This is a genomic window from Chryseobacterium indoltheticum (genome assembly GCF_003815915.1).
Classification (GTDB): Bacteria; Bacteroidota; Bacteroidia; order Flavobacteriales; family Weeksellaceae; genus Chryseobacterium; species Chryseobacterium indoltheticum.
This window is the reverse complement of sequence record NZ_CP033929.1, coordinates 230,686-288,356: the sequence shown is the minus strand read 5'-3', so window position 1 is coordinate 288,356 and position 57,671 is coordinate 230,686. Positions and strand designations below refer to the sequence as shown.

Genomic DNA, 57,671 nt, shown 5'->3' with positions numbered 1-57,671 from the left:
TGATGTACCTTTACTTACTGTACCTGTATTACCGAAATAAAAACCTTTTGCCGAAACCCCAAAATCTTCGAAGGAATTTGAACTGTTAGCAAAAAGAGAATTGGCATTGTAATCTCCGGTATCAAAACCTTTGCTTCTCTCTGCACGCCTCCTTTCCTGCTCTTCTTTTTCTTCTTTAATTTTTAGTTTCTCAATATATTTTGCAAAATAATCTGTCTTTTGTGCATCAGACATTTTTGCTAAAGAAAGTACACTGTCATTTCTTTTAATTAAATAGTAATTTTTTGAGATTTTTTTAATGTAACTAGACTGATCCTGCAGCAAAATTCTCGAAGGTTCATACGTCATAGAAACCAATGCAGAATCATAATAAGCTCCTGCGCCGATGTAATCATTTTTGTCAAGATAATCTTTACCGATCTCATAATAAGCCAAACCTCTCACCTGTCCGTCAGAAACTTTTTCAAGCAGTGATTTTCTGAAAAACTCCTGCGCTTCTTTTTTCTTACCGGCTTTGTTAGCCATTAGCCCTAAAGCATAATAGAATTCATTCTTTCGTGATCCGTAAGTCCCTTTTTTACTTATTTTTTCGAGATAATCTTTAGCGCCTTCATAATTTCCTTTTCCGTTGAATGTTTTTGCAATTTCGATCTGCGATTTCACTTCAAATTCAAAATCATTGGCATATTTATAGGCAGATAAAAAGCTTTCTCTTGCCAGATCCTGTTTTCCTGTTTCCTGTAAGATTTGTCCTCTCAAAAAGGCAATTCTGCTTTTTAGTTTTCTGTTTCCGTTCAGTTCAAAAGCGCGGTCTAATTCTTTTATAGATTCTTCTTTTTTACCTGCATCCAAAAGCGATTCAGCATAATAAATACTCAAAAGTTTATCATGATCTTTGCTTAATTTTTCATTTCTGAGCTTATTGAAAATTTCTTCGGATTTATGATAATTTTTAATTTGTGAATAGGCTAAAGCTTCGTAAATATGGGCTAATGGAAGTCTTTTGTCTTCTTTCATGTGAGTGAAAACATAGTTTAAGGCATCCAAAGCTTTGATCGCTTTTCCCTGATAAATTCTAGATTGAGCCAGAATTATGTAGGCATCAAAAATAGTTTTATTTTGCTCCTCTCCTTTTCTGATGACAGAATATTTATTAATTGCTTTTAAAGCCTTAGCTTCTGCAATTTCTAAAACGGATGCTCCTTTATTTCCTTCCGGATTATTAGGATCTTGAGACGTATTTCCGGGCATTCCAGGCATTCCGGGACCATTTGATGGCATTCCGGGAGCGTTTCTTGCATTTTGTTGCGGTCGGTTTACTTCTGCCATTTTCATAGAATTTTCTGCAAAAGCTGAAGATTGTCCCAAATCACTTCCCAACGGTTGCTCCTCGTACGTTAGTATAGGAATATATGGCGCATAAAAATTATCTTTATGAGCTTTGTCTCTCTCTGTAAACTCACTATTTAAGGCATCTTTTGCATTAAACAGGGTATTGTAATATGTTGAAAATCCTTTTAAAAACTTTGACCTTGCTTCCGGTTTTTTCACTTTCGTGCCACAGGAAACAACGATAATCGCTGCTAAAAGAAAGACTATATTTTTTTTCATTATTTCAATATAACTCGCTAATTTACTTTTTATTATCAGCAGTTTGGTGATTTTGTAAAAATAATAATAAAAATCTTATTTTGAAAACGGTGATAATTCTTGTAATCTTTTATAAACTAAATGAGTGGGAAGCCCCATAATGGTATAAAAACTTCCGTTTATTTTTTTGATTTTTGCCATTCCAAGCCATTCTTGTATTCCGTACGCCCCTGCTTTGTCGAATGGTCTATATTTTTTAATATAAAAATCAATTTCCTGATCTGAAATTTTATCAAATTCTACATCAGCAACATCAGTCTGTGTGATGCTTTTATCTGAAGTTTTAATGGTAATTCCGGTATACACCTGATGAGTTTTTCCTGATAATGACTGAAGCATCTTTTTTGCCTCGGTTTCATCTTTTGGCTTTCCAAGAAACTGATTTTCATTGGCAACGACCGTATCTGCAGTCAACAAAACTTCATTATTTTGAATGTTTCCGAATGCATTTGCTTTTAATTCAGATAAATAAGCTGCAGCGTCTTCTATTTTTATATGGTCTGGTAAAATTTCTTCACAATCAATTTTCACGACCTCAAAATCAAAACCTAAACTTGAAAGTAATTCTTTCCTTCTTGGAGATTGTGATGCTAAAAGTATTTTCATCAGTATTTTAAAAATAATAAACGATTAATGGTAAATGATATTTTATTTAATGAGAAAATATATTTGATTATAAGTCTTTTATCTATTTTCTCTCATCTTCTTATACGGATTGCGTATTATCATCATGCCATTTTCCCTGAACTTTCATCACCTGCTCAATGACATCACGCACTGCTCCGCTTCCGCCTTTTATTTGAGAAATATAATCTGCAATTCCTTTTATTTCGGGAACGGCATTTTCAGGACAAGTTGCGATTGCAGAATTCTGCATGATATGAAAGTCTGGAATGTCATCCCCCATCGTTAGAATTTCTTCATTTTTAAGATTATATTTAGCCTTAAAGTCTTCAAAATCTACCATTTTGTCATGAGATTTTGCATAGTAATCCTGAATGCCCAAATAACTGATTCTGTGTCTTACCATTTCATCGTTTCCGCCTGTAATAACGCCTATCAGATAGTCATTTTTTAATGCTTTTACAACAGCATATCCATCCAGAACATTCATCACACGGCTCATGTTTCCTCCTGGCATAAGATAAACGCTTCCGTCAGTAAACACGCCATCTACATCAAATACAAATGCTTTTATATCTTTTAATTTCTCTTTATAACTCATACATTTTTTTAATAGAATGATTCATTGTTTTATAAATTTCGAGACTTTCATCTTTTAATAACCGCTCATGCAATTCCAAAATTCTCTTATCGTTTCTCACGGCAGGTCCGGTTTGTGCTGATTTGGGCTCTATTTCAGAAATTTTCTGAACGGTTTCGTTAATCAGTGGCAAAAAATAATCAAAAGGAATTTCCTGTGCATCCGAAATTTCTTTAGCTCTTGCAAAAAGATGATTCACAAAATTGCAGGCAAAAACTGCAGTCAGATGAATATATTTTCTTTTTTCATGAGTACTTTCCATTACATTGTCTGAAATTTTTGAAGCTAAATCAGTTAAAATTCTTTGATCTTCTTCATTTTCTGTTTCAATAAAAAACGGAATTTTTTTATAATCTAAATTTTTAGTTTTAGAAAAAGTCTGCAAAGGGTAAAAGCTTGATTTTCTGTACTGCCCTATCAAAATTTCTTTAGGAAGCGATCCTGAAGTATGGGCAACCAAACAATCTTTTTTGGCAATAATTTTAGACACATCATCTACAGAATTATCACTTACACAAATAATGTATAAATCTGCGTCTTGCAGGTTTTCAGTTGAATAAGAAATATTTAATTCTGAAGAAATTTTCTGAAGTTCCTTTTCATTTCTACCAAAGATTTGGGCTAAAGAAATACCATTTTGAATGAAGGCTTTTGCCAAATGATAGGCAACATTCCCGGAGCCGATAATGACTGTTTGCATAAAACAAAGATAAGAGTTTTTAGTTTTGAAAAGAAAGCTGAAAAAAGTGAATATTTTAGAATAATATTTATTGCTATAAATTTTAAAAGTTAATATATTGGACTAAAAATTGAATAAGTAATTTAACTTTTAGATATTTTTGTAATCCAAAACAATGAAAGCATCTTATGAAGATTAACGACGCAGAGATTATTGCGCTGATGCAAAACCCACGAACGCTTGAAAAAGGTCTTCGGGTGTTGATGGATGCTTATCAGAGTAGATTATATTGGCATATCAGACGAATTATTGTAGATGGAGACCTTGCTCAGGACACTTTGCAGGAGACATTTATAAAAGCATATCAGAATTTTCATCAGTTCAAAAATGACAGTCAGTTATATACATGGCTGTATAGAATTGCAACGAATGAGGCATTACAGCAAATCAATAAGCTGAAGCGAATGCAGAAAACCGATGAAGATCCCGAATATTATATGCAGAATTTGGTTGCCGATAATACACACAGTGATGCTGAAGAAATCCAAATCTTTTTGCAACGAGCCATACAAAGCCTGCCCGAAAAGCAGAAACTGGTATTTATGATGCGGTATTATGATGATTTGCCTTACGAAGAAATATCAAAAATTGTTGATATGTCGGTAGGAACATTAAAAACAAATTATCATTACGCCAAACAGAAAATAGAAGAATATATCAAAGAGAATTACGAGAGATAATTTTTGAGAACCAACGACATGAAAGATTTTGATCTAGAAAAATTAGAACGCAAAAACATTTATAAAATGCCTGACAATATGTTTGAAAGCATTCAGGATAAAGTGTTGAGCCAAGTGAAATATTTTGATCTAGAAAAACTGGAACGCAAAAACATTTACAAAGTTCCTGAAAAGATGTTTGAAAACATTCAGGACAGAGTGTTGAGTGAAATAAAAGCGGATAAGAAAGCTCCGATTTTCAAATTAAATTGGGGATATGCAGCAGCAGCGTCTTTGGCTCTGATTTTCGGAGCGACATTTGTATATCAATCAAATTCAGATTCTTCAGCAAACGGAGATCCGGTGAATGGTTATGCAGATAACAGAACATCTCCTAAAAAAGAAAGCGAATTGGCCTACGAAACTCTAACTTCAGATTTAACTTCGGTAGAAAATACTAATCAAAGAACTGAAAGACAGATTGATATAAAGCCTATAGTTTCGCAGGTTGTTAATAAAAACTCAGAAAAACAAAACAAAAAAGCAGTAAAAACTGCTAATGAAGTACATATGAATGAATATTTAGAGTCGCTTCCCAATTCGGAAATAGCAGAATTGGCAAACAATTCTAGTCAGGATGTTTATTTAGACTTATATAATTAGAAGAAAGATGAAAAAAATATTATTTACACTTTTTGTTATCTCAAGTTTTGGGCTGAATGCACAAATCAAAGAGTATGATTGGAAGAAAATGAATCCCGATCAGAGAAAAGAAGTAATAAACAATCTTTCTCCAGATGAAAGAAAAGCACTTCTTACACAATTCAGAAATAATATGGTTGTTGATATGCTTGACGTTGCACCACAAGATAAAGCAGAATTTACTGCGATGTACAACGAATATTTAGACAATCAGAAAAAGATAAAAAGTCAGTTCGATTCAAATTTTGATCCCGAAAAACTTTCTGAAGACGAAGCAAAAGTAAAGCTTCAGAAAAGTTTTGATGTAGGGCAAAAATTATTCGACAACAGAAAAAAGTATGCTGAGAAGATGCAGACTGTGATTCCTTGTCAAAAAGTCTTGAAGCTTTTTCAGTCTGAGGGAATGATGAGAGATAAGATGAATGAAAGAAAACCTCACGGCGGGAAAAAAAATTCTTCAGAATCGAAGCAAACTCCATAATAGTTTATTTTTTTAATGTTGGACGACTCTTGCAATTTATTGTAAGGGTCGTTTAATTTTAAATTGGTTAATATTAATTTAGAATTGAAATCTTATTTATAATTTTGAAAAAAACTTAATGATGATCAAAACTTTTTTTCTCTTACTATTTTCAGTTGTGATTTCTGCACAGAAAATACAGTTGGTACATCTTACCCAAAATATAAAAGATAAGAGTAAATCTGCGAAATCGTTAACCATTATTGATGACCGGGAAGATCCAAAAATAGGATCAGTCTCTCATCAAAATGTACCATTTGAAATTCAGTTTAAAGATAATCAAATGGAAAACGCTGTTCAGGAATGGTTTTTATCAGATAATAAAAAATTAGGAAATACCGATTTTATACTGCTCATTGAAACTCTGAAAGCTTACGACGAACCTACTAAAAAATCTACGTTAGGAAAGCTTGATGTTAAGTTGTCCAGTTTCGTTAAGAAAGGCGATAAATATTATTTCGTGAGCAGACTTTCCGACAAATTTTCTTTTCAGCCCAAATATGATGTGCATATTCCTAAACTTACAGCCAACAAACTGAGTTTTATTTTAAGTAAAATTATTAATGAAACCTATTCTAATCCGACGATAGATGTTGCTTTAAACGAAAACGAACTGAAAAATTATGAAGAAATAATTTTAAAACAGATAAAATCATTAAATAGCGAAACTCTTTCTGACGGTGTTTACCCTGATTTTATATCTTTTTTAAAGCAGGAACCCAGCAAAGAATATGCTGTAAATAAAAATAAGAAAGGAACTGCAATAGGATTTATTAATGCTAAAAACTGGCCTGTTGTGGAAAGACTTTTCGGATATGTTGAAAACGGAACAGCATTTCGTTTAACTCCGGTTGGTTTTCTTGAAATGAAAAAAGATGAAAAGGGCTTTTTTGTAATCTCTTCCAAAAACGCATTATCAACGCAGGTAAGTGAAGGTATGATTGCCGGAAGTCTTATTGGTGGAGTTGTGGGTGGAGCAGTTGCTGGTGCAATTGATTCAAAAGAGTCACGATCTTCGAGGATGCAAAAAATCTATATAGATTCTTTAACAGGAGCGTATATTTTTGATTAAATATTGTTGTTTCAGGTTATTTGAGATTTTAAAATAACTTTTTTTCTTTCGAAAACAGTCTTATAAAATTAATTTTCTCCCTGTAAAATTAAGAATGATAAATTTCTTTCAAATTGTTATCTTTGCAAATTACATAGTTCTTAAATGAAAAACATACGAAATTTTTGCATAATCGCCCATATCGACCACGGTAAATCTACTTTGGCAGACCGTCTTTTGGAGTATACCAACACAGTGACTCAAAGAGAATTACAATCTCAGACGCTTGATGATATGGATTTGGAGAAAGAACGTGGGATTACAATAAAATCTCACGCCATCCAGATGGATTATGAGCTTAATGGCGAAAAATATATCTTAAATCTTATTGATACTCCGGGACACGTAGATTTTTCTTACGAAGTTTCGCGTTCGATTGCAGCTTGTGAAGGTGCGCTTCTTATTGTAGATGCAGCGCAAAGTATTCAGGCACAAACGATTAGTAATTTATATCTGGCTCTAGAAAATGATTTGGAAATTATTCCGATTCTAAATAAAATAGATCTTCCGTCTGCGAACCCTGAAGAAGTTACCGACGAAATTATGGGACTAATCGGCTGTAAATATGAGGATGTTCTTCGTGTTTCGGGAAAAACAGGTGAAGGTGTTCATGATTTGCTTGAACAGATTGTTGCAAGAATTCCTGCTCCGGTTGGAGACCCAAATGCGCCGCTTCAGGCATTGATCTTTGATTCAGTTTATAATCCTTTCAGAGGAATTGAAGCTTATTTCAAAGTAGTCAACGGAAGTATTTCTAAAAACGAGAAAATTAAATTTTTTGCTACAGGAAAAGAGTACGGGGCTGATGAAGTTGGAACTTTGAAACTAAAACAGCTTCCGAAGAAAACAATCGAATGTGGTGATGTAGGCTATATTATTTCCGGAATTAAAGATGCTCGTGAAGTAAAAGTTGGTGATACGATTACCTCTTTTGTGAATCCTGCCGAAGCGCCGATTGACGGTTTTGAAGAAGTAAAACCAATGGTTTTTGCCGGAATTTATCCTATCGAATCTGAAGATTTTGAAGAATTGAGATTCTCATTGGAGAAATTAAGACTAAATGATGCTTCTTTGGTTTTCGAGCCTGAAAGTTCAGCAGCGCTTGGTTTCGGTTTCCGATGCGGATTCTTGGGAATGCTTCACATGGAGATCGTTCAGGAACGTTTGGAAAGAGAATTTGATATGAACGTGATTACGACAGTTCCCAACGTTTCGTATCACGGATATTCTAAAAAAGATCCTGAAACTACAATTTTAATCAACAACCCATCTGAAATGATTGATCCCAATCTTTTAGACAGAGTAGAAGAGCCTTACATCAAAGCTTCTATCATTACAAAATCTGATTTCGTTGGAGCTGTAATGACGTTGTGTATTGAGAAAAGGGGTGAAATTGTGAACCAAAGTTATTTGACAGCCGATAGAGTAGAATTGACCTTCAATATGCCATTGGCAGAAGTTGTTTTTGACTTTTATGATCGTTTAAAATCTATTTCTAAAGGATATGCTTCATTCGATTACTCACCCATCGGAATGCGTTCTTCTAAGCTGGTAAAAATGGATATCCTGATCAACGGGGATATGGTAGATGCTTTATCTTCATTAATTCACGATTCGAATGCTTATTACATCGGTAAAAAAATGTGTGAGAAATTGCGCGAACTGATTCCGAGACAACAGTTTGATATTGCTGTTCAGGCTGCTTTGGGAGCGAAAGTTATTGCAAGAGAAACCATTAAAGCTTTAAGAAAAGACGTTACCGCAAAATGTTACGGTGGTGATATTTCAAGAAAAAGAAAACTTCTTGAAAAGCAGAAAGAAGGTAAGAAAAAGATGAAGCAAATTGGTAGAGTAGAAGTTCCGCAATCAGCATTTATGGCTGTTTTGAAACTGAATGATTAAAAAAGATAATAAAGAAAAACTTTGGTATAATTATTTTATTAACTTTGATAAAAATAATGAATTATGTATCTAGCACAAATTGACTCAAAACAAAGTCAGGCTCCTTTTTATATAAATATTTTGTCTGACATTATTAACGGTGATACTGAGTATAAAGAGCAAATGGATACTGCGATCAAGGAAGCAGCATTAATTTCGGCAAATAAAAAAGATATTTATTCAGCAGAAAGGCAACATTATTTTTTGATTACTTCATTATTAATGCATTATAAAGATGAACTTTCCAGTATTAACCAAGAAATTAATAATTCTGTTTATAAAGAGATAATAGAATTACTAAATAAAAATTACTGTTATGACTGTTAAAGCAATTGAGCTACAATTGTTGCAACTGGAAGGTGTTTTTTCAAAAAGTAAAGGAAATATTTACTCAGATAAAAAGAAAGAAAAATATTTTGAAGATTTGTATTTACTATTTGATGCAATTAAAAAAGCTGATATAGAAAAATACGATGATAATTTGCAAGGAATTCATTACCAAATTTTAAACTATATTTTCGGTGCGTTAGAATTTTTAGATAATAGTACTTTAAATCTTATTCCTTTTGAAACTGTATTTTGTTTAGAAAAAGTTTTAGGTGAATGGATTTCCGATGATAATTTTATTATTGCAACATCATTGTCGAATAGAAATTTAGATTTTTACTTCATGGGTGAAAATGTTGAATTTTTCAAGTTAATGAATGATACAATTGAAAAATTATATGGTCTAAAAATTTCAAAAAGACTAATAAAAATTGTTTTACCTCGTGTTCTTTCTAGGGATTATCTATCAATAGTGGTTCTTTATCACGAACTAGGGCATTTTATCGACATTGAATTAAATATTAGTCAAAATATATTTTTCAAAAAATTTGGTTTCAAGTCTATTTATAGCAATACTGAAATACAAGAGCATCATCATACTATGGAATATTTTGCAGATGTTTTTGCTTCGCAATATATAAATGATGCTTCTAATTTATTTTTAAATTACATTTCGGCTGGTACACTTGATTCTACAACACATCCTGCTACTAAAAAAAGAGTGGAATTTGTTGATAAATTTTTGAACGGAGAAAAAATAGGTTTAATTGATGAGTTTAATTTAGTTTTGGCTGCTCAGTCAAAGCAACAAATTGAAATTAGACATACCGTTTTTGATGCAGATAGTTCTGATTTTAATGAATTTATACCGCAGCAAATTAATTCTGAAAATGAATTACATTCAGTTTTTAAGCTTGGCTGGGATTTTTGGAATAATTCAGAAACAAACACACTTAATAAAGTTCCAAAAAAACAAAGATATAACATAATAAATAACTTAGTTGAAAAGTCTATTTCTAATTATATAGTAGTATCTAAATGGCAAAATCTTTAATTTATGAGTCTTATTGTTAAAGAAGAATTGAAAAAGCTTTTAGAAAATAGAGAATTAATTATTACTCCAATTTTAGACGAAAAGCAATTTGGAGAAATTAGTTTTGATTTTAGAATTGGAACTGATTTTTTAACACAACATCAAGGAAGAAATGCTTTTATTGATACAACAAAAAATAATAATATAACTAGATCAATTAAAAGCAGTTACACTGAAACTAGAAGAAAATTAGGAGAAGAATTTTTGATTCACCCATCACAGCCAACATTGTTTTCAACTCTTGAATATGTTAAACTACCCAAAAATATTTATGCTGTCCTAAACCTAAGAAGTTCTTATAGTAGATTAGGACTATCAATATCTACGATAGTTCAGCCAGGATATTGTGGATGTTTATCAGTTGAAATTGTTAATTCTGGTAATACAAGTCTCAATATTTTAACAGGAACTAGGTTTTTACAAGCAAGATTTTTTAAAATCTCTGAGAATACAGAATACTTCAGCTCTGAACGAAAATATGCATGTCAAGTTAGACCAGTTTCTTCCAAAGCTAATGAAGATGAGGATTTGGAAAAATTAATAGGGATGAATATTTAAAATTACGCAAATGGAAAAGTAGTTGAGATGCTACAAAAGTATTCATGAAACTATTAAAACTTAACTACTAACCAAGCTAAAAAATATAAAAAAATCCGCAGAAAATTTCTGCGGTTTTTTTTATTCATGATGGTTAACCAAAAACGGGTTAAATTTTATTTTTTCGTATATTTTATTTCCATTGTTTTATACTCTTTGCCTGTTTTAGAATCAGGACCATACATTTCTAAAGTTTGATGAGTGTCGTCTACAAAAGTATAGACTTCTCTCATATTGCAGTCTTTTCCGGGTCTGGTAGGGTCTGTCATTTTTCCCTTAAATTCAATAGATTTTTTGGATGCATCCCAATCGCCTTCCATATTCATCAATCCGGTTCCCATATTGTCAATCCAAGTGCTTACAAATTTCTTTTTAGCATTGTCATACCCCGTAATGCTCATTCCTTCAAAAGGCATTCCCATAAAGTTTCCTTTGTGTTCACTACTTTGATAGCGCCCGTCAAAAATCATTTTATTGGTCGTTGTCGAGGTGCTTGTCATAGGTTTTCCGCCGTCTTCCATCCACATTGTATTTTCTCCAAGCCAGACTCCGTCAGATTTTGCCAACATTTTCTGCATATCTCCGGGTGTGGCAAATTCCATCCATGCTTTGTTTGCGGTTGCAGAATCTACCGGTTTCCATTCTTCATTGGCGATAGAATCTTTTCCGTCAGAGGTTTTTACATCAATTTTTGCTTTATCACAAGCGATAAACAGAAGTGCAGCGCAGGCTGTAAAGAATAAATTTTTCATAATTATTTAGTTTTTAGTTGTTTATAAATTTAATGAAAAATAGAATCCAAAAATAAATTATTTTAATCTTGACATTCAAATTTCTAATTACTATTTTTGTGTACTCGTAACGCAAATTAATTTATGGATTCTCAAAAAAAATTACAGGATATCAAAGTCGCTGTCGATGCCGTTATTTTCGGATATTTTGATAAAAAAGATCTTCAAATTCTTTTAATTAAAAGAAATATTGAACCATTCAAAGGCGGTTGGGCTTTACCTGGAGGTTTAGTTTTAGATGATGAAAATCTGGATGATGCTGTAAAAAGAGAATTGCAGGAAGAAGCTGGCATAAAACCTGATTTTTTGGAACAACTCTATACATTCGGGAATGTAGGTCGTGATCCTAGAAATAGAGTAGTTTCGGTAGCTTATTTGGGTTTGGTCAATCCTTCTTATCACGAATTGTTTGCAGATTCTGATGCGGAAGACGCGCAATGGTTCAGTGTGAATCAACTTCCTAAATTGGCTTTTGATCATCAAACTATTATTGATATTGCGTTAAAAAGACTTCGTACGAAAATTCAATATCAGCCGATTGGTTTTAATCTTTTAAATGAAGAATTTGTGTTTTCTGAACTCGAAAATCTTTACAAAACTATTATAGGACAAGAAATTGACCGCCGAAATTTCAGAAAAAAAATCATGAGCTACGGACTTCTCAATGAAACCTCCCAATTTAAAAAAGAAGGCAGCGGCAGACCCGGGAAATTATTCACTTTCAATCAGGAAAAGTATAAAGAGCTTGAAGAACAGGGTTTTTATTTTGAAATTAAATAGTTTTATTAATACAAATTTCACTAATCTTTTTGCATGAATTTCTAACAATATATTACTTCTCCAATGTCATTCAGAATGAAGCGAAGCCGAATGAAGAATCTATAAATTAGTGTTGAGATTCTTCCTGCGTCAGAATGACAAAATGAGCAAATAAACCACTTTCTTTAATTCTTTTTCCAATCGAAATTCATCAATCAATATTCAAATCTGAACCATTTGTGAAAAATATTTATGCATTTAATATTTAAATGAAATAAGTTTTTAATACTGAAAATCAGATAATTAAATTATTTAGCGTAAAATAAACACAAATTAATTTGGCTAATAAAATCAGATTGTTTTATATTTGTGTAATAATAACGCAATCATGAAATACACATTACAAAATACAATAGAAAAATTTCAGAAAAAAGAAAACATAGAATTCTTATTTTTCTGGGGACATACAGTAAAAGAGGAATTACAAAAGCTTGTTTCAGTCAATGGTTTCCTTTTAAATTTGAAGAAGAAGGAATTGAATATAAAACTGCAGAACATTATATGATGGCTGGAAAAGCTAAATTATTTAATGACGATAAAATTTTAGAAGAGATTTTAAAATCTGAAACTCCAAATCAAGCTAATAGTTTAGGTAGAAAAGTAAAAAACTTTGATTCAAAAATTTGGGACGAGCAAAAATATGAAATCGTAAAAAGAGCAAATTTTTTAAAGTTTTCGCAAAATCAGAAGTTTAAAGATTTTCTATTATCGACAAATAATAAAATTTTAGTAGAAGCAAGTCCATACGACACAGTCTGGGGAATCGGAATGCTGGAAACAGATTCAAAAGCACAAAATCCTTCATTCTGGAATGGAGAAAATTTGTTGGGATTTGCTTTAATGGAAGTTAGAGATTTATTAAAAGAATAGAAATATTTCGCAAAGAATTAAGGCAAAGCTATACAGTTTCAAATTAGTGTAAAATAAACACAAATAAAATATAAAAACATGGAAGAAGACTTAAAACCCAGATTTATCGAATCATTACAAAGAAATAATGATCAGATAAGAGAAGATCGAGCCCGAACAATCGGTGAAGATTCAGAGTTGATATACAGACGCCGAGTTGAAGACATTGAACTGAAAATAAAAAGACTGGAACGCGAACAGGAAGGTCTTATCGACATCAGTCCGTTAGACAAAAACAGTTTGACATTTGCCGATTTTCAGCCGGAAGCATTCGTTCAGAAAGACATAGAATTATCATTATTAATCAGAAATCTAAATATTCAACTGGAAGTTTCTACAAAAAGATTTGAATATTTATTTGGTAAAAAATTTTAGTTATGGGAAGTACAAGATACGACATGGACGCTCGTTATGACAGAGCAAGAAGAGAAGGTTATGCATCAAAATCTGCCAGTGAAATTTTCACTCAGAATGCAAAAAGAATGGCACACGAATCAATGAATCCTAAAAATATTTCTTTCAGAGAATCAAGAGATTCTGCGGTTCATCCGAATTCTGTTCCTATTATTTTAGGGCTTGATGTAACGGGAAGTATGGGACATATTCCTCATGAATTAATTAAAGAAGGTCTCCCAAAATTAATGGGTGGAATCATCCAAGGCGGAGTTCCCGATCCCGCACTTTTATTTTTAGGAATCGGAGACCATGAATGTGACGGTTATCCTTTACAAGTTGGTCAGTTTGAATCAGGAGATGAAGAATTGGATATGTGGTTGACAAGAACCTATATTGAATCAGGCGGTGGAGGAAATGCTGGAGAAAGTTATTTATTGGCTTGGTATTTTGCGGCTTTTCACACCAGAACCGATGCTTTTGAAAAAAGAAATCAAAAAGGCTTGTTATTTACGGTGGGTGATGAACCTTGCTTGAAAACACTTCCGGCTTCTGCGATTAGAGAGTTGATGGGAACGGGTCAACAGACTTTCAGACACACAGAATTATTGGCGGAAGCTCAAAAAAGATATGAAGTTTTTCACATTAGCGTTTTACATTCCGGGCAGGCAGAATATGCAAATAAAGGATGGAAAGATCTGTTGGGGCAAAACTGTTTGTCTATTGAAGATTACAGAGATGTTCCGAAGGTAATTAAAGATGTAGTTTGCAGTAAATTTAAAGAAGGCTTTAGTAAAACTAAAGATTTAGGTGGTTTTAATAATATTCAAATGTATTAAAAAATGAAAACAGCACAAATAATTATAGGCTTAGGTTTTGGTGATGAAGGAAAAGGAATCACCACCGATTTTCTGGCTCAGCAAAATCCTGAGTCAGTAGTTATTAGGTTTTCTGGCGGTCAACAGGCGGCGCATACGGTGATGATTGATAATAAAAAGCACATTCATTCCAGTTTTGCAAGTGGAGCGTTGCGGGGTTTGCCTTCTTATTTTACCGAGCACTGTACGATTCATCCGACTTTTTTATTCAATGAAAGAAAAGAATTGATCAAGAAAAACGGAAATATTGAACTGCATATTCATCCTTTAGCAAAAGTAACCACGCCTTTTGATGTTTTAAGCAATAGAAAAAATGTCAAAAACTTAGAACATGGAACGTGCGGAAAAGGCGTTGGAGCAACGATGAAAAGAAATGAAAGCCCGTTTAAGTTATTTGCGATTGATTTAATCGCTCCAAAATCAATGTTAATTGAAAAATTAAAAGGAATTGCCAATTATTACGGTTTTGAAGAAGGAGAGGAAATTCAAAATGCTTTACAGGATTTTTTAAATGCCGTTGATAAAATTGATTGGAAAATTGAAGGTTACAATTATCTGAATTCGTTTAACAATCTTATTTTTGAAGGAAGTCAGGGGATTTTGTTGGATATGGATCATGGCGTTTTCCCGAACGTAACATTTGCCAATACCACCTCAAAAAATGCGTATGAAGTTTGTAAATTGTTAAAGATTGAAAATATAGAAATGTTTTACGTCACAAGATCTTATTCAACACGTCACGGAAGCGGTTGGATGAGCAATGAAAATAATTTGACATTAAAAAATAATGAAGAGGAAACCTGTATTTTTAATGAATATCAAAAGGATCTCCGCTTTGGTAATTTAGATTATGACTTATTAAATTATGCTCTGAAATTGGATGAAGCTTATGTTTTTGCCAATAAGAAAAATCTGGTTGTGACTTGTTTAGATCAATTGGATGAGGAGTTTAAAATAGAAAATCTTGATGTAAAATTTGATATTGTTTATGGATTTTATTCTCCGTATTCAAAGGATTTTAAAAGAATTAATTGATGATTTTAAAAAAATATTTATTTGGAAATATTGGTTTTATATTTAATGACGGAATTTATTAGCTTTTTCTGCAGTTTAATAGCGGAAATAAGGCTTTTAAGAGAAAGCGGTATAGGTAATAATCAAAAAAATTAAATCATGATTACAGAGAATAAACAGGAGTTACTTGAAAAAGTAAAAATACTTAATCTAGAAGGAAATTATAATGAAGTTATAAATATTCTCACTGATTCAGTTTTAGAAGCATTTAGCAGTTATGAGCTGTATGCTGAAGTAACAGAATCAATGAGTAAAAGCAATAAAAAAAATTATCAAATTTATGCTATAAAGAGCTTAGAAATTTCAAAGAATGTAAAAGCAAATTTTCATTTAGGATGTTATTTTATTGAAAAAGAAAATTTTGAAAAAGCAAAAAAAACTTTTGAAGAAGGGCTTGAGATAGATCCCAAAAACCCTCTTTCATATCACGGATTAGGAAACTATTTTGTAAGAAAGATTGATTTAGAAAGTGCGAAAGATTGCTATAAAAAAGCATTGAACTTAGATCCTAATTTTTCAAATTCATATATTGGTTTAGCAGTTGTTTATCAACTTGATAACGATTTTCAAAAGTCAGAAGAATTGTATCTAAAAGCGCTAAAAATAAACTCAAAGTCGTCTGCAAATTATTTTAACCTAGCTTATTTAAATTTTCAGCAAAAAAAATATAAACACTCTAAGAGAAACTATCAAAGATTTATTGAGTTAGAAAGTGATAAAAGAAAGGATAGATATTATAATATTGCAATCGAAAAGCTTGAAGAATTAAATAAAATTTTAGCAAGTGAAGATTATAAAATTATAAAAGAGATTGTTGCTAAAATAAAAAAAACATTAGAGTATACAGATGAATGTGTTACACATTTTACAAGTATTTCTGTAACAAAATTATTAATTTTTGAAGATAGCAGATTTAGGTTATCAGAAGGTGCATATCTTAATGATACATCAGAAGGGATAGAGCTTTTTTCTTTTTTAAATTATCAATCACCTTTTGGTAGAAAGGAAAATCCAGTTGATGAAATTTTTGTCCAAAAACCTTTTATTGGAAGTTTTGTTTCAGAAAATAAACATAATGATTTAACAATGTGGAGGATGTATGGAAAAGAAGGAAAGGATGAGGCTAGAGGTTGTGCGTTAACAATGAAAGTAGATAAATTACGAGAAAAAATTCAAAAAGAACTTGGCACAACAAATTTAGAGGAAAATGAACCAGAAATTAAATTCTATAAAGTTGCTTATTGGAAAGATAATAAATTTATTATTCCAGATGAAAAAATATTAGGAACAAAAATTAAAAATTTAAATAAATATTGTTTAGAACTTAAAAATGCTATTGAAGAATTTAGTAAAAAAGATGAAGAGATAAAGATTCAAATTGATATTGAAGAGCTATTATTTGAAATTGCTTTTCTTTTTAAAGGAATAGAATATCAATATGAACACGAAATTAGATTAGTACAAAAAGGAATGGGATTCGATAAAATTGTAGATAAAAATTTTATAATACCACGTGTTTATATTGAGTTGACAGAAGTTTCAGAAAGTATAAAGAAAATTACATTGGGGCCAAAAGTAGAAAGAGCAGATGAATGGGCATCGGCATTTCATTATGAGTTGAAAAATAAAGAAATTGAAGCAGAAATTCATATTTCAAGACAACCATTTAAATAAAACTAAAAACGATGAAAATTGAATTAATAAAAGGTGACATCACCAAAATAAAAACAGACGCCATCGTCAATGCTGCCAATTCTTCATTACTTGGCGGTGGCGGAGTTGATGGAGCAATTCATCGTGCAGGAGGACCGGAAATTTTAGATGAATGTAAACAGATCAGAAATAGACAAAGAAAATGTAAAACCGGAGAAGCTGTGGTAACCACAGCCGGAAATCTTCCTGCAAAATATGTTATTCATACGGTCGGTCCTATTTGGAATAACGATGAAGAAAAATGTTCACCACAGTTAGCGAATTGCTATAAAAACTCATTAAAATTAGCTGAAAGCTTAAATGTAAAAACAATTTCTTTTCCGAATATCAGCACGGGAGTTTATAGATTTCCGAAAGAATTAGCTGCAAAAATTGCGATTCAGGAAGTGAAAAGTTTCGAATCTGATGTTATCGAGAAAGTTATTTTCGTCTGTTTTGATGATGAAAATGAAGAGATTTACAAGAAATTATTGGAATGAATTTAAATATTCCGATTCTAAATAATCTAGCAGGTTAATTCGATTGAAAAATCTGCATAATTTGCTAAATCTGCGGGAGATTAAAAAAATAAACAAATGAAAAAACTAACCATATTAACCGGCGCAGGAATCAGCGCCGAAAGCGGAATAAAAACATTCAGAGACGGAGATGGTCTTTGGGAAAATCATAGCATACCAGATGTGGCAAGTCCGGAAGGTTGGAGAAAAGACAGAGAATTAGTTCTTGAATTTTACAACCAAAGGCGTCGTCAAATCCATGAAGTTGAACCGAATAATGCGCACAAATTAATTGCAGATTTGGAAAAATATTTTGATGTTCAAATTATCACTCAAAATATCGACGATCTTCACGAAAGAGCGGGTTCAAAAAATATCATTCATCTTCACGGAGAGTTGTTGAAATCTTGCTCATGCAATAATAAAAGTTTGATTTACGATCAAAAAGAAGATATCAATATTGGAGACAAAGCAGAAGACGGAGCACAATTACGACCTTTAATTGTTTGGTTCGGGGAAGAAGTTCCGTTGATGAAAGAAGCCACGGAAAAAGCAAAAGAAGCCGATATTTTCTTAGTAATCGGAACTTCTTTGCAGGTCTATCCGGCTGCAGGATTGCTTCATGACATCAAAGATGATTGTTTGTTAATTGTCATCAATCCTAACGAAACAGGCTTCGGATACGGGCAAAGAGCCGTTGTAATGAAAGAAACCGCAACAAAAGGAATGAAATTATTGTTTGATAAATTGGTAAATCTAGCGGAATGAAAAATGTTGTAAAAGCCGGAATTTTCGGGGTTTGTATTGGCGATGCTTTGGGAGTTCCGGTGGAATTTAAGAAAAGAGAAGATTTAAAAACATACCCTGTTACCGGATATTTGGAATATATGTCTTGGAATCAACCCAAAGGAACTTGGAGCGATGACAGTTCATTAACTCTTTGCTTAGCTGATGAATTGACAAAAGGTTATGATCTCGAAAAAATAGGACAAAGCTTTGTTAAATGGAATAAATATGGACATTGGACGGCCCACGGAAGACTTTTCGATATTGGCGGAACAACAAGACATTCCATTGCAAGATTAATTAAAGGTGAAAGCGCTAGGTTTTCAGGAAATATTTTTGAAGAAGATAATGGCAATGGATCTTTGATGAGGATTCTTCCTTTGGCTTTTTATTTTAAAGATGAAGAAAATATTGAAAAGCTATATCAAATCGTAAAAGAAGTTTCATCAATTACACACGGACATTTTCGTTCTGTTTTTGCTTGCTTTATCTATGTTATTTTTGCTATTGAATTAATTAAAGGAAAAGACAAAAAAGAAGCATACAATCATGTTCAAAAAACAGCTTTGAAATATGCAGAAATTCAAGGTTTTAACCCAAATGAGATTCAGCTTTTTGAAAAGGTTTTAAGAAATGATATTTCAAGATATTCGGAAGACGAGATTAGAGGAAGTGGCTACGTTCTTCATAGCTTAGAAGCTTCATTATGGTGTTTCCTAAACACAGAAAATTATTCTGAGGCAGTTTTAAAAGCCGTCAATTTAGGAGAAGATACCGACACAACCGGAGCTATTACAGGTGGAATTGCAGGAATTTATTATGGTTTTGAAAACATTCCTGATGAGTGGATTGCGGAGTTGGTGAGAAAAGAGGATATTGAACTTTTGTGTGAAAAATTAGAAAACAAATTAATGAAATAAAACACAAACCATGAACGAACAGCATAAGAAAAAAACAAGCAAATTCCTGAGCTACGTTCTCAGGCATCATCCAGAAATTATCGGTTTGCATTTGGATGAAAACGGTTGGGCAGATGTTGACGAACTGATTACAAAATCCACAAACGATTCTCAAGGTTTTACTTTTGAAGAATTGGATGAAATTGTACAAACTAATGATAAAAAACGGTTTATTTTTAATGAAGATAAAACAAGAATCAGAGCAAATCAAGGGCATTCGATTGATATTAATTTAGCTTTAATTCCGCAACAGCCGCCAGAATTTCTCTACCATGGAACTGCGCAACGTAATATCGAATCCATTTTAGAAAAAGGAATTGAAAAAAGAAACCGACAACACGTTCATTTGAGTCAGGATATTGAAACGGCAACTAAAGTCGGAATGCGTCACGGAAAACCGATTATTCTAACCATCAATACAGAAAAAATGTTTGATGATGGGATAGAATTTTATCTTTCTGAAAATAATGTTTGGCTGACAGATTTTGTAGATATTAAATACATTTCGCAATAATAAAGACGAATAGTAAAATTAAAATTATCTATAAAAAAAATTTTGATTTTGTTATAATATATTTCATATATTAGTGTATTAATATCGGGGTATCTGAAAACCGTATAGAGTAGGAAAATCAAACTAATCATTATGAAAAAATTAAACAAAATCTCAAGAGAAAATTTAAAATTAATTAAAGGAGGAATTACACCAGAATGTGCATCTTGGTGGGGATCAGGTAGGCCATATTACACTACCGAAGCAGCTTGCATTCAAGCTTCTACCGCAGATCCTGACTTTGAACCATTTTGCGTTAATAAATGTGGACGTTGGTATGCTTTTTAAGTAAGTAATAAAGTGAAAAAATGCCCCTATAAAGTATCACACTATTAGGGGTTTTTTATGTGAAATAAAATTAGAAATTTAGGACAATCAAAAGGTTTTTAAATGATTTGAATGAAAAGAACATTAGCAATAGGAGATATTCACGGTGGCCTTAAAGCTTTGAAACAAGTTTTGGAAAGAGCCAATGTTAACGAAAATGATAAATTAATTTTCCTTGGAGATTATGTTGATGGCTGGAGTGAATCTTCTCAAGTCATTCAATTTTTAATCAAACTTTCCGAAAGGCAGGAATGTATTTTCATCAAGGGAAATCATGATGCATGGACGGAAGATTGGTTGTCTTTAGGAAATGCTCCCGATGTCTGGCTTTTCAACGGTGGACAAAGTACAGTTGACAGTTATTCTGAATATTTTTTGGAAGAGCTGGAAATTCACCTGGAATTTTTTCAAAAGATGAAAAATTATTATGTTGATGAAGAAAACCGTTTGTTTATTCATGCCGGTTATTCTTCGATGCACGGTCCTGAAAAAGAAGTTTATTCAAGCAATTATCGTTGGGATAGAACCTTATGGGAAACTGCAGTTGCAATGGATAAGAAGTTATCAAAAAACTCAGAACTTTATCCTAAGAGGTTACTTCTATATAAGGAAATTTTCATTGGACATACGCCAACTTTGCATTTAGGAGTTGATAAACCTGTGAATAAAGCCAATATTTGGAATCTTGATACAGGCGCTGCTTTTACAGGCGCATTGTCGATAATGAACGTTGAAACTAAAGAATTCTGGCAGAGCGACTTGCTACCAAATTTATATCCAAATGAAAAAGGTCGAAATAATTATAATATTAAAGTAAAATAAAAAATACGCTCCATTTCGAAGCGTGTTTTTCTATTTTCTAGGCAATCCTTTTTTCAAAGCATAATTGGCTCTTTCCACAGCCTTTTTTTCTTTCCAATCCATGTATTTCTTTTTGAATTGACCTTTCATGATATTGTCAAAATTTCTTTGGACGGTAAGATTCCATAAAGAATTTGCTTTTACAGCCCAGGATTTGTCCCATGCACGAAGCGAAAGAGAGAAGCTTCCGTCAAGATATTTCATCCAGTGCCACCATCCGGTTGGCATAAACAAAGTGTCGCCATGTTCCAGAAAACATTCGATTCCTTCCACACCGTCCAATGCAGGGAATTTTTCAAAATCAGGATTGGAAATATCAAAATCCTCCAAAGCATAAGTAGCGTAAGGTAATTTGTACAGTCTGTCTTTCCATTTGTATTCAAAAAGTAAAACATGTTTTCTTCCGTTGAAGTGCGTATGAAAAATATGAGCTAAATCAATATCAAAATGTAAAAAGGTTACCGAGCCTTTTCCTCCAAAAAACATGGAAGGATATTTATCTAAAAAACCACCCATCAAATCTGAAGGAGAGATATAGTCTTCCAATAATTTATTTGCCCTTTTGATAGGATCAAAAAAGAAAATCCTCAAATCTGTGGGTTCTCTTTGGATTAAATCGATGTAATCTGCAAACTTCATCTCCGTTGTCGGAGTATTGATTGGCGCTGCAGGATCTGCTTTTGCACTGTCGTACAGGGGAACGGTAACATCTCCTACCACTTCCTTCACATAATCCATCGTCCATTTTTGATAGGCTGGCCATTTTCTAGCCATATTTTTTATCACCACCGGCTTTCTTGGTATCAGATATTTCTCGCGAAACTCCTCCTGAGTAATATCGTCGACAATATCAATAGGCTTTAGAATAACCCCCATTTGTTTAAAATTTTATGTTACAAAATTATTAAATATTTACTTACGGAAAATGAATTAAGATATTTTTAATCTATGACCTTAATCATTTTTCTATTTAGATCGAATAAAAATTTATTTTTAAACACTATAAAAACTATTACATAATACTAATTATGTTGAACAAGTATTTGTGATAAATATTTAATCAACAAAATATTTCATAAAATGCTTTTCATGAATAAAACATGTAAAATGATAAATAAAATCTGTAAAAAAAAGGAATTTTTTTTAGTATGTTTGCTATATGACACAGATGAGAATTCGCGAAACATTTCAGGCGTTCTGCCGTATTTATTTCTTTTAAAAGTCATAAAATGATGCATCATCCGATCTGTACTGTTTATTCTAGACAAAATTGTACAGGTAGGGAAACAATTATTTATTAATTTTAAATCCAATTTATTATGAAAAAGAAATTTTTATTAGGTGCTATGTTTAGCATCATGACTTTATCAATTATGTCTTTTGCTGAAAAATTTATGGCAGTTTGGACTTCAACGTGTGGGGTAAAACATTACACCACATTTACTGAAGGAACTAGTCAATCTTTGATGGCTTGGCACATAGCAAATATTAACGAAAAAGAATGTAATGGTGTAAGGCCAACTGTCACTTTTAACTAGTTTTTAATTTGGGACAGGAAGAATTCCTGTCCCATTTGAAATAGTAAAATTATGAAATTACCATTATTTATTTGTAGAGATGGTAAAATAGCACAATTCTTAAAAAATTAAAACTCTCAGTATGAAAAAGCATCTTGTATGCATAGTACTATTTTGGATATGTACATTTGTAAAATCTCAGAAAGTAGAATTTAACCCCCTAGTTAAAGCAACCTACCAAAGTTTTTTAAAATTTAGTAATAATTATCCGGTAAAACCACAAACTTTTATATTGATAGGAAATACGAAAGACTATTATTTTGCTGGCTATAAGAACTATCATAAAGATCTTGATTTGGAAGAAGCATCTAAAAAAGGAAATGGAATTAGCCTCACAGCAGGAGATTATTTTCAAGAGAGAATTATAAAAAAAAATGGTATAACAAATTTGTTCGGTATGTTCAGAGATGAAAGATTAAGATATGAAGAAAATGTTACACTAAAATGGGTACTTTATAGTGATACGAAAATAATTAATGGTGTAAAGTGCCAAATGGCAGCAACCAATAAATATGGCAGGAGATGGATTGCCTATTTTTCTACCGGACATGCGATACCGATCGGACCATACAAATTTACTGGGTTACCCGGTTTGATATTTGAAATTTATGATACAAAAAATGATTATCATTTTACGTTAATAAAACTCGAAGAATATCCCAACAAATTTGAATTTAATCTGGGAGGGTATAAGAAATTTAATAAAAAAGATTTTTTAAAAGCATCTTATAATTTAGAATTTACATATGCTGGTTTTCCAATGGATGCTGATATGAGAAAAGAAGCTGAAGACATAATGACAGCGAAGAGGAAACGGTATAATAATCCGCTAGAATTAAAGCCCTTCGAATGATTTTTGAAATTTTATGTAAAAAAACTATCTTTTTTAAGCTATTTATCAAATCTTCTAGTTTAGAGTTAAATTTATCCACAGATTCTTTGTCGGAAATGTTAAAGATAATTAAACCCACTGAATTATCTTTATTGTCAAAAGTATTATTTGATATTTCTAATTTTCTTTCGGAATCAAAAAGATCTTGAATTTTTACATCAAAAATTTCTACCAATTTCGGGATGTACTGAGATTTAATATCTGTAATCTCACTTTCCCAATTTACATTAGTATTTCGGTCTATTCCTAATAAATCGGCAATATCCTGATTAGAATATTCTTAGTCTCTTTAAATTGTTTCCTACTCACATATGATATATTATTTAAATTTATGATATAAACTAAAACATCAAAGAAAAAATGATGAAAATTGAAAGTAAAGAAAAATTATCACTATTTTTGTAGTGATAATTTTGTTTTTAACTTTTATATAAAATTTATATCTCTATAAAGTGTAACAAAAGAGCTTAACACATAACTAATTACTCAAATAATAAATTATGAAGTCGCAGAGATTGGTAAAATACTCATTAATCAAGGCCTTGCGATTCTATTTAACCGTTAAAAAAATAAATAAATACATATGAAAAGAAAAATTTACCTTTTCCTGATGGTTTTTTTCTCTGTGATAACGTTTGCCCAAAAAACAGTTTCCGGAAAAATTACCGATGAAGATGGTGTGGCGATTCCAAGCGCAAGTGTAACGATTGAAGAACCCGGAAAAGATGCAATTCTCGCATACGGAATTACCAATTCTAAAGGTGAATACAAAGTTACTTTTACTTCATCAGAACCCAATGTAGATCTGAAAGTGAAAGCCTTTAATCAAAAACCCCTCACAAAACAAATCAGCAACAGCGATCAAACCCTTGCCTTCAAATTACAATCTGAAGCAACCGAAATAAAAGAAGTACAGCTGAAAACCAAAATGATCACGGCAAGAGGCGATACTATTTCTTATGATTTGAAAGCTTTCGACAATAAGAACGACCGTACTTTGGCCGATATCATGAAAAAAATTCCGGGCATTGAGGTAAATGCAGACGGAACGATTCTTTACCAAGGTAATGCGATCAATAAATTCTATGTTGAAGGTAAAGACTTGATGGAAGGCGGTTACGGAACGATTACAAACTCATTACCAAAAGACGCTATTTCAAAACTCGAAGTTTTAGAAAACCACCAACCGGTAAAAATGTTACAGGGAAAAATTCCTTCGGATGCTGCGGCAATTAATATTAGGCTTAAAAAATCTGTAACGATGACGGGTAGAGGAGAAGTAGGTTCCGGATTTGGTGATCCGTGGCTGTGGAATGTAAAATTAACGCCTATGTTTTTCAGTAAAAAGCAACAATGGGTTGTTAATTACAAAACGAATAATATGGGAGAGCAGGTAGAAAATGAAGGTAACATTCTGGCTTTTGGAAGTTCTTGGGAAGGCAGAAGAGGAAACGCTTCACAAAATAACTGGTTGGGTGTAGAAAATGCTTCTGTACCCAATCTTCCGGTCAAGAGATATTTATTTAATAATGTACATTATTTATCTGCTAATTATCTTACTAATATAGATTCGAAGAAAGAGTGGGAATTTAAAGCAAATGCCAATTATACCAATAATGCTGTAGAGAGAGAATCTAATAGTGTTACAAGAGATTTTCAACAAGGAACACAATATAACACAAGATTTTTAAATAACTTTTACACAGATAAGCTGAAAGGAGAGCTAATTTTTACTAAGAATGCTAAGAAAGGATTCTTTAAGAATACAACAACCTTTTCTCAATTTTGGAACGGAGACCGTGCTTTTGCAGAGAGAAATGATAGAATTGGTTACAGAACGGGTAACGAAAGCGTACAATCACCAACTTCATCTTTTCAAAACTCTTTAAGTACAATTATTCCGTGGAAAGAAAAAATGGTGAATTTGAAATCATATATTAATTATCAAGATGACAGACAGACTTTAGAGATCTCTCCAGCAAATTATTTACAGCTACCCTATAAAAATTTAGTTAAAGATACAATAACGAATATAAACTTTGCAGGTGGAAGTACTGCTCTACAGGATTTCAGAATTAGAACATTGGATACTTCACATTCGGCAAACATTAGTTTTACAGCTAAAGGATGGACTTTTACTCCAGAAATTGGGATTGATGTCTCAACAGATAAACTTAATACAAATTTTGAAGGAACAGCAATTCCTAATCCAAGTATTACAGATGATATACCACTTAATTTTAATGATTTATCGTACGAAAATGATTTGACGTTTGCTGAAATTACGCCGCGAGCTTCTATCACTGCAAATTACAAATCTGACGCATGGAATGTCTGGGCAAGTTTACCAGTAAATTTTAATAATATTAAAGCTGAAGATGCATTTAGAAATGTTTCAAAAACTTTAAATAAAACTACATTTACGCCTAATCTTTTTGCACAGTACAGTTTTGCATCATTCTTTAAAGCAAGTGTTAACGGGAATATTAGTAATAATTTCGGCGATATACAAACTGCTTATGCAGGATATGTTTTAACAAGTCCAAGTGGTTTTAATGTAATGAATCCTAAAAATCCTATTCCTCAAACCAATACAAAAAGCGGTGGTGCAAGATTAGAATATAGAAATCCTTTGAATAATCTTTTTTTTAATGTAGGTTATAGATTAAGTGATACCAAAAATAACTTATTGGCTTCGAGTGCAGTGAATGATCTAGGTTTTAGTGTTGTAGAGTATATAGAAAGTGAAAACAAAAGAACAAACAATTCTTATTATGCCGAAATAGGAAAGTATTTCCCAAAATTTAAGACTAATGCTTCAGTAACTTTTAATGATACCACTTCAAAGTCTCAGTCTAGAAGAAATAACGAGGATATTAATACTACAAACGAAAGTAATAGTTTAGGATTTAAATTCAATAATACTTACTTCTCGTGGATGAGTGTAGATTTCAACTTTACAAAAACTTGGAATAAACAATCAAATGGAATTATTAGCAATGATTTAGGAAAAACAGAAAACTATAATCACAACTTAAATGTATTTTTCTATCCTTTAGAAAGCCATACAATTGGTTTCTATTGGGATCAGATCAACTCAAATCTGGGAGATACTAAACTGAATAATGGTTTCTTTGATTTATCATACCAATTTAGTTGGACTGCCAAGAAGGTTGACTTCGAATTAAAATGGATGAATATTGCTGACAAAAAAGTCTTTGAACGAATCAGTGTTGGTGACGCCACGATTACTCAAACGACAATGCAACTCAGACCAAGCCAAGTTATGCTTTCAGTAAAATTCAACTTTAAATAAAAAGTAAGAAAAACCAATCTCATTGAGATTGGTTTTTTGTTTTAAAATATTTTAAAAATTTGGATGATCCGCCGTTGGTCCATAACTTCCGGGAAGTTCGATGTCATTCAGCCTGTAATAAACTCCCAATTGTGCTCTGTGATGCGTAATCTGATTTAAACTGTGGCGAATTGCTTCATATTTCGTCCACGAAGCCAGTTCATGACCATCATTTTTCAAAGCCCATCTTGGTTCTAAGTCGTTTTCAGATGCTTTAAGTAATGCTTCCTGACTTGCTTTGTGGTTTTCTTCTAAAACGGTTAAGAGCTCATCTTTTGTGGTAAGATGCTTCGGTTCTATTTCGCTTTTGGCAAAATCAAGTTCAGAAGAATTAAGCATAAAACCTGCCCAGCCAAAAACTTCCGAAATGTGGGTAGCGAGATGCATCATTTTCATACTTTTAGAATGCGGAGTGTAATCATTTTTGTCATCCGGATAAATTTCGAAAAAGCTTTTTGTAGTCTGGTACTCAGTTTCAAGCTCGTCTTTTAGTTGTTTTAAGGTATCCATATCATATTTGTTTAGGTGAACTTAAATTTAAAACTTTTAAAAGAGCTAAAAACTTTTTTGATGAAAATATTTAGGAAAAAGGTTCTAATGTGAGAGCAAGTCATCACAAAATTAGAGCCTGATTAATAGAGTATTGTCAAATTTGTGATAAAACAGATTAAAGTTTAAAAAGAAAAAATTATTTTAGCAAAAAATTCAAATGAATGAGAAAAAAATTATATTCAAACCTTAAAAATTTTTTACCGTATTACAATGAATACGGATTCAAAGAAGGATATAAACTATACAAAAAACTATCATCTTCAAACTTAGATAATATCTTTCTTTACGGAATAAAACATCCTATACATCTCAGAAAAAATGAACAATCTGATCTGGAAGTTTTTAAACAGATTTTTATAGAAAAACAATATCACCCGTATCATTACAAAAACCCTAAAATTATTATTGATGCAGGAGGTAATGTGGGGCTTTTTACAGTCTTAATGAAAAACAAATTTCCGGATGCTGAATTTATCACTATTGAGCCCGATTCTGATAATTTTAGGATGGCAAAAAAGAATCTTGAAAATTATCCTGACATACAGTTACTCAATAAAGGTGTTTGGAGTAGTGACGTTAAATTAAAAATTATCGATGAAAACGCCTCAAAGTGGGGAATTCAGGTCGTGGAAGACAATGAAAACGGGACTATAGAAGCAATTAGTATTAATACAATTCTCAAGGAAAACAATTTTGATAGAATTGATGTATTAAAAATGGATATAGAAGGCAGCGAAAAAGAAGTCTTTTCTAAAAACTATGAAGATTGGTTGCCTAAAGTAAAAATACTCGTTATCGAGCTGCACGACTCGATGCAGAAAGACACCACAAGAATATTTTTTGACACCTTAAATAAAACATGGCCACAATATCGTCTTTTTGTAAGCGGTGAAAATTTGGTGATAGAAAATCTTTCTATTTAATCTTCGCTTAGATAAATAATAATTTTATTTCAGAAAATCTGTAACAAAAAACAACTAATGCAAACTAATTAAGCAAACCTTTTTATACAATGAAAAATTTATTTTCAATACTATTTATTGCTGTTTTTGCTTTTGCCAATGCACAAGAATCAAAAGAAAGCTCAAATCGCTTCTTTTACGAACTTACTTTCAAGCCAAAGCAAGACTCTGCCAAGCTCGATAAAGTAATTACCGTGTTGGATATTACAGACAAAAACAGATCTGTTTATCAGGATTACACTGTAATTTCTCAAGATTCTATTACAAAAGTGGAAATAGAGGCTATGCAGAAGGCCGGCACTTACAAAGACCTTTCAAAATCTCTTAAAACACCAAAATTTTCGGCGAGAATTCACAAATTTTACCCAAGTATGAAAGTGGAATATGTGGATAAAGTTGCGAACGGAATGACGCCAGTAAACATAGCGTATACAGAAGATTTGAAATTTAACTGGAAAATATCAGACGAAAAACAAAAAATAGGCGAATACAATACCCAAAAAGCAACTACAGAATATGGTGGTAGAACGTGGACTGCATGGTTTTCTTCAGATCTTCCTTTTCAAGATGGGCCATATAAATTCAGTGGACTTCCCGGTTTGATTGTGAAAATTGAAGATGCCGGCAAAAATTATTCTTGGGTATTGCAGGGAAATAAAAAAATTAAAGATTACAACGAGTTTTCTTACATTGAAAGTTTGATGCAGGCAACTGGCGGAAAACCAAAAGAATTAACAAGAGAGAAGTTTGACAAAACTTTTAATGATTTTAAAAAAGATCCTTTTGCTTCTGTAAGACCTATGATGTCACAGGAAATAATGTCTAGGCCAATGCCTGGAACAGATGGTACAATTGGGGATATGATGAAAAAGCAGGAGAAAATGTATAAAGATTTTTACAATGCAAATGATAACCCTATCGAAAAAGCAAACTCTATAAGTGTTGGAAATCTAGAAAAAGTAGGAAAGGAAAAAGATAAAAAATAATTTTCAGATTAACTAAACTATATTTAAAATAAACCCAGATGCAGTAATGTGTTTGGGTTTATTGTATCAAATAATTGAAGATACTATAAATCTAACTGCCTTTAAATATGAAAAATAACGTTATTTAGATTAAATTTAAATAATTATATTTGCAGTCACAAAAATTAGGGTCTTGAAGGATATTCAATTACATACATTAAGCAGCTTTCCCAAAAATAAAATTGGGAAAATAGTAGACTATGATAATGATAATCTGAATATGCCGACGAAAATTATAGAAATGGGGCTTCTTCCTGAAACTCTGTTTAAAATCCTTTACCAGGCACCGTTCAACGGACCGCTTTATGTGGAGTTTGGCGATGAAAAAAGCCGTATTGCACTACGTAAAGAAGAAGGAGATTTTATCATTGTAGAAGATTTGATTAATGCAGGAAAATAACAAAAAACAGATACTTTTAGTAGGAAACCCGAATGTAGGAAAATCAACCGTTTTTAATGCCTTATCAAACAAAAAGCAGAAAACCGGAAATTATGCGGGCGTTACCGTATCAAGCCATTCAGGTAATTATTCTTACAAAAACGAAGAAGTGGAGATTGTAGATCTTCCCGGATCTTACAGTATTTATCCGAGCTCAGAAGATGAGGCAATTTTCTCTAAATTTCTTATTGATGGGCAAAAAAATTATTCCGGAGTGGTTTATATTCTGGAAGCATTAAGCATTAAAAGAGGGCTTTTGTTATTCCAGCAGATTCAGGATTTGGGAATTCCAATGATTTTGGTGTTAAATCAAATCGATCAGGCAGAAAGAAGAGGAATTCACATTGATATTGAAAAACTTTCTAAAGCATTAAATATCAAAGTTATTCAGACGAATGCAAAAGAACAGATAGGAATAGAAGCCATTAAAGAAGCTGTTTTTGCCAATGATTTTGTTACATCTGAAAAGGCAAGCTTTGAAATTCCTGCCGAACATAAAAACCTTCTTGATAAAAATGCAGAGAATGATTACCAGGCCTGGGTAAATGTTACGCTTGAAAAAAAATCAGATTCAGCATCAAAAAATATAGTTCCGAAAAGATTACAGGTTAAGGAAACGGTAAGACGTTATCAGAATGTTGATAAGATTTTGGCGGATGTTATTACTAAAAAAGCTCAGTTTAAAGAACTTTTAACAGAGAAATTAGATAAAGTTCTTGTTCATAAATTTTGGGGATATATTGTTTTCATGTTTATCCTTTTAATAATTTTTCAGTGTGTTTACTTTTTGGCGGAATATCCGATGAACTGGATCGACGAAGCTTTCGCTTGGCTTTCTCAGTTTGCAGGAGAACATCTTCCGGAGGGGCCAATCAATTCATTGGTTTCTCAGGGAATTGTTCCTGGTTTAGGCGGAATTATAATCTTTGCACCACAGATTGGGATTCTTTTGTATTTTCTCTATTTACTGGAAGATTCGGGATATATGGCAAGAGTTGTTTTCCTGATGGATAGGCTTTTAAGACCATTTGGTTTAAATGGAAAAAGTATTGTTCCTTTAGTTTCGGGAACAGCTTGTGCAATTCCGGCGGTAATTTCAACCAGAAATATCGAAAATTTAAAGGAAAGGTTGCTCACGATATTGGTTACACCTTTTATGACGTGTTCTGCAAGACTTCCGGTTTACAGCATTATTATTGGTTTGATTATCTCCGATAAAACTATTTTTGGAGTTCAATATAAAGCCTTGGTGCTTTTAGGCATGTATATTTTAGGTTTTTTTGTTGCTTTATTATCGGCAGCGATTCTTAAAAATTTCATTAAAGAAGATAATAAAACGTATCTTGTGATGGATTTGCCTACTTATAAAAAGCCACTTTTCGGGTACGATTTTAAATTGGTGTTAGGAAAAGTATGGGACTTCATTACCGGAGCTGGAAAGATTATCTTCATTGTAAGTATCATTATTTGGGTGTTAAGCTATTTTGGGCCAAAACAAAACCCGGATGAGGTTGTTGCAACGGATGTTCATTTAGATCATTCTTATCTGGCTAAAATGGGTAAAGCAATTGAGCCAGCCATTGCGCCGCTCGGTTACGATTGGAAAATGGGTGTGGGGATTCTCACGAGTTTCGTTGCCAGAGAAGTTTTTGTGGGAACAATGTCTACTTTATACAGTTTGGATGACGATGCTCCGGAAGGGAAAGTAATCGATAAAATGAGACACGATGTAAAACCGAATGGCGAAAAAGTATTCAACTTTGCGACAGGAGTTTCGGTGTTGTTGTTTTATGCATTTGCAATGCAGTGTGTTTCTACACTTGCAGTAGTCTATAGAGAAACCAAAAGTTGGAAATGGACTGGCTTTCAGGTAGTAATGATGACAGGTTTGGCATATTTTGTGTCGTTGATAGCTTACCAAATATTAAAGTAAAATGGATTCTTCGTTAATTTTTCAATATATCATTATCGCACTTTTAGTGCTTTTTGCCTGCTATTCTTTATATAGATTTATAAGGAAAAATTTTTCACCAAAGAAATTCAGTTCCAAAAGATCCGGGTGCGACAAAGATTGCGGATGTTCTTAGAAAAGAATTTTTACAAATTAAAATCGCCTATCTTTTTTATTTGCCCAAAAAGATAAAATCTCAACAGTTGTTTCTTTTATCCTGTAATAAATAGAAAAGTTTTCTAAAATCAGGACTCTTCTTATCTGTTCTTTTGTTCCAAAAATTAATGCGCCAATAAAAGGATTAGCAGAGATTAATTTCTCTTTTCTTTCTACTTCTGCAATTATTTTTAAAGAATAATTATTAGACTTATTATGATTAATCCAATATTCTATTGTTTCAAAATATAATGTCTCTGCTTCTGGAGTCCATTTTATTTTGAACATAATGCTCGAGCTTTTTGATGAACATCAGAGCTGTCGGCTAATTTTTTGTCATTGGCTTCATCAATACCGATATGAATAGACTTTAATTCGTCGGGAGAAACAGTTACAATTTCTTCAGAAACTTTTTCGAAAGAAAACTTCATTCTTTTTAAAAGATTTTCTAAAAAGCTAGTTTCTTCGGGTGTTGTAGGATGTACTATTATCGTATTCATAATCTGCTTTTTACAAAGGTATAAATTATTTCTAATTTGAATTTTCATAAAAAAATAAATTCTTTCGATTGTTATAAATTATTTGTAGTAATTTCATTTCCTAAAATTAAATTCAATTTGAATTCAAAAGCAGTCGCTGTTTTTTTTCTTTGTCTGTCAGGTTTTTATTCAAAAGCACAAACAGACAGTACAGATATAAAATCTTACGCAGATCAGGTAATGATTCGTGTAAACCTTGATACGAACATAGAAAATTACACTTTTTCTGAAGGCAGCGAAGAAAATTTAAACGAAACCATACTTTCCATCAATAATAAGACAAAGGCTTCTTTATCTGTTGATTACAAGATCATAAGTGCCACGGTGTCTTACGCGCCTCGATTTTTTTCTGGAAATAATGATAATGAAAGAAAAGGAAACAGTTCTTATACTGATTTTAGATTCAGATTTTTTCCTGAAAGATTTATACAGACCTTATATTATAAAAACGTAAAAGGATTTTATATTGAAAATATGCAGGATCTTCTTCCGGGATGGCAGAAAGATAGAGATCCTTATATTAAATTTCCGGATCTAAGAGTTCAGACTTTTGGAGGCTCCACCTCTTATATTTTAAAAAAGGATTTCTCATTAAAAAGCCTTTATACCCAAGGTGAATGGCAAAAAAACAGCAAAGGAAGCTGGGTTCCTTTTTTAGATTATGATTTTACAATTTTCAGCAATACGATTGACGGTTTGAAAAGTAAAGAATATCAATACAATTTCGGAGCAAACATCGGATATTTTTACAATTGGGTAATTGCCGAAAAAATTAATATTGCGCCATTTTTAACCTTAGGTTTTGGTGGAAAATTTACAAGTTTCCAAGATACTTTAGAAAATGGGTCGAGAGGGCCAAAACAAAATGAGCAATATATAACAGCAAAAGGATCGGGAGGTTTGCATATAGGATACAATTCTGATCGCTTTTTGTTTGGTGGAAAACTGAACTTTAATGCTACAGCTTATGACGAAAAAGAAAATTCTACTGTCGAAAATAACAACACTTACGGGCTTCTCTACATAGGTTATCGTTTTCCGCCTCCAAAGGTTGTAGAAAGAAATTATAATAAAATGCAGAAAAAAATTCCGGTTTTATAAGTTCGTTGTCTTTTGAGTATCTTTGCAACGGAAAAATTTAAAATAAAGATAATCTGTTTTTTCTGAAGATTCAAAAAATAAAATGCAGTTTGCATTGAAGTTCAAAATCAGGAAAATTAAAATATTAAAAAATGTCATTAATAAAAAGTATTTCAGGAATCCGCGGAACGATTGGTGGGAAAGTTGGTGATAATTTAACGCCGCTTGATGTTGTAAAATTTGCTTCTGCATTTGGAACCTGGCTTCAGGCTCAAAAAAATAAAAAAGATTTAACCTTAATTATCGGTCGTGATGCAAGAATTTCCGGATCAATGGTCAATTCTTTAGTTACAGCAACGTTACAGGGATTAGGTATTAATGTAGTTGATTTGGGACTTTCTACAACTCCGACTGTTGAGATCATGGTTCCTGAATTAAACGCAGACGGCGGAATTATTTTGACCGCTTCTCACAATCCAAAACAATGGAATGCCCTTAAATTATTAAATGAAAAAGGGGAATTCATCAGCGGAGAAAATGGTGCTGAAGTTTTAGCTTTGGCAGAAAATGAAGATTTCGATTACGCTGAAGTGGACGATTTAGGGAAATATGAAACAAGAGATGATGCTTTTGATATTCATATCCAGCAGATTCTCGATTTGCCGATGGTAGATGCAGAAGCAATTAAAGCTAAAAAATATAAAATCGTTTTAGATGCCGTAAATTCTACAGGCGGAATTGCAATTCCTATGCTTTTAGACAAATTGGGCTGTGAAACAATTAAACTATACTGCGAACCAAATGGACAGTTTCCACACAATCCGGAGCCTTTAAAAGAACATTTGGGAGACATTTGTGAACTGGTCATAAAAGAAAATGCAGATTTTGGCGTTGTTGTAGATCCGGATGTTGACAGACTGGCTTTAGTTGACGAAAAAGGAGAAATGTTTGGTGAAGAATATACTTTGGTTGCTGTTGCAGATTATTTATTGAAAAATAAAAATGGCGTGGCGATTTCAAACCTTTCTTCAAGCCGTGCTTTGAGAGATGTTGCCCAAACTCACAATTCAGAATACTTTGCAAGTGCAGTAGGAGAAGTGAATGTGGTGAATTTAATGAAAGAAAAAAATGCCGTAATTGGTGGTGAAGGAAACGGTGGGATTATCTATCCTGATCTTCATTACGGAAGAGATTCTTTGGTAGGTGTTGCTTTGTTTTTAACGCATTTGGCAAAAGAAAACAAGACAGTTTCTGAACTTAGAGCTGGCTATCCAAGCTATTTTATGGGTAAAAAGAAAATAGAGCTTACTCCGGAAATTAATGTGGATGATCTTTTAACTAAAATGGAAAAAGAGTATCAAAATGAAGAGGTTTCTACGGTAGACGGCGTAAAAATAGATTTTGAAAACAATTGGGTTCACCTTCGAAAATCGAATACAGAACCGATTATCAGAATATACACAGAGGCAAAATCTCAGGAAGAAGCTGATGATTTGGGAGATAAAATAATTGAAAAGATCAAAAGTTTGATTTAGTTTAGAATTTTTGTACATTTAGTTTAGAAAAATAGTGCAATGACAATTACCATTAATCCAAAAAATAAAAAAGAACTCGCCAAAATTAAAGCAATTTTGAAAGCGGCTGAAATTGATTTTGTAGAAGAAATTAATGATGAGGATGATTGGTGGAATAAAATTTCTGATGCAGAAAAAGAATTAATTGAATTAGGAATAAAAGATTTTGAAGAAGGAAATGTTGTTTCTCATGAAGATTTTTTAAAATCATACGGAAGATGACAAAAATAACCTGGTCAGTTCGTGCAAAAAAAGAAATTGACAAGGTTTATCAATATTGGACAAATCACAATGAATCAAATATTTATTCAGAAAAAATTCTTGATGAAACTTTGCGGATGATTAACCTGATTAGGAATCAAAATAAAATAGGACTCAAAAGTAGTACGAAAGAATTACGAAGAGTGTTGATTTTGGAAAATTTCTCGTTAAGTTATCGAACTTCAACAAAGGAAATTAGAATATTATCTTTTTTTGATAACAGGCAAGATCCGAAGAAAAATAAATTTAATTAAAAAAAGTTTTTTCGAAGTTTATAAAATAATTTTGGACTTTGAAAACAACGCTGAGATACTATATTGGAAGAATATTTTGGAAATGAACTAGTAAAAAAGTTCGAAGAAATGATGGAAAACAATGATGAATTCTACTTCGATACAGAAGAATTAGAAGACATTATTGTTTATTACTTGGAGCTTGGAGATTTTAATTATGCCGATATTGCAGTTAATTTTGGTCTGAAACTCCATCCCAACTCATTAGAAATCAAAATTAAAAAATTGGAGGTTCTTTTAGAGTGGGAAGATTATAATCTGGCGAAAGAATTAATCGAAGAGTTAAAAGGTTCTTCTATGGAGAATACAGACTTTTTGGTTTGCTACGCTAAGTATTATTCGAATTTAGGTAATCCTAAAAGATCCATCGAAATCTGCAAAAAAGCCCTGGAATTGAATGAAGAAGAAAACTTCCTCAATAACTTTATTGCAGACGAATATGTCAATTTGGGAGATCCTTTTAACGCACTTAAACATTATCAGCAAGCACTCAAAGAAGATCCTATGGATGAATATTCTTTAGAAAATGCGATGATCTGCTTTAATGATTTGAATAAGAGTGAGGAAGCGATTGCTTTTTTGAACGATTATCTTGACGATTTTCCGTATTCAGAAATTGCATGGAGCGAGTATGGACAGTATTATTTCAATAGAAAAAATTACGAAGAAGCCATCAAAGGTTTCGATTATATGCTGGCAATCAATTCCAGCGCAGTTGGGGTTTATGCGAGCAAAGCAGCTTGTTATGAAGCTTTAAATCAATATCAGAAGGCAATTGAAGTATATGAAGAAATGTTGGAGTTGGAATACACCAAAGCATTTACTTTTTATAAAATAGGATTGTGTCATAAAGCTTTAAAACAGCCGATTATTGCTTTAAATTCTTTCCAGAAATCATTAAGAGAAGATCCTCAGTTTTATCTTGCGATGATGGAGCAGTCTTATCTTTACGAAGAAATGGGCGGAATGGCGGAAGCTTTGCATTTTGCAAAAGAAGCAACATTATTAAATGACAGCAACCTTGATTATCAAAAAAGACTGGCATTTTTATTTATCGATTCCGGTAAGTTTGAAGAAAGCCTTACTTGTCTTAAAAAGCTTGTAGATGCAGAGCCATCAAGGTTTTACAATTGGTATGCATATTCTGAAGTTTTGATGTTGGTTGGTGAATATGAAGAAGCTGTTACCGTTTTAAATTTAGCTTTAAAACATCATTACAGAGCAGAATTGTTTTATCAGCTGAGCAACTGTTATTTTAATTTGAAAGACCATGAAAATGGAGGTGAATCTCTTGAAAAGGCTTTAGAACTCGATCCTTCATTGATTACAGATATGCAGAAAAAATATCCGTACATCAAAGATGAGGTGAAAAAGGCTAAGGCAAAGGTTAAAAAGAAGAATTTATAAGCTTGATGTTGGATGATGGAAGTTAGATGTTTTCGATCTTCCGTAAATTAATTTTCAGCATTAATTAAATAAGAAATCCCGCATCAATGCGGGATTTATTTTTGAACAATAGTTTTAGCCCTTAAAAAGATCAATCCAGCAATAATGACAATTGTTCCTGCAAATTGCACAGCAGTTAGTTTTTCACCATCCAAAACACCCCAAATAATAGCAACGATCGGCATCAGTAAAGTAACGGTTGATGCAAAGAGCGGAGTAGAAACTTTCAACAAACGATAATTCATCATCATTGCCAATCCGGTTCCGAAAACAGAAAGCAAGCTTACAAAACCTAATCCGATCATATTTTCTTTGGTGAATGTAAACTGAGAAACAAAACCTGTAGAAAGCAAAGCGATCAATGAAGGCAAAAACAAAACGAAAGAAAATACAAATGCCGATAAAACGGTAGATGATACATCCATTAATTTTGATTTTACAGTCGTTGTACTCATTGCGTAACACAATGTTGCCAGCAGAAGTAAAAAAATGGGAAATATTTTAAACTGAGTGCTGTCATCACCACCAAATGCAAGCAGGCAAACTCCGGTAAAGCTTATGAAAACTCCGGTCATCTGTCTTTTTGTGGTTTCAAATTTCCAGATTAAAGCTCCAACAATAATCACGAAAATAGGCATCATAGAATTGATGATTCCTGCAATGCTGCTGCTTATCTGGGTTTCGGCAATAGGAAATAAGAACATTGGGATGAAATTGCCTGTAAAAGCGGCTAAAATAAGCCATTTCAAATGTTTTTTCGGGAAAAGTCTGTATTTTGAAATAGCAACAGGCATTAAGATAATTCCGGCAATCAAAACTCTTAAAGCTCCGACCTGATAAGGGCTGAAATGGTCTAAGGATTTTTTAATTAAAATAAATGAAGAGCCCCAAATGACACTTAGTATAATCAGAAGAAGCCATTTTTCTTTATCTGCGTTCATTGTTTTTGTGTAAAATTTTCAAAAAATCTTTTTTAGGAATCATTCTCGCCCCCAAACTTTCCAAGTGATCGGTGTGAGATTGGCAGTCAATGATTGTGAAGTCGCTTTTGTGAGTTTCTATAAAATGAATAAATCCTGCTTTAGAAGCATTGCTCACCATTGCAAACATACTTTCGCCACAAAAAACTTTTCCGACTTGTATTCCGTAGAGCCCGCCAACGAGCTCATTATTTTGCCAGACTTCTACGCTTCGGGCCAATCCATAACCATGAAGTGTAATAAAAGTTTCTATCAGTTCATCAGAAAGCCAGGTTCCTTCCTGACCTTTGCGATTGATTTCCCGACAGTTTTTTATCACTTCTCTGAAGTTTTGATTTTCGGTAATGGTAAAAACTTTTTTATCTAAAATTTTTCTCATCGACTTCGAAACCTTCAATTCATGAGGAAAAAGTACAAATCTGGGATCCGGGCACCACCAAAGAATTTCTTCTCCAGGATTAAACCACGGAAAAATACCATTCTGATAAGCAAACCAGATTCTTTCCACAGACAGATCGCCGCCAAAAGCAATGATACCTTCGTGACCGTCATATTGTGCAGGATCGGGAAATGATATTTCGTTTTTGTCTAATCGAACCATTACTGGAAAAAAAATCCCACTTTTTCAAAAAGCAGGATTAGTATTTGATTTTTATTTCGGATTAAAAAGGTAAATCATCGTCATCGTCCCCGGCAAAAGGATTTTCATTTGAAACCGGAGAAGCAGATTGAGATGGTGCAGCTTGTGTAGGTTCTGAAGCATTATCCAAAACTTTTTCTACTCTCCATCCTGTAATAGAGTTGAAATATTTTGTTTCTCCTTGTGGCGAAACCCATTCTCTACCTCTGATGTTGATTCCTACTTTTACATTTTCTCCTTCTTTCAGTGTGTCCAACAAATTTATTTTATCCTGTAAAAATTCGATGTTGATGGGCTGCGGATACTGCTCTTGTGTAAGAATAACCATTTCTCTTTTTTGAAAACCACTTGCAAATGTTTGAACTTCAGTGATTTTCTTTACCGTTCCTTGTAATTCCATATCGTAAATATTAACGGTGTAAAAGTAATAAAATGAAATTTAAAAAGAATGGTTTCAAATAAATTTTACAAAAAATTAATTTTTTTTTCGAAAAGGTTTGGAAGTAAAGAAAATTGCCCTATATTTGCACTCACAAAAACGAAACAAGTTCTTTAAAATAACTCAATAATAATGCGGATGTGGTGTAATTGGTAGCCACGCCAGACTTAGGATCTGGTGCCGTGAGGCGTGGGGGTTCGAGTCCCTTCATCCGCACTACAAATTGCGAAAATAGCTCAGCTGGTAGAGCACAACCTTGCCAAGGTTGGGGTCGCGGGTTCGAGTCCCGTTTTTCGCTCTCATCACGCCCTGGTGGTGGAATTGGTAGACACGCAGGACTTAAAATCCTGTATCCGCAAGGATGTACGGGTTCAAGTCCCGTCTGGGGTACATAAAACCCTCTGTAATTTATTTTACGGAGGGTTTTTTTATATCCAATACTTTCTCATACCTAATTTTCTTCAACAATATAAATGCATAAATTAAACCTGAAAACTTAGTAGTATGGGGTAAGTGTGTGCTACTTTTTGATCGGTGTGCTAATTGTGTGTGGTTGATTTTATCATAACAAATTTTTATTATGTTTCTTTAGACCGTTTGCTTATTTATAAAAATAAATGAAAAAACATGACTTTTATATAAATTGATGTTGTGGGTATAAACTTTCTTCTTCACTCAAACTGTATAAGATTTAACTTAAAGAAAATACAAATAAGAATGAAGATACTGAGAATGCTTACCTTTTTATTTGCGGTAATTTGTTTTGGACAAAATACTGTAAATAAAGATATATATAAATCAACAATTGATATCTATCCACAATCTTTTAAAACTTCTGATCAGCTCATTAATGAGGGTGAGAAAACACTCCGTTTATCTAAAACCGATGATGAAACTTCCAAAAGCTATTTGTACATTTCTGTTGGGCATTATCTAAAAGGAAATTTTAGCAAAAGTATTTTTTACGCAAAAAAAGCCGATCTCTTATTCTTAAAAAATCATAAAGAAAAAGAGCATTTCATTACGAATTACTACCTATCACTTGCTTATCATAAGTGCGGAGTTATGCATGAAGCAACTCAATATCTGAATGAGGCAGAAAAAACGGCTATACGACATAATGACCCCTTTCTGAATGCCATGACTCAAAAACTAAAGGCTATTTTGTTAGAGAACGAAAAAAAATATACTGAGGCAATTCCGTATCGCACATTTTGCAACAGCTATTTCCAAACAGGCTTAGATAAAAATTTTCCACAAAATGTAATGTCGGAGTTTGCTTTTTCGAAGTGTTACTTAGCTTTTGATTACCTGATGATTGGTGATATTGAAAAAGCGAAAAACGAAATTTCTATTTTTGAATCTAAAATAGCTAGTTCTCAATTTTTCAACGAATTAAATTGGAGAGCAGAGATCTACTATGTTTGCAAAGCTATTATTGCAGCCAAAGAAAACGATGAAAAAAGTGCAGTGCTCCATTTTGATAAAGCAATTGATATCACCAGAAAAAGTAAAATGAATGAGAGATTAACCGTTTTACTAGAACAGCGTTTGAAGCTCAATATCGATGCCTCGGAAGAAAGAGAGATGCTTTTTGCTGAATTTTTAAAACGTAAAGATCATTTTAGAAAAGAAAGTACTAAAGTAATTAATCAGGAGATTAGCAGGCAGGATCTTAATCTGATACATCAAAGAGAATATAAATATATCTTTATTCTGGTTGCTGTCTTTTTGTCTTTAGGAGTTTTAATATTTAAAAGAAGAAAAAGAAAAAAACAAAAAGCATACTTTGAAGAGATTATAGAAGAGCTTGAAAATAATAAAGAAACGTCCAATTCTGTTATAGATGAAGAAGAAAAAAATGAAGAAACCCTTTCGCAATGTGCAGATTCAAAACCTCATATAATATCAGAAGCAACAAAGACGGATTTATTAAAAAAGCTGGAGAAGTTTGAAAAAGGAAAAGCTTTTACTGCTAAAAACTTTACATTAAGTAATTTCGTTAGTATTTTAGATACCAATACGAAATACATCAACAGTATACTAAAAGAACATCATGGTAAAACGTTTAATGAATATATTAATGACTTACGGATCAAATATATTCTGGAATACCTTCACGAAAACCCGGAAAGCCTAAAATACAAGCTTAGTCATCTTTCAGATTTAGGAGGATTTTCTTCGCACAGCTATTTTACGAAAGTATTTACTCAAAAAAATAAAATTTCCCCTTCAAAATTTATAGCCTCTTTAAAAGAGAAAAATAAAAAAGAAAAAAAAGATTACAACGAATAATTTACTGCTACAAAGACGAAAAAACTGATAATTCTATCTTTTTTGGCTGATTTAAAAGAAGTATTTATTAAAAGAGAAAATTTTCAAATGGTAATTGTAATGTTTTGTTTATCAATCGATAATAGATTTGATGGTATTGTAAAATTCTGGAATTGTACTAATCATTTTGTAGGTTGTACATTCGAATTGAATTAGATTTGCAACCGCAATACAAGTGAGGAAAATAATTATATAATTCCCTAATATTATTTTCTCAGCATTGCGTACGATTCTAAAAAAGATTGTTTTATTTACGGAAATTGAATACAATCTATGATGAAAAAAAGTTTATTTATTAACACAAAAAAAGCACAATTATGAATTTAAAATTAGTTCCCAAGGCATAATTTTTTAATCTAATTGTGCTTTACTTGACGGGTAAATATTAATCCGTTCAAAAAAAGCTGTATCTAAATTTCAGAATTTTACATTCTTAATAATTAAGAACATAGATAAAACAACAATGAAAGTTTAAAACGGCGTTTTAAGTATAATGATTTAAACACAAAAAAATGAAAAAGCAAATTTTTACAATTGCATTATTCTGTTCCAGTCTTGCCTACTCTCAAGTCGGGATTGATACAGAAACACCAAAGGCAACTTTGGATGTAACCGGTAAACCGACTGATATGTCTAAAATTGACGGGTTTCTAGTTCCTAGACTTTCCGGCACAGAACTGAAAGCTAAAGATGCTTTGTATGGAGCAGATCAAAATGCAGCGCTTATCTATGTAACAACTCCTTTGGCTTCAGCCGATACCAGCGCAAAAACTATAAATGTGACCAGCAGTGGATACTATTTTTTTGACGGAAATTTCTGGCAGAAATTAAATACTGCAGGTTCAGGTTCAGAACCATGGTATGATTCTTTAACAAATCTTCCCGCAACCCAAAACAGTCAAAATATTTATCAGTCGGGGAATGTTGCTATTGGTAAAAGTACAATGGTATCAGATATAGCTTTAGATGTAGAAGGATCCGTTCACATGGGAACAAATCATTCAGGAAGCAATGGTGTAAACTCGGCAGCATTTGGAAACGGAACGATCGCTTCTGGTGAAAATTCTACAGCTTTTGGATGGAATAATCAAGCTCTTGGAATAAACGCAATGACTTGGGGAGGAAACGAAGATGCCACTAGCACTACAGGAAATCTTTATAATGAAGCCACAGGAGTTGCATCTACTGCTTTTGGATATAGTAATGTATCATCGTCTTTTGGAACAACTGCATTTGGTACTAGAAACACGGCTTCAGCACCTCAGGCAACTGTATTTGGAGCATCAAATATTGCAAGCGGATTTTGGTCCACAGCTTTTGGTAGACATAATATTTCTTCCGCCAACAGATCTCTCGCCTTTGGTCTCGAAAATACAGCCAGTGGTGGTAATGCTGTAGCCTTTGGCTTCCAAAATGTTGCGAGTAATGAAAATACTACTGCTTTTGGCGAACGGAATAAAGCAGAGGGTTCAAGAGCTCTTGCGTTTGGCTTAGGAAATACAGCCTCCGGAAATGATGCTGTAGCATTTGGCGAAAATAATGTTGCAAGTTCTGTCAATGAAACTGTTTTTGGTCGTTATGCAGCTATTATGACTTCTTCAAGTACCAACCAGTGGGTCGCTACTGATCCTGTGCTTCAGATAGGAAATGGTAACGATCAGGCAAGATCAAATGCTTTAACAGTATTGAAAAACGGAAACATTGGTATTGGTGAAATCGCACCGACTACAAAGCTAGAAATCAATAATGGCACAACAAACGGAGCTATTAAAATCGTAGATGGAACACAGGGAGCAGGTAAAATTTTAACTTCCGATGCAAATGGTTTAGCAACTTGGCAGGACTTAGCTACAGGAACTGGAAATGATTGGTCTCTTGTAGGAAACAGCGGAACCACGGCCGGAGCAAATTTTATAGGTACTACAGATACTCAGGATTTTATAGTAAAAACCAATAATACAGAGCGAGAGCGAACTTATAATACAGTCGATGCAAACAACACGATCAAGACAATTACAGGTGGAGATTTAAATTTGAATGGAATTACTGTCGGAAGGGGTAGTGGCAACAAAAACAGTAATGCTGTTGTAGGATATGAAAGTTTAAAAGCAAATGACACAGGAGGAAACAATGTTGCAATGGGCAGTTTTGCTTTGTACAACAGTACAGAAGGTTTTTCAAATGTTGCTATCGGACACAGTGCGATGACAGGAAACACAGAAGGAAACAGTAATGTCGCTATTGGGCAAAGTACTTTACCCTACAATACAACAGGAGACTTAAATGTCGCCATCGGACATAGTGCCTTGTCAAATCCGCTTAATAAAACAGGACGTCATAATATTGGTATAGGATTTACTGCAGGTGGTAATTTGGAGGATGCAACCTCCAATAATATAGCAATTGGCTCATTTCAGGATTTAGCTACTAGCACAGGCAGTAACCAACTCAATATCGGCGGAGCTATTTTTGGAACCGGACTAACCGGAACACAAGCAGCCCCCGCAGGAAATATAGGAATTGGTACTACAGCACCTTCCACAAGACTAGAAGTTAACAACGGCACAACCAATGGTGCTGTGAAAATTGTAGATGGTACGCAAGGAGCAGATAAAATATTGACTTCTGACGCAGACGGTGTAGGAACATGGCAATCGCCTAAAGTTTCTGTCGTAAAAGGCGAGATTGGAGGATATAACTTACCTTTCGAACAATTTTCGGATTTAAGGTATACCGGAGCATCGATTACTTTGCCTCCGGGAAAATGGCTGGTAACAATCACTCAATTTACTTATATTACTGGAAATGATTCAGGAAGTACCAGCATACTTATATCTCCAGACGATTGGATGCTTGTGAGGTCTTCCTTTTCTGATCAAACCAATGTAACGACTATAGGGCAGGCTGCATCACCTTCCGCAGATATTACACAGCCAAGCTCTATGACTTTCACTGTATCCGGACCACATCGTGAAGATTCGAAAACCGGAGTGATTTTCATTAATAATACTTCCGGAGCAAGTAAAACTTATAAATATATTGCTGGTGCTACTGAAGTTTCGGGAACAATATCAGGTGGATTCTTAAATAATTTTACAGGAAATTGGTCTGAAAATTCAATAATTGCAATCGCAGTAAATTAAGAAACAAATAATTAATATAGTAAATAAGAAATACGTTATTTATCATTTGTGTTTTGTGCCGTAGGAGAAATTTTTTCCTGCGGCACTTTCTTTCAATGTAATTTTTTAATATAAGTCTGAAGAATTATATGATGATATTTAAATATACCTGCATAATTTCTCTTTCTATAAATAAAAAAAGCCCCGCATTTGCGAAGCTTGGATGTTAAGATCTAAACATCTCTGTGTGCGGAATGTTGTCTTCCAGATATTTCTTGTCAGTTTCTTTAAAGCCAAAACCTGAATAAAATCTTAAAAGATAATCTTGTGCAGAAATTCTTACTTCAGAAGTTTTGAAACGGTTTTCAATGGTTTCAACAGCATATTGTATCAATTGTTTGCCTAGATTTTTTCCTCTCCCATTTGCTGAGGTTAAAACTCTTCCTATTGAGGTCTCGTTATATTTTATTCCTTTATCGAAAATTCGGCAATATGCCAACACGGTTTGATCTTCCTGCTCTGCCCAGAGATGTAATGCTTTTTGATCGTATTTATCCAAATCGGGATAAGGGCAGTTTTGTTCTACCACAAAAACATCTACTCTTGCTTTGATGATTTCGTAAAGTTCAGAAGTCGTCAGTTCTTCGAAACTTTTTATTTTCCAAACGATATTATTCATTGAATGTTACGCTGTTATTAGTCAAAAATTCATTCGTTTTTTGAATAAAACTTAAAATTTCTTCAGTTCCGGTTTTCTTTTCCCCAGAGGTAACGTAGATTTCCGGTAAATCTTCCCATGTTTTGTGAAGCTCAGTTTTGTAGTCTTCCACATTTTTAATCAAAATGCTTGGCTTAAGCTTATCAGCTTTCGTGAAAACAATTGAAAAAGGAACGCCACTTTCTCCACACCATTGGATAAACTCCAAATCAATATTTTGCGGACTGTGACGAGAATCAACAAGGACGAAAAGATTAACGAGGTTATTTCTGTTTAAAATATAATTATTAATCAATTTTTCAAAATCTCTTCTCATTACTTTTGAGACTTTTGCATATCCGTATCCTGGTAAATCGGTAAGAAACCAGTTTTCATTAATAAGGAAATGATTGATCAACTGAGTTTTTCCTGGAGTTCCTGAAGTTTTTGCCAAATCTTTCCTGTTCAACATTCCGTTGATTAATGAAGACTTCCCAACGTTTGATCGTCCGATAAAAGCATACTCAGGAATCGTTCCTTCAGGGCATTCCTGCCATTTTCCGCTGCTTTTCACAAACTCTGCTGTTTTTATAACCATTTTTCTTGAATTTTATTTAGAAAGATAAACCATTAAGAAAGTCTTAATGGTTTATCATTTTATATTTTGTCTTTTACCCAGTCGTAAAGAATTTCGTTAAACTCATCTGGTTTTTCCATCATTGCCGCATGTCCGCACTTATCGATCCAGAATAAATCTGAATTTGGGATAAATTTGTGCATGTCAATCGCAACTTCAGGCGGTGTTACATTGTCTTGTTTTCCCCAGATCAGACATGTCGGTCTCTGGATTTTAGGCAGGTCATTCAACATATTGTGTTTGATGGCGCTTCTTGCCAGCATCACCGTTTTGATTCCTTTCATTCGGTCGTTTACCACACTGAAAACTTCATCTACCAAATCTTCAGTAGCTACCGAAGGATCATAAAAAACCTCCTCTGCTTTCTTTCTTATATAAGAACGGTCGTTTTTTCTGGGAAAACTGTCGCCAAAAGCTCTCTCGTATAATCCTGAACTTCCCGTTAATACAAGGTTCTGCACCAGATCGGGACGTGCTAAAGTTAAAATTAAACCTACATGCCCCCCCATAGAATTACCTACAATAGTAACCGGCTTGCCAATATTGGTTTCGATAAATTTGATTACATATTTTGCAATCGTGGTGAGATTGGTATTGAGTACCGGTAAATCGTAAATCGGTAATTGAGGGACGTAAACTTTAAATCCTTTTTCTGAAAAAAAATTCACCATTTTGTCAAAATTACTCAATCCACCCATTAGCCCATGCAAAAGCACAAGTGGATGACCTTCCCCAGCTTCTATAAACGTATATTTCTTTTCTTTTTTTGTACTAAATCTCATAATGCCTTTCTAAGCCTTGCAAAAATACAAATTAAACACCAAAAAATTTTTGATATAACTAATATAAACTAAAAATAATATATGAAACCTATTGTTATGGTATTTTTTACAATTCTTTTTGCTATGCTTCAAATATAAGACCACTTGTAGCAAATCCTGGAAATGATTTTATCTTATTGATATTCAATATTTAATGAAACTTATTAACATTAAGTCAAAAAGTGGGAAAAAGTGGGAGGATTTGGAAAAATATTTATAATTTTGTCCCAAATGAGAAATTTCATTGGAACATATGAGTGCAAAATAGACGACAAGGGTCGCCTGAAAGTGCCATCATCTCTTATAAAGCAGATGGAGAACTTTGAGGATAAAACCTTTGTGGTAAAGCGTTCTGTGTTTCAACCGTGTCTGGAAGTGTACCCTATGAAAGCATGGGATAAGCTGATGGATAAGATAAATAAGCTGAATAGATTCATCAAAAAAAATGCAGATTTTATCAGAATGTTTACCGCCGGAGTGAAAACTGTGGAGCTGGATAGTGCCGGAAGACTGCAGATTTCGAAAGATCTTACTCATTTTGCCAATCTTCAGAAAGATATTGTGGTGACGAGTGCAGGAGAACTTTTTGAAATTTGGGATAAAGAAGCATACGAAAAAGTAATTGCGACCAACGAAGATGATTTTGCAAGTCTTGCAGAAGATGTGATGGGAGCGTTTGACGAAGAATAATTAAATAAACACAAATAAGCATGTATCATAACCCCGTTTTATTGAAGCAAAGTGTGGATGATTTGGTGACGAATCCGGACGGTATTTATGTAGACTGCACATTTGGTGGCGGTGGACATTCACGCGAGATTGTAAGCCGACTTTCTGAAAAAGGAAAACTTTACGGTTTTGATCAGGATCTTGATGCGCTCAAAAATAATATAGATGACCCGAAATTTACATTAATCAATCAGAATTTCAGATTTCTTGAAAATTCTCTTTTGATGTATGGTGTTTCTCAGGTTGACGGTATTTTAGCGGATTTGGGAGTTTCGTCTCATCAATTTGATGCTGGCGAAAGAGGTTTTTCTACAAGAAGCAATGCGCCGCTTGATATGAGAATGAACGTTATGCAGAGTCTTGATGCCAAAAAAGTAATCAATGACTATGACGAAGAATCTTTAGCAGATATTTTTTATTACTATGGTGAATTGAGAGAAGCGAGAAAGTTGGCTCGTGACATCGTACATCATAGAAAAAATAAAACAATTGAAACCACGGAAGATCTGAAAAAACTATTCAGTTATCTTCCGCCTCATAAAGTGAATAAATTTTATGCGCAATTGTTTCAGGCAATAAGAATTGAGGTTAATCAAGAGCTTGAGGTTTTAAAAGAAATGCTGGTTCAGTCTTACAAAATGTTAAAACCTGGTGGAAGATTGGTAGTTATTTCTTATCATTCTCTGGAAGATCGTTTAGTAAAAAGATTTTTGAAAAACGGAATGTTTGAAGGTGAGCCGCAACGTGATATTTACGGAAATTACGAGAAAGCATTCGAATTGGTGAAGAGTAAAGCAATTATTCCTGATGATAAGGAAATTGAAGAAAACTCAAGAGCCCGAAGTGCTAAAATGAGAACAGGAATTAAATTATAAATAATAAGAAATGGGTAATAAGCAATTTTTAAAATATTACACATTACTATTTACCTATTATTAATAAATAAAGTGGCAAAAAGAACAACAAATCGTCCCCAGAAGAAGCTTACTTTTATAGATATTATAAAAGGAAATTTTCTGAATCGTGATGAAATAAAAGTTCATTACAAATTTTTCCTGTTGTTATTTGTCTTAATGATGGCGATGATTTACAGTAATCATTTAGTCAACAAAAAAATAAAAATTGTTAACGCTTTAAAAGAAGAAACAGAAGAATATAAATCTAGAAACGCTTACGCACAAAGCAAGCTGATCAAAGTAAAAATGGAATCTGAATTGGGCAAAGAAGTCGCCGCAGATTCGCTAATGACTTTAGAAAGTCACCCGCACAAATTGTTAATAAAATTAGACAGTAGTGATGCAAAAACAAAATGATTACGATAACAAAAGAAAAAAAACACTGCGATGGGGTTACCTCTTCGCAACTGTTGCTTTATGCATATTCGTAATGTTTTTGGCAAGAATCGTGGTGCTTCAGAATACCAATGTTCAGGAAATTAAAGACGATTATATCAACAGCAATTACCGTACAGCAACTCTGAAAGCCGCTCGTGGAAATTTGTTTGCTTCAGACGGATCAATTTTGGCTACAACGGTGATGCGTTATGATATTTATCTTGATTTTAAAACCATAAAAGATACTGTTTACAGCAATAATATAGGCGCTCTTACAGATTCTTTGAGCAAGATGTTCGGAAAACCAAGAGCTGAATTCAGAAAAAGATTCGACGAGCAGAAGAGAAAGAAAAACCAATACTACTCTTTGGTAAAAGGTTTAGATTTTGATCAGTACGACAGAATCAGAGATTTTCCGATTTTTAAAAGAGGTAAAAATAAAGGTGGATTCATTGTTGACAGAAACTATAAAAGAGAATTGGCAACTTCAGAAATCGGTTCCGGAACAATTGGGATGGATAATGGCGAAGTAAGATCCGGTCTGGAAGGTGCTTTTTCAAAGTTTCTTACCGGAACCGACGGAAGCAGATTGGAGCAAAGAGTCAATTCGTCTCAATGGAAGCCAATTGATTTCTGGAAAGTAAGCGAACCTGTTGACGGGCAGGATGTTTACACCACATTAGATCTTAGGATTCAGGATATTGCACATTCGGCTTTAGAAAAACAGCTGATCAATTTCGAAGCAAAACACGGAACGGTAATCGTAATGGAAGTTGAGACCGGAAAAGTGAAAGCTTTGGTTAATTTAAGACAGACCGAACCCGGAGTTTATGAAGATGCCTACAATTATGCTTTAAAAGATAATATCGAACCGGGATCTACTTTCAAAACGATTTCTCTTTTGGCAGCAATGGATGATGGTTTTATCGATGAGAATACAACTGTAGATGTAGGAAATGGAGTCTGGACGTATGCGAAACAAAGAATTTCTGATGGACATGGCGGTGGAACGTATGATATCAGTGATGTTCTGGCAAAATCGAGCAATGTAGGAACGGCAAAACTGATCACAAAATATTACGCAGAAAAGCCTCAGATTTTCCTTGATCATTTAAGAAGATGGAAATTATTTGATAAAATGGATATCGAGCTTCCTGGGATAGCAAGACCTAAAATCGTAACTCCGGATAATAAAAGATGGAACGCTGCAACATTGGCTTCAATTGCGTACGGATATTCATCAAATATTAATCTTTTACAGTTGACAACCTTCTACAACGGAGTTGCCAACAAGGGTAGAATGGTAAAGCCGCTATTCATTGATAAAATAATGAAAGACGGAAAAACAATTTTTAAAGCCAAAGAAGAAGTAATTGTTAAAAAAATGGCTTCTGAAAAAGCAATTCAGATGATGACCAGTGCTTTGACAAAAGCGGTAGAAAAAGGAACAGGTAGAAGTATCTTCACACCCAACCTGAAAATGGCAGGAAAAACAGGAACGGCAAGATTTGAATACTGGCTTCCCGGTCCAATGAAATACAGAGCATCATTCGCAGGATTTTATCCGGCAGATAATCCGAAATATACGTGTTACGTGATGATTAGCGAGCCCAACACGGCAAAAGGGTTTTATGGAGGAACAGTTTCTGCGCCGGTTTTTAAAGAAATTGCCGGAAAAACTTTCCTGAAAACACCACAGAATGTTGAAAAAGAAATGCTTGTCGACAGAAAGGTAAACCTTAATAAAATGGTGGAGCCGAATGTAAAAGTAGCAGTTAATAATAAGCAAATGCCAAGTGTAGTTGGGTTAATCGGTAAAAACGTAATCCCGCAATTGGAAAATTTAGGCTATCGTGTAGACTTCAAAGGAGTCGGTAGAATCAAAGAGCAATTCCCGCTTGAAGGGACGACGATAAGCAAAAACCAGAGAATATATTTGTCTCTGCAGAATTAAAAAAGAGAGTTCCAAAAGGATGATTTAATAAAGAATAGGATGAAATCCTATTAAAAAAGTAAGCAATGCAATTAATTGAATTATTAAAAAGAATTCCAGTTTTAGAAATCCACGGTAAAAACGATCGTGAAGTTTCTGCTTTGGTTTTCGACAGCAGAAAGGTTACCGAAGATTCACTTTACGTTGCTGTAAAAGGAACGGTTGCAGATGGACATTCATTTATTACATCGTCTATTGAAAAAGGCGCAAAAACCATTGTTTGCGAAGAATTACCGGAAAATTTAGATCAAAATATCACCTACATCAAAGTAAAAGATTCATCTAAAACTTTAGGCCAATTGGCTTCTAATTTCTATGGGAATCCTTCTGAAAAATTAAAGTTAATAGGAGTTACCGGCACCAACGGAAAGACCTCAGTTTCTACTTTGCTTTTTGATGTGTTTAAAAATTTAGGCTATAATTCAGCGTTGCTTTCTACAGTTGAAATAAGAGTTGGGGATGAAATAATTCCTGCAACACATACAACTCCGGATGTAATTACGATCAATCAGATCTTAGCTAAAGCGGTAGAATCAGGTTGCGAATTTGCATTTATGGAAGTGAGTTCACACGGAATTTCTCAAAATAGAACTGAAGGTTTACATTTCAAAATTGCAGGATTTACGAATCTTACACACGATCATCTTGATTATCATAAAACGTTTGATGAATATTTAAAAACGAAAAAAAGGTTTTTTGATGAGTTGAATGATGACGCTATTGCAATCACAAATGTTGATGATAAAAACGGCAATGTGATGCTGCAAAATACCAAAGCAAAGAAAAAATCTTATGCTTTGAAAACAATGGCAGATTATCACGGAAGAACTTTAGAAGTTGATTTTAACGGAATGCTGTTAAATTTCAATGGAAAAGAATTCTGGACAACCTTAACAGGGAAGTTCAATGTCTACAATTTGCTTTTGGTCTTCGGAATTGCTTCTGAATTAGGCTTCCAGCAGGAAGAAATTCTTCAGGCAATCAGTATTTTGAAAAGAGTTTCGGGAAGATTTGAAACGTTCAAATCTGATGGTGGAATTTTCTTCATTGTAGATTATGCACACACACCGGATGCGCTCGAAAATGTTTTAGACAGCGTAAACGATATCAGAACGAAAAACGAAAGACTAATTACGGTTTTCGGTTGTGGAGGCGACAGAGATCACTCAAAGAGACCTGAAATGGGAAATATTGCCACAAAGAAATCTACTTTGGCAATCATCACTTCAGATAATCCGCGAACAGAAGATCCGGCAGTGATCATAAAAGAAATTGAGGCGGGTGTTGAGCCACAAAACTTCAGCAAGTACACTTCAATTCCGGACCGAAGAGAAGCGATAAAAATGGCAATAAAGTTTGCCGAACCAAAAGATATTATTGTCGTTGCCGGAAAAGGTCACGAAAATTATCAGGAAATCAATGGGGTGAAACATCATTTTGATGACAAAGAAGTAATTAATGAGCTTTGGAAGCTTATGAGTAAATAAAATTTATAATCGATAATTGATCAATGTTAATTGATTTTATCATTCATCAATAATCATTTATCATTTATAAAAAAGTAAAAAATGTTATACTACTTATACGAATATTTAACGAGCCAAGGCATCCACATTCCGGGAATGGGAATGTTGAGGTACATTTCGTTTCGCGCAGGGATGGCTGTTTTGCTTTCATTGACGATTGCCCTCGTTTATGGAAAAAGCATCATCAATTACCTGAGAGGAAAACAAATGGGCGAGTTAGTTCGTGATTTAGGATTAGACGGACAAAAACAAAAAGAGGGAACACCTACAATGGGAGGTTTCATCATTATTATTGCGACTTTAATTCCGGTTTTACTGTTTACAAGAATTACCAACATTTATATTGTTCTTTTGATCGTAACGGTGATCTGGATGGGAGCAATTGGTTTTATAGATGATTATTTAAAGAAAATAAAGAAAAATAAAGATGGATTAAGCGGGAAATTCAAAATTGTAGGACAGGTCGGTTTAGGGCTAATTGTCGGAGTTACAATGTATTTCCATCCCGACATTACGGTTAAAAGAAAATATGCTGATGCAAAAGTAGTCAACAGAAATAACGTTGAACAAAACTTTATGCCGACAGAAAAAATTACTGTTTCTACCGTTCCTTTTACCAAAAATAATGAGTTCGATTACAGCGGAATTTTATTTTGGATGAATGATAAAGATGCCCACGAATGGGCATGGATTGTTTTTATTCCTATCGTTATTTTCATTGTAACAGCCGTTTCAAATGGAGCAAATATTACCGACGGAATCGACGGGCTCGCCGCAGGAACGAGCACCATTATTCTTCTGGCGCTTGCGTTTTTTGCATACGTTTCCGGGAATATCATTTTTGCAGATTATCTCAATATTATGTTCCTCCCGAATATGGGTGAAACTACCATTTTTGCCGTCGCAATGGTCGGTGCAGTAATCGGGTTTTTCTGGTACAATACCTATCCGGCGCAGGTTTTTATGGGAGATACCGGAAGTTTGATGTTGGGCGGTGTGATTGCTGTTTTAGCGGTTGTTTTAAGAAAAGAACTGATGATTCCTGTGCTTTGCGGGATTTTCTTAATCGAAAATATCTCAGTAATGCTGCAGGTGGTTGTCTTTAAATACAGAAAAAGAAAATATGGGCTGGAACATGCCCAAAATAATAGATTGTTTAAAATGTCTCCGCTTCATCATCATTATCAGAAAGACGGTTTTCACGAAAGTAAAATCGTTAACAGGATGATTATCATTGGGGTTATGTTGGCAATTGTATGTCTCATTACATTGAAGATGAGATAAATTGTAAAAAGTAAGAATGTATTAACGTATTAATGATTTTGTAAATGCAGGATACATGAATACAATGTACATAAATACAAAAAAGATATGAAAATAGTTGTTTTAGGAGGTGGCGAAAGCGGTTGTGGTGCTGCTTATTTGGCTAAGAAAGAAGGTTTGGAAGTATTTCTTTCAGACAAAGGAGCCATTAAGGATCACTATAAACAATTTCTTACAGAAAATGACATTGAGTTTGAAGAGGAAAACCACGATGAAGAAAGAATTTTAAATGCTGATTGGATTGTAAAAAGTCCGGGTATTCCCAAAAAAGCGGAAATGATCAACAAAATTCATGAGAAAGGAATCAGGCTTTCTTCTGAAATTGAGTTTGCTTCAGAGTTTACCGATGCCAAAATCATTGCCATCACAGGAAGCAATGGGAAAACAACGACTACTTCTTTGATCTATTATATCCTGAAAAACGACGGATTAAATGTAGGTTTAGGAGGAAATATAGGCTACAGCTTTGCAAAACAGGTTGCCGATGAAAACCACGAATATTATGTTTTGGAAGTAAGTTCTTTCCAGTTGGATGATATTCAGAATTTCAGACCGTATATTTCTTTATTGTTAAATCTGTCGAAAGATCATTTGGATCAGTACAATTATAACTACGAAGAATATGCTTTAGCGAAATTCAGAATTGCTGAAAATCAGGAGAATGACAATTTTTTCATCTACAATAAAGATGATGAAATGAGCAAAAATATTCTTGAAAAATTTGAAATTAAAGCGAAAATGATCCCTTTTTCAACAAATGAAAGATTGTCTGAAGGAGGTTTTGTGGAGGAAGATAAAATTGTGGTAAAACTGAAAGAGGAATTCTCAATGAAAGTTGATGAATTGTCTTTGTTAGGAAATCATAATGTAGCCAACAGCTTAGCGGCTTCAATTGCCGGTAAGATATTGGAAATCAATAATGAAAGTATCAGAAATTCATTGATGACTTTTCAGGCGGTGGAGCACAGATTGGAGCTTGTTACAGAAATTGAAGGGGTAAAATACATCAACGACAGCAAAGCAACCAATGTAAATGCAACTTATTATGCCTTAGAAAGCATGAAAAATCCTACAGTTTGGATTGTCGGAGGTTTAGACAAAGGAAATGACTATACCGAAATTGAGGATTTAGTTAAAAGAAAAGTAAAGGCAATTGTTTGTTTAGGAATTGATAATCAAAAGATTATTGACTTCTTCAAAAACAAAAAAGAATTTATTTACAGCACTTCAAGTATGAAAGATGCGGTAGAAATCTCAAAATCATTAGCTAAAAGTGGTGATACGGTTTTACTTTCACCTTGTTGTGCAAGCTTTGATCTTTTCAAAAGCTATGAAGACAGAGGTCGTCAGTTTAAAGAGCAAGTGTTAAAAAATTAAGAATTAACAATGAATAGTTAAAAATGATTTTCATTCTTAATTTTTCATTATTCATTAAATAATATGAACGAACAGAATATAGAAAGCAGATTCGAATTTCTAAAGGGCGACAAAGTACTTTGGATGGTCATTCTTGTGATCTCCATTTTCTCTATTTTCCCGGTATATTCTGCAAGTTCAAATCTTGAATATATTGTAAATAACGGGACCACAACGGGTCACGTAATGAAGCATATGTTCTTTGTAGTTTTAGGTTTGGCAATCATGCGATTGGTAGGAACTGTGAAGTATGAATACATGGGAAAACTCAGCAGCATTATGTTGGGTTTAATGATTATTCTCTTGATTGTCACAATGTTTACAGGGCAAACGATTGATGGGGCAAGTGCCTCAAGATGGCTGAAGATTCCCGGAACACCGATTTCATTCCAACCGTCATCTTTTGCATTTTTAATGTTGATTATTTATCTGTGCAGATATTTAACCAAGAAAATTACCAGAGAAAGGCTTCCGATTGAAAATGTAATGTACATTTTCGGGCCGATTTTGCTGGTTTTTGTATTGGTTGCAAAAGATAATGGTTCTACTGCGTTGATGATTTTAATGGTTTCAGTAATTGTTTTGATTATCGGGCAACTGCACTGGAAATACATTGCAGGGTTTATCTCTGCATCATTTGTTGCCATTGCATTGTTTTTATTAATTGCTTTAAATACCAATATGATTGGCGGAAACCGTGTTCATACATGGATGAGCCGTATCGAAACATTCACATCGAGCAAAGCAAAATCTGCTGATGTTGATGATGAAAGTGTAAAAGCAAAAAATTATCAGGTAATGCAGGCAAAAGCAGCTATCGTTCATGGTGGAATTACCGGAATGGGACCAGGAAAATCTGCGTTAAAGCAAATGCTTCCGCAATCTGCTTCCGATTTTATTTTTGCTGTAATTGTTGAAGAATATGGTTTAATAGGAGCAGGATTTCTCATCAGTATGTATCTGATTATGATTGTCAGAATTGTAATGATTGCCAGTAAAATGCCTGCATTTTTTGGCTCATTGCTCGTGCTCAGTCTCGGGGTAATGATCTTCATACAATTAGCGGTAAATATTGCCGTTGCTGTGAATCTTATTCCGGTTACAGGACAGCCCTTGCCACTGATTAGTTACGGAGGAACATCGATGCTGGTAACCTACATGCAGCTCGGAATTATCTTAAATATTAGCTCAAGAATCCAGATATATGATGAAGAAGGAATGGGTAAAAAACAAAGCATTGTCGAGATAAACGACATTGCATAAATATAAATGATAATGCATAATTGATTTTCATATCGCTTATCAATCATCATTTATCAATATTAAAAAGTATGAACAAAAAACTAAAAGTATTGTTATCAGGCGGCGGAACAGGAGGGCACATCTTCCCGGCAATCGCTATTGCGGACGAGATCAAAAAAAGATTTCCTGATGCTGAGTTTTTGTTCATTGGAGCCAACGGAAAAATGGAAATGGAAAAAGTTCCGCAAGCTGGCTACAAAATAGAAGGAATTGACATTGCAGGAATAGACAGAGGAAATATGTTATCCAATTTAGGGTTGCCTTTCAAAATTTTGAAAAGTTTATCTAAATCTAAAAGAATAATAAAAAATTTCGCTCCCGATTTTGCAGTAGGAACAGGAGGTTTCGCAAGCGGACCAGCTTTGTATGAAGCCAGTAAAATGGGAATTCCGATTTTTATTCAGGAACAGAATGCTCATGCAGGAGTGACGAATAAAATTTTAAGTAAAAAAGCAAAAGCCGTGTTTACTGCCTACCCAAAAGTGGAAGGCTTTCCGGCTGAAAAAATAAAGTTTTTGGGAAATCCTATTCGTGAGAATATTATTTCAGGAATGCAGGAAACTTCTTCGGCTAAAGAAAAACTAGATTTAGATAGAAATAAACTGACCATTTTATCGGTTGGTGGTTCTTTAGGATCGAGAACATTAAACAACGCTTGGAAAGAGAATTTAGAAAAAATAAAAGAAAAAGGGTATCAGTTAATCTGGCAAACCGGAAAGTTGGATTACAAAGAAATTGTTGATAGTTGTCAGTTGTCAGTTGATGGAAATAACCAACAACCAATTAACAACCAAATACAAATAAAGGAATTCATCAAAGACATGGAAACCGCTTATTCAGCGGCCGATGTCATTGTTTCAAGAGCGGGAGCGATTGCCATTTCAGAATTGGCGGTAGCGCAGAAACCTGTTTTATTGGTTCCATTTCCATTCGCAGCGGAAGATCATCAAACTAAAAATGCGATGAATCTCGTTGAAAAAAATGCAGCCAAAATGGTAAGAGATTCTGAAATGCAGGAAAAATTCTGGAATACATTATCAGAAATCTGCGAAAATGAAAATGTAAGAAAAGAAATGTCTGAAAATCTGAAATATTTTGCCAAACCCAATGCGG

The 57,671-nt window shown here is 33.4% G+C and carries 58 protein-coding genes and 3 tRNA genes (2 of these 61 only partly in view); 46 read left to right on the top strand and 15 right to left on the bottom strand.

The window, feature by feature from the left end:
- From porW to EG358_RS01395, 4 genes are all read right to left on the bottom strand, one after another.
- Positions 1 to 1,611, bottom strand: the 5' portion of a protein-coding gene (gene porW, locus EG358_RS01410) for a type IX secretion system periplasmic lipoprotein PorW/SprE (RefSeq protein ID WP_115596392.1). Its footprint begins 963 nt before the window's first position; 1,611 of the gene's 2,574 nt are visible here — the first part of the coding sequence; it begins with the start codon at positions 1,609 to 1,611; its stop codon lies off the left edge, out of view.
- A gap of 75 nt (positions 1,612 to 1,686) precedes the next feature.
- On the bottom strand, positions 1,687 to 2,256 hold the full coding sequence (locus tag EG358_RS01405) for a Maf family nucleotide pyrophosphatase (protein WP_076561392.1): 570 nt from the start codon (positions 2,254 to 2,256) through the stop codon (positions 1,687 to 1,689).
- Positions 2,257 to 2,356: 100 nt separating this feature from the next.
- Positions 2,357 to 2,875 (bottom strand): KdsC family phosphatase, encoded by a 519-nt coding sequence (locus EG358_RS01400; RefSeq protein ID WP_076561393.1) that lies wholly within the window; start codon positions 2,873 to 2,875, stop codon positions 2,357 to 2,359.
- On the bottom strand, positions 2,865 to 3,614 hold the full coding sequence (locus EG358_RS01395) for a Rossmann-like and DUF2520 domain-containing protein (RefSeq protein ID WP_076561394.1): 750 nt from the start codon (positions 3,612 to 3,614) through the stop codon (positions 2,865 to 2,867). The genes EG358_RS01400 and EG358_RS01395 overlap by 11 nt, the downstream gene beginning before the upstream one ends.
- 167 nt (positions 3,615 to 3,781) lie before the next feature.
- Here EG358_RS01395 and EG358_RS01390 point away from each other — a divergent pair, with 167 nt between their 5' ends.
- From EG358_RS01390 to dcd, 8 genes are all read left to right on the top strand, one after another.
- The gene (locus EG358_RS01390) at positions 3,782 to 4,333 is read left to right on the top strand and encodes an RNA polymerase sigma factor (RefSeq protein ID WP_076561395.1); all 552 of its coding nucleotides are present in this window, start codon (positions 3,782 to 3,784) and stop codon (positions 4,331 to 4,333) included.
- 18 nt (positions 4,334 to 4,351) lie between these two features.
- Positions 4,352 to 4,975 carry a hypothetical protein gene (locus tag EG358_RS01385; RefSeq protein ID WP_228421389.1) on the top strand — a complete coding sequence of 208 codons (624 nt, stop codon included), beginning with the start codon at positions 4,352 to 4,354 and terminating at the stop codon, positions 4,973 to 4,975.
- A 7-nt stretch (positions 4,976 to 4,982) separates the two neighbouring features.
- The gene (locus EG358_RS01380; RefSeq protein WP_076561396.1) at positions 4,983 to 5,495 is read left to right on the top strand and encodes a hypothetical protein; all 513 of its coding nucleotides are present in this window, start codon (positions 4,983 to 4,985) and stop codon (positions 5,493 to 5,495) included.
- Positions 5,496 to 5,613: 118 nt separating this feature from the next.
- Positions 5,614 to 6,606, top strand: coding sequence for a hypothetical protein (locus EG358_RS01375; protein ID WP_123889988.1), 993 nt, complete (start codon positions 5,614 to 5,616; stop codon positions 6,604 to 6,606).
- Between the two features lie 144 nt (positions 6,607 to 6,750).
- A complete protein-coding gene (gene lepA, locus EG358_RS01370; RefSeq protein WP_076561398.1) occupies positions 6,751 to 8,547 on the top strand; it encodes a translation elongation factor 4 in 1,797 nt (598 codons plus the stop codon).
- Positions 8,548 to 8,610: 63 nt separating this feature from the next.
- A complete protein-coding gene (locus EG358_RS01365; protein WP_076561399.1) occupies positions 8,611 to 8,913 on the top strand; it encodes a hypothetical protein in 303 nt (100 codons plus the stop codon).
- Positions 8,903 to 9,967 (top strand): hypothetical protein, encoded by a 1,065-nt coding sequence (locus tag EG358_RS01360; protein ID WP_076561400.1) that lies wholly within the window; start codon positions 8,903 to 8,905, stop codon positions 9,965 to 9,967. The genes EG358_RS01365 and EG358_RS01360 overlap by 11 nt, the downstream gene beginning before the upstream one ends.
- 3 nt (positions 9,968 to 9,970) lie before the next feature.
- Complete coding sequence (dcd, locus tag EG358_RS01355) at positions 9,971 to 10,564, top strand: dCTP deaminase (protein WP_076561401.1); 594 nt, start codon at positions 9,971 to 9,973, stop codon at positions 10,562 to 10,564.
- Between the two features lie 155 nt (positions 10,565 to 10,719).
- Here the strand turns inward: dcd and EG358_RS01350 are convergent, their stop codons facing one another.
- Positions 10,720 to 11,355 (bottom strand): DUF1579 domain-containing protein, encoded by a 636-nt coding sequence (locus EG358_RS01350; RefSeq protein ID WP_076561402.1) that lies wholly within the window; start codon positions 11,353 to 11,355, stop codon positions 10,720 to 10,722.
- A 123-nt stretch (positions 11,356 to 11,478) separates the two neighbouring features.
- Between EG358_RS01350 and EG358_RS01345 the strand changes: the two genes are divergently transcribed.
- The 12 genes from EG358_RS01345 to EG358_RS01290 all read left to right on the top strand — a co-directional run bounded on the left by EG358_RS01345 (position 11,479) and on the right by EG358_RS01290 (position 21,124).
- A complete protein-coding gene (locus EG358_RS01345) occupies positions 11,479 to 12,174 on the top strand; it encodes an NUDIX hydrolase (protein ID WP_076561403.1) in 696 nt (231 codons plus the stop codon).
- A gap of 372 nt (positions 12,175 to 12,546) precedes the next feature.
- Positions 12,547 to 13,083 carry an NADAR family protein gene (locus EG358_RS01340; protein WP_317048031.1) on the top strand — a complete coding sequence of 179 codons (537 nt, stop codon included), beginning with the start codon at positions 12,547 to 12,549 and terminating at the stop codon, positions 13,081 to 13,083.
- Positions 13,084 to 13,161: 78 nt separating this feature from the next.
- On the top strand, positions 13,162 to 13,497 hold the full coding sequence (locus EG358_RS01335) for a hypothetical protein (protein ID WP_076561404.1): 336 nt from the start codon (positions 13,162 to 13,164) through the stop codon (positions 13,495 to 13,497).
- Between the two features lie 2 nt (positions 13,498 to 13,499).
- A complete protein-coding gene (locus EG358_RS01330; protein ID WP_076561405.1) occupies positions 13,500 to 14,354 on the top strand; it encodes a hypothetical protein in 855 nt (284 codons plus the stop codon).
- Between the two features lie 3 nt (positions 14,355 to 14,357).
- Positions 14,358 to 15,428: an adenylosuccinate synthetase gene (locus EG358_RS01325; protein ID WP_076561406.1), complete on the top strand. Its 1,071-nt coding sequence runs from the start codon at positions 14,358 to 14,360 to the stop codon at positions 15,426 to 15,428.
- A 138-nt stretch (positions 15,429 to 15,566) separates the two neighbouring features.
- Positions 15,567 to 17,141, top strand: coding sequence for a tetratricopeptide repeat protein (locus EG358_RS01320; protein ID WP_076561407.1), 1,575 nt, complete (start codon positions 15,567 to 15,569; stop codon positions 17,139 to 17,141).
- Positions 17,142 to 17,152: 11 nt separating this feature from the next.
- Complete coding sequence (locus EG358_RS01315) at positions 17,153 to 17,659, top strand: O-acetyl-ADP-ribose deacetylase (RefSeq protein WP_076561408.1); 507 nt, start codon at positions 17,153 to 17,155, stop codon at positions 17,657 to 17,659.
- A 96-nt stretch (positions 17,660 to 17,755) separates the two neighbouring features.
- Entirely contained in the window at positions 17,756 to 18,445 is a 690-nt protein-coding gene (locus EG358_RS01310) for an SIR2 family NAD-dependent protein deacylase (RefSeq protein ID WP_076561409.1), read from the top strand.
- Complete coding sequence (locus tag EG358_RS01305) at positions 18,442 to 19,383, top strand: ADP-ribosylglycohydrolase family protein (protein ID WP_076561410.1); 942 nt, start codon at positions 18,442 to 18,444, stop codon at positions 19,381 to 19,383. The genes EG358_RS01310 and EG358_RS01305 overlap by 4 nt, the downstream gene beginning before the upstream one ends.
- Positions 19,384 to 19,393: 10 nt before the next feature.
- Positions 19,394 to 19,936: an RNA 2'-phosphotransferase gene (locus EG358_RS01300; RefSeq protein WP_076561411.1), complete on the top strand. Its 543-nt coding sequence runs from the start codon at positions 19,394 to 19,396 to the stop codon at positions 19,934 to 19,936.
- A 132-nt stretch (positions 19,937 to 20,068) separates the two neighbouring features.
- Positions 20,069 to 20,263 (top strand): hypothetical protein, encoded by a 195-nt coding sequence (locus EG358_RS01295; RefSeq protein WP_076561412.1) that lies wholly within the window; start codon positions 20,069 to 20,071, stop codon positions 20,261 to 20,263.
- Positions 20,264 to 20,374: 111 nt separating this feature from the next.
- Positions 20,375 to 21,124 carry a metallophosphoesterase gene (locus EG358_RS01290; RefSeq protein ID WP_076561413.1) on the top strand — a complete coding sequence of 250 codons (750 nt, stop codon included), beginning with the start codon at positions 20,375 to 20,377 and terminating at the stop codon, positions 21,122 to 21,124.
- Positions 21,125 to 21,154: 30 nt separating this feature from the next.
- Here EG358_RS01290 and EG358_RS01285 read toward each other — a convergent pair whose 3' ends face one another.
- Positions 21,155 to 22,039 (bottom strand): cupin-like domain-containing protein, encoded by an 885-nt coding sequence (locus tag EG358_RS01285; RefSeq protein WP_076561414.1) that lies wholly within the window; start codon positions 22,037 to 22,039, stop codon positions 21,155 to 21,157.
- A gap of 443 nt (positions 22,040 to 22,482) precedes the next feature.
- Here EG358_RS01285 and EG358_RS01280 point away from each other — a divergent pair, with 443 nt between their 5' ends.
- The 3 genes from EG358_RS01280 to EG358_RS01270 all read left to right on the top strand — a co-directional run bounded on the left by EG358_RS01280 (position 22,483) and on the right by EG358_RS01270 (position 26,948).
- Complete coding sequence (locus EG358_RS01280) at positions 22,483 to 22,701, top strand: hypothetical protein (protein ID WP_076561415.1); 219 nt, start codon at positions 22,483 to 22,485, stop codon at positions 22,699 to 22,701.
- A gap of 121 nt (positions 22,702 to 22,822) precedes the next feature.
- Positions 22,823 to 23,593, top strand: coding sequence for a GLPGLI family protein (locus EG358_RS01275; protein WP_076561416.1), 771 nt, complete (start codon positions 22,823 to 22,825; stop codon positions 23,591 to 23,593).
- 622 nt (positions 23,594 to 24,215) lie between these two features.
- Positions 24,216 to 26,948 (top strand): carboxypeptidase-like regulatory domain-containing protein, encoded by a 2,733-nt coding sequence (locus tag EG358_RS01270; protein WP_076561417.1) that lies wholly within the window; start codon positions 24,216 to 24,218, stop codon positions 26,946 to 26,948.
- Between the two features lie 51 nt (positions 26,949 to 26,999).
- On the opposite strand, the gene EG358_RS01265 is transcribed toward EG358_RS01270, so the two are convergent.
- Positions 27,000 to 27,497, bottom strand: coding sequence for a DinB family protein (locus EG358_RS01265; protein WP_076561418.1), 498 nt, complete (start codon positions 27,495 to 27,497; stop codon positions 27,000 to 27,002).
- 203 nt (positions 27,498 to 27,700) lie between these two features.
- Between EG358_RS01265 and EG358_RS01260 the strand changes: the two genes are divergently transcribed.
- The 4 genes from EG358_RS01260 (at position 27,701) to feoB (ending at position 31,898) form a co-directional block, all read left to right on the top strand.
- A complete protein-coding gene (locus EG358_RS01260) occupies positions 27,701 to 28,462 on the top strand; it encodes an FkbM family methyltransferase (protein WP_076561419.1) in 762 nt (253 codons plus the stop codon).
- An 89-nt stretch (positions 28,463 to 28,551) separates the two neighbouring features.
- The gene (locus EG358_RS01255) at positions 28,552 to 29,487 is read left to right on the top strand and encodes a GLPGLI family protein (protein WP_076561420.1); all 936 of its coding nucleotides are present in this window, start codon (positions 28,552 to 28,554) and stop codon (positions 29,485 to 29,487) included.
- 172 nt (positions 29,488 to 29,659) lie between these two features.
- A complete protein-coding gene (locus tag EG358_RS01250; protein WP_115596391.1) occupies positions 29,660 to 29,926 on the top strand; it encodes a FeoA family protein in 267 nt (88 codons plus the stop codon).
- Entirely contained in the window at positions 29,913 to 31,898 is a 1,986-nt protein-coding gene (gene feoB, locus EG358_RS01245) for a ferrous iron transport protein B (RefSeq protein ID WP_076561421.1), read from the top strand. The genes EG358_RS01250 and feoB overlap by 14 nt, the downstream gene beginning before the upstream one ends.
- 171 nt (positions 31,899 to 32,069) lie before the next feature.
- Here feoB and EG358_RS01240 read toward each other — a convergent pair whose 3' ends face one another.
- Together EG358_RS01240 and EG358_RS01235 are read right to left on the bottom strand one after the other, a co-directional pair.
- Positions 32,070 to 32,360, bottom strand: coding sequence for a type II toxin-antitoxin system RelE/ParE family toxin (locus tag EG358_RS01240; protein WP_076561422.1), 291 nt, complete (start codon positions 32,358 to 32,360; stop codon positions 32,070 to 32,072).
- Positions 32,348 to 32,572 carry a hypothetical protein gene (locus EG358_RS01235; RefSeq protein ID WP_123889986.1) on the bottom strand — a complete coding sequence of 75 codons (225 nt, stop codon included), beginning with the start codon at positions 32,570 to 32,572 and terminating at the stop codon, positions 32,348 to 32,350. The genes EG358_RS01240 and EG358_RS01235 overlap by 13 nt, the downstream gene beginning before the upstream one ends.
- Before the next feature lie 117 nt (positions 32,573 to 32,689).
- On the opposite strand from EG358_RS01235, the gene EG358_RS01230 reads away from it, so the two are divergent.
- From EG358_RS01230 to EG358_RS01210, 5 genes are all read left to right on the top strand, one after another.
- A complete protein-coding gene (locus EG358_RS01230; RefSeq protein WP_123889984.1) occupies positions 32,690 to 33,712 on the top strand; it encodes a DUF4421 family protein in 1,023 nt (340 codons plus the stop codon).
- A gap of 131 nt (positions 33,713 to 33,843) precedes the next feature.
- Positions 33,844 to 35,226 carry a phosphoglucosamine mutase gene (gene glmM, locus EG358_RS01225; protein WP_076561425.1) on the top strand — a complete coding sequence of 461 codons (1,383 nt, stop codon included), beginning with the start codon at positions 33,844 to 33,846 and terminating at the stop codon, positions 35,224 to 35,226.
- Positions 35,227 to 35,265: 39 nt separating this feature from the next.
- Complete coding sequence (locus EG358_RS01220; RefSeq protein WP_076561426.1) at positions 35,266 to 35,487, top strand: hypothetical protein; 222 nt, start codon at positions 35,266 to 35,268, stop codon at positions 35,485 to 35,487.
- The gene (locus tag EG358_RS01215) at positions 35,484 to 35,780 is read left to right on the top strand and encodes a type II toxin-antitoxin system RelE/ParE family toxin (protein ID WP_076561427.1); all 297 of its coding nucleotides are present in this window, start codon (positions 35,484 to 35,486) and stop codon (positions 35,778 to 35,780) included. The genes EG358_RS01220 and EG358_RS01215 overlap by 4 nt, the downstream gene beginning before the upstream one ends.
- Before the next feature lie 63 nt (positions 35,781 to 35,843).
- Positions 35,844 to 37,226: a tetratricopeptide repeat protein gene (locus EG358_RS01210; RefSeq protein ID WP_076561428.1), complete on the top strand. Its 1,383-nt coding sequence runs from the start codon at positions 35,844 to 35,846 to the stop codon at positions 37,224 to 37,226.
- A 95-nt stretch (positions 37,227 to 37,321) separates the two neighbouring features.
- On the opposite strand, the gene EG358_RS01205 is transcribed toward EG358_RS01210, so the two are convergent.
- The 3 genes from EG358_RS01205 to EG358_RS01195 all read right to left on the bottom strand — a co-directional run bounded on the left by EG358_RS01205 (position 37,322) and on the right by EG358_RS01195 (position 39,285).
- Positions 37,322 to 38,206 carry a DMT family transporter gene (locus tag EG358_RS01205; RefSeq protein WP_076561429.1) on the bottom strand — a complete coding sequence of 295 codons (885 nt, stop codon included), beginning with the start codon at positions 38,204 to 38,206 and terminating at the stop codon, positions 37,322 to 37,324.
- Positions 38,193 to 38,846, bottom strand: a complete 654-nt coding sequence (gene aat / locus EG358_RS01200; RefSeq protein WP_076561430.1) for a leucyl/phenylalanyl-tRNA--protein transferase — start codon at positions 38,844 to 38,846, stop codon at positions 38,193 to 38,195. Before aat ends, EG358_RS01205 begins: the two co-directional genes overlap by 14 nt.
- Before the next feature lie 61 nt (positions 38,847 to 38,907).
- On the bottom strand, positions 38,908 to 39,285 hold the full coding sequence (locus EG358_RS01195; protein ID WP_076561431.1) for a DUF3127 domain-containing protein: 378 nt from the start codon (positions 39,283 to 39,285) through the stop codon (positions 38,908 to 38,910).
- Between the two features lie 173 nt (positions 39,286 to 39,458).
- Between EG358_RS01195 and EG358_RS01190 the strand changes: the two genes are divergently transcribed.
- From EG358_RS01190 to EG358_RS01170, 5 genes are all read left to right on the top strand, one after another.
- A tRNA-Leu gene (locus EG358_RS01190) sits at positions 39,459 to 39,540 on the top strand.
- A gap of 9 nt (positions 39,541 to 39,549) precedes the next feature.
- Positions 39,550 to 39,622 (top strand) — tRNA-Gly (locus EG358_RS01185).
- 8 nt (positions 39,623 to 39,630) lie between these two features.
- Positions 39,631 to 39,714 (top strand) — tRNA-Leu (locus EG358_RS01180).
- Between the two features lie 327 nt (positions 39,715 to 40,041).
- Positions 40,042 to 41,619, top strand: coding sequence for a helix-turn-helix domain-containing protein (locus EG358_RS01175; RefSeq protein ID WP_076561432.1), 1,578 nt, complete (start codon positions 40,042 to 40,044; stop codon positions 41,617 to 41,619).
- Positions 41,620 to 42,170: 551 nt separating this feature from the next.
- Entirely contained in the window at positions 42,171 to 44,801 is a 2,631-nt protein-coding gene (locus EG358_RS01170; protein ID WP_076561433.1) for a hypothetical protein, read from the top strand.
- Positions 44,802 to 45,006: 205 nt separating this feature from the next.
- Here the strand turns inward: EG358_RS01170 and EG358_RS01165 are convergent, their stop codons facing one another.
- From EG358_RS01165 to EG358_RS01155, 3 genes are read right to left on the bottom strand one after another with little or no spacing between them, the layout of a single operon-like run.
- Positions 45,007 to 45,459, bottom strand: coding sequence for a GNAT family N-acetyltransferase (locus EG358_RS01165; protein ID WP_076561434.1), 453 nt, complete (start codon positions 45,457 to 45,459; stop codon positions 45,007 to 45,009).
- The gene (gene yihA, locus EG358_RS01160) at positions 45,452 to 46,075 is read right to left on the bottom strand and encodes a ribosome biogenesis GTP-binding protein YihA/YsxC (protein ID WP_076561435.1); all 624 of its coding nucleotides are present in this window, start codon (positions 46,073 to 46,075) and stop codon (positions 45,452 to 45,454) included. The genes EG358_RS01165 and yihA overlap by 8 nt, the downstream gene beginning before the upstream one ends.
- Before the next feature lie 59 nt (positions 46,076 to 46,134).
- Entirely contained in the window at positions 46,135 to 46,896 is a 762-nt protein-coding gene (locus EG358_RS01155; protein WP_076561436.1) for an alpha/beta fold hydrolase, read from the bottom strand.
- A 270-nt stretch (positions 46,897 to 47,166) separates the two neighbouring features.
- Between EG358_RS01155 and mraZ the strand changes: the two genes are divergently transcribed.
- The 9 genes from mraZ to murG form a co-directional block, all read left to right on the top strand.
- Positions 47,167 to 47,625: a division/cell wall cluster transcriptional repressor MraZ gene (gene mraZ / locus EG358_RS01150; protein ID WP_076561437.1), complete on the top strand. Its 459-nt coding sequence runs from the start codon at positions 47,167 to 47,169 to the stop codon at positions 47,623 to 47,625.
- Between the two features lie 20 nt (positions 47,626 to 47,645).
- On the top strand, positions 47,646 to 48,539 hold the full coding sequence (rsmH, locus tag EG358_RS01145; protein WP_076561438.1) for a 16S rRNA (cytosine(1402)-N(4))-methyltransferase RsmH: 894 nt from the start codon (positions 47,646 to 47,648) through the stop codon (positions 48,537 to 48,539).
- 72 nt (positions 48,540 to 48,611) lie between these two features.
- Positions 48,612 to 48,977, top strand: a complete 366-nt coding sequence (locus tag EG358_RS01140) for an FtsL-like putative cell division protein (RefSeq protein WP_076561439.1) — start codon at positions 48,612 to 48,614, stop codon at positions 48,975 to 48,977.
- Positions 48,961 to 50,952, top strand: coding sequence for a penicillin-binding transpeptidase domain-containing protein (locus EG358_RS01135; RefSeq protein ID WP_076561440.1), 1,992 nt, complete (start codon positions 48,961 to 48,963; stop codon positions 50,950 to 50,952). The genes EG358_RS01140 and EG358_RS01135 overlap by 17 nt, the downstream gene beginning before the upstream one ends.
- A 65-nt stretch (positions 50,953 to 51,017) precedes the next feature.
- A complete protein-coding gene (locus tag EG358_RS01130; RefSeq protein ID WP_076561441.1) occupies positions 51,018 to 52,478 on the top strand; it encodes a UDP-N-acetylmuramoyl-L-alanyl-D-glutamate--2,6-diaminopimelate ligase in 1,461 nt (486 codons plus the stop codon).
- Between the two features lie 81 nt (positions 52,479 to 52,559).
- Entirely contained in the window at positions 52,560 to 53,801 is a 1,242-nt protein-coding gene (gene mraY / locus EG358_RS01125; RefSeq protein WP_076561442.1) for a phospho-N-acetylmuramoyl-pentapeptide-transferase, read from the top strand.
- An 87-nt stretch (positions 53,802 to 53,888) separates the two neighbouring features.
- Positions 53,889 to 55,217, top strand: coding sequence for a UDP-N-acetylmuramoyl-L-alanine--D-glutamate ligase (murD, locus tag EG358_RS01120; protein ID WP_076561443.1), 1,329 nt, complete (start codon positions 53,889 to 53,891; stop codon positions 55,215 to 55,217).
- Positions 55,218 to 55,280: 63 nt separating this feature from the next.
- Entirely contained in the window at positions 55,281 to 56,519 is a 1,239-nt protein-coding gene (locus EG358_RS01115; protein WP_076561444.1) for an FtsW/RodA/SpoVE family cell cycle protein, read from the top strand.
- A gap of 68 nt (positions 56,520 to 56,587) precedes the next feature.
- Positions 56,588 to 57,671: the 5' portion of an undecaprenyldiphospho-muramoylpentapeptide beta-N-acetylglucosaminyltransferase gene (gene murG / locus EG358_RS01110; protein WP_076561445.1), read on the top strand. It continues 50 nt past the right edge of the window; the window shows 1,084 of its 1,134 coding nt (coding positions 1–1,084); it begins with the start codon at positions 56,588 to 56,590; the stop codon falls past the right edge of the window.

Excerpts from the sequence above, each read along its gene's own strand:
- EG358_RS01260 (WP_076561419.1), top strand. The coding sequence starts at position 27,701 with ATGAGAAAAAAATTATATTCAAACCTTAAAAATTTTTTACCGTATTAC.
- EG358_RS01350 (WP_076561402.1), bottom strand. The coding sequence starts at position 11,355 with ATGAAAAATTTATTCTTTACAGCCTGCGCTGCACTTCTGTTTATCGCT.
- EG358_RS01300 (WP_076561411.1), top strand. The coding sequence starts at position 19,394 with ATGAACGAACAGCATAAGAAAAAAACAAGCAAATTCCTGAGCTACGTT.
- EG358_RS01170 (WP_076561433.1), top strand. The coding sequence starts at position 42,171 with ATGAAAAAGCAAATTTTTACAATTGCATTATTCTGTTCCAGTCTTGCC.
- aat (WP_076561430.1), bottom strand. The coding sequence starts at position 38,846 with ATGGTTCGATTAGACAAAAACGAAATATCATTTCCCGATCCTGCACAA.
- EG358_RS01290 (WP_076561413.1), top strand. The coding sequence starts at position 20,375 with ATGAAAAGAACATTAGCAATAGGAGATATTCACGGTGGCCTTAAAGCT.
- EG358_RS01345 (WP_076561403.1), top strand. The coding sequence starts at position 11,479 with ATGGATTCTCAAAAAAAATTACAGGATATCAAAGTCGCTGTCGATGCC.
- EG358_RS01155 (WP_076561436.1), bottom strand. The coding sequence starts at position 46,896 with ATGAGATTTAGTACAAAAAAAGAAAAGAAATATACGTTTATAGAAGCT.
- feoB (WP_076561421.1), top strand. The coding sequence starts at position 29,913 with ATGCAGGAAAATAACAAAAAACAGATACTTTTAGTAGGAAACCCGAAT.
- EG358_RS01130 (WP_076561441.1), top strand. The coding sequence starts at position 51,018 with ATGCAATTAATTGAATTATTAAAAAGAATTCCAGTTTTAGAAATCCAC.
- murD (WP_076561443.1), top strand. The coding sequence starts at position 53,889 with ATGAAAATAGTTGTTTTAGGAGGTGGCGAAAGCGGTTGTGGTGCTGCT.
- EG358_RS01335 (WP_076561404.1), top strand. The coding sequence starts at position 13,162 with ATGGAAGAAGACTTAAAACCCAGATTTATCGAATCATTACAAAGAAAT.
- EG358_RS01115 (WP_076561444.1), top strand. The coding sequence starts at position 55,281 with ATGAACGAACAGAATATAGAAAGCAGATTCGAATTTCTAAAGGGCGAC.
- mraY (WP_076561442.1), top strand. The coding sequence starts at position 52,560 with ATGTTATACTACTTATACGAATATTTAACGAGCCAAGGCATCCACATT.
- EG358_RS01205 (WP_076561429.1), bottom strand. The coding sequence starts at position 38,206 with ATGAACGCAGATAAAGAAAAATGGCTTCTTCTGATTATACTAAGTGTC.
- EG358_RS01255 (WP_076561420.1), top strand. The coding sequence starts at position 28,552 with ATGAAAAATTTATTTTCAATACTATTTATTGCTGTTTTTGCTTTTGCC.
- EG358_RS01215 (WP_076561427.1), top strand. The coding sequence starts at position 35,484 with ATGACAAAAATAACCTGGTCAGTTCGTGCAAAAAAAGAAATTGACAAG.
- EG358_RS01135 (WP_076561440.1), top strand. The coding sequence starts at position 48,961 with ATGCAAAAACAAAATGATTACGATAACAAAAGAAAAAAAACACTGCGA.
- EG358_RS01315 (WP_076561408.1), top strand. The coding sequence starts at position 17,153 with ATGAAAATTGAATTAATAAAAGGTGACATCACCAAAATAAAAACAGAC.
- EG358_RS01275 (WP_076561416.1), top strand. The coding sequence starts at position 22,823 with ATGAAAAAGCATCTTGTATGCATAGTACTATTTTGGATATGTACATTT.
- EG358_RS01320 (WP_076561407.1), top strand. The coding sequence starts at position 15,567 with ATGATTACAGAGAATAAACAGGAGTTACTTGAAAAAGTAAAAATACTT.
- EG358_RS01235 (WP_123889986.1), bottom strand. The coding sequence starts at position 32,572 with ATGAATACGATAATAGTACATCCTACAACACCCGAAGAAACTAGCTTT.
- EG358_RS01395 (WP_076561394.1), bottom strand. The coding sequence starts at position 3,614 with ATGCAAACAGTCATTATCGGCTCCGGGAATGTTGCCTATCATTTGGCA.
- EG358_RS01220 (WP_076561426.1), top strand. The coding sequence starts at position 35,266 with ATGACAATTACCATTAATCCAAAAAATAAAAAAGAACTCGCCAAAATT.
- lepA (WP_076561398.1), top strand. The coding sequence starts at position 6,751 with ATGAAAAACATACGAAATTTTTGCATAATCGCCCATATCGACCACGGT.
- EG358_RS01310 (WP_076561409.1), top strand. The coding sequence starts at position 17,756 with ATGAAAAAACTAACCATATTAACCGGCGCAGGAATCAGCGCCGAAAGC.
- EG358_RS01365 (WP_076561399.1), top strand. The coding sequence starts at position 8,611 with ATGTATCTAGCACAAATTGACTCAAAACAAAGTCAGGCTCCTTTTTAT.
- EG358_RS01360 (WP_076561400.1), top strand. The coding sequence starts at position 8,903 with ATGACTGTTAAAGCAATTGAGCTACAATTGTTGCAACTGGAAGGTGTT.
- EG358_RS01325 (WP_076561406.1), top strand. The coding sequence starts at position 14,358 with ATGAAAACAGCACAAATAATTATAGGCTTAGGTTTTGGTGATGAAGGA.
- EG358_RS01285 (WP_076561414.1), bottom strand. The coding sequence starts at position 22,039 with ATGGGGGTTATTCTAAAGCCTATTGATATTGTCGACGATATTACTCAG.
- dcd (WP_076561401.1), top strand. The coding sequence starts at position 9,971 with ATGAGTCTTATTGTTAAAGAAGAATTGAAAAAGCTTTTAGAAAATAGA.
- EG358_RS01330 (WP_076561405.1), top strand. The coding sequence starts at position 13,500 with ATGGGAAGTACAAGATACGACATGGACGCTCGTTATGACAGAGCAAGA.
- EG358_RS01380 (WP_076561396.1), top strand. The coding sequence starts at position 4,983 with ATGAAAAAAATATTATTTACACTTTTTGTTATCTCAAGTTTTGGGCTG.
- yihA (WP_076561435.1), bottom strand. The coding sequence starts at position 46,075 with ATGGTTATAAAAACAGCAGAGTTTGTGAAAAGCAGCGGAAAATGGCAG.
- EG358_RS01375 (WP_123889988.1), top strand. The coding sequence starts at position 5,614 with ATGATGATCAAAACTTTTTTTCTCTTACTATTTTCAGTTGTGATTTCT.
- EG358_RS01195 (WP_076561431.1), bottom strand. The coding sequence starts at position 39,285 with ATGGAATTACAAGGAACGGTAAAGAAAATCACTGAAGTTCAAACATTT.
- EG358_RS01405 (WP_076561392.1), bottom strand. The coding sequence starts at position 2,256 with ATGAAAATACTTTTAGCATCACAATCTCCAAGAAGGAAAGAATTACTT.
- EG358_RS01265 (WP_076561418.1), bottom strand. The coding sequence starts at position 27,497 with ATGGATACCTTAAAACAACTAAAAGACGAGCTTGAAACTGAGTACCAG.
- EG358_RS01175 (WP_076561432.1), top strand. The coding sequence starts at position 40,042 with ATGAAGATACTGAGAATGCTTACCTTTTTATTTGCGGTAATTTGTTTT.
- EG358_RS01295 (WP_076561412.1), top strand. The coding sequence starts at position 20,069 with ATGAAAAAATTAAACAAAATCTCAAGAGAAAATTTAAAATTAATTAAA.
- EG358_RS01390 (WP_076561395.1), top strand. The coding sequence starts at position 3,782 with ATGAAGATTAACGACGCAGAGATTATTGCGCTGATGCAAAACCCACGA.
- mraZ (WP_076561437.1), top strand. The coding sequence starts at position 47,167 with ATGAGAAATTTCATTGGAACATATGAGTGCAAAATAGACGACAAGGGT.
- EG358_RS01270 (WP_076561417.1), top strand. The coding sequence starts at position 24,216 with ATGAAAAGAAAAATTTACCTTTTCCTGATGGTTTTTTTCTCTGTGATA.
- rsmH (WP_076561438.1), top strand. The coding sequence starts at position 47,646 with ATGTATCATAACCCCGTTTTATTGAAGCAAAGTGTGGATGATTTGGTG.
- glmM (WP_076561425.1), top strand. The coding sequence starts at position 33,844 with ATGTCATTAATAAAAAGTATTTCAGGAATCCGCGGAACGATTGGTGGG.
- EG358_RS01165 (WP_076561434.1), bottom strand. The coding sequence starts at position 45,459 with ATGAATAATATCGTTTGGAAAATAAAAAGTTTCGAAGAACTGACGACT.
- EG358_RS01400 (WP_076561393.1), bottom strand. The coding sequence starts at position 2,875 with ATGAGTTATAAAGAGAAATTAAAAGATATAAAAGCATTTGTATTTGAT.
- EG358_RS01240 (WP_076561422.1), bottom strand. The coding sequence starts at position 32,360 with ATGTTCAAAATAAAATGGACTCCAGAAGCAGAGACATTATATTTTGAA.
- EG358_RS01280 (WP_076561415.1), top strand. The coding sequence starts at position 22,483 with ATGAAAAAGAAATTTTTATTAGGTGCTATGTTTAGCATCATGACTTTA.
- EG358_RS01385 (WP_228421389.1), top strand. The coding sequence starts at position 4,352 with ATGAAAGATTTTGATCTAGAAAAATTAGAACGCAAAAACATTTATAAA.
- EG358_RS01305 (WP_076561410.1), top strand. The coding sequence starts at position 18,442 with ATGAAAAATGTTGTAAAAGCCGGAATTTTCGGGGTTTGTATTGGCGAT.